Source organism: Variovorax davisae, from assembly GCF_030316845.1.
Classification (GTDB): Bacteria; Pseudomonadota; Gammaproteobacteria; order Burkholderiales; family Burkholderiaceae_C; genus Variovorax; species Variovorax davisae.
In genome coordinates this window covers 114,759-169,074 of record NZ_JASZYS010000003.1, presented here as the reverse complement: position 1 = coordinate 169,074, position 54,316 = coordinate 114,759, and the positions used below count along the sequence as shown (strand labels likewise).

Annotated in this window: 58 protein-coding genes and 5 pseudogenes (1 of these 63 running past the window's edge); 25 read left to right on the top strand and 38 right to left on the bottom strand. The window is 61.8% G+C overall.

Features of this window, described 5'->3' with window-relative positions; all coding sequences use genetic code 11:
• Positions 1–651 precede the first annotated feature (651 nt).
• The 3 genes from QTI33_RS08180 to QTI33_RS08170 all read right to left on the bottom strand — a co-directional run bounded on the left by QTI33_RS08180 (position 652) and on the right by QTI33_RS08170 (position 2,549).
• On the bottom strand, positions 652–828 hold the full coding sequence (locus QTI33_RS08180) for a hypothetical protein (protein ID WP_286505296.1): 177 nt from the start codon (positions 826–828) through the stop codon (positions 652–654).
• A gap of 192 nt (positions 829–1,020) precedes the next feature.
• Entirely contained in the window at positions 1,021–1,713 is a 693-nt protein-coding gene (locus QTI33_RS08175) for a Crp/Fnr family transcriptional regulator (RefSeq protein WP_286505295.1), read from the bottom strand.
• A 116-nt stretch (positions 1,714–1,829) separates the two neighbouring features.
• Positions 1,830–2,549 (bottom strand): Crp/Fnr family transcriptional regulator, encoded by a 720-nt coding sequence (locus tag QTI33_RS08170; RefSeq protein WP_286505294.1) that lies wholly within the window; start codon positions 2,547–2,549, stop codon positions 1,830–1,832.
• Between the two features lie 198 nt (positions 2,550–2,747).
• Between QTI33_RS08170 and QTI33_RS08165 the strand changes: the two genes are divergently transcribed.
• Positions 2,748–3,125 (top strand): response regulator, encoded by a 378-nt coding sequence (locus QTI33_RS08165; RefSeq protein ID WP_286505293.1) that lies wholly within the window; start codon positions 2,748–2,750, stop codon positions 3,123–3,125.
• A gap of 111 nt (positions 3,126–3,236) precedes the next feature.
• On the opposite strand, the gene QTI33_RS08160 is transcribed toward QTI33_RS08165, so the two are convergent.
• Complete coding sequence (locus QTI33_RS08160) at positions 3,237–3,437, bottom strand: hypothetical protein (RefSeq protein ID WP_286505292.1); 201 nt, start codon at positions 3,435–3,437, stop codon at positions 3,237–3,239.
• Between the two features lie 72 nt (positions 3,438–3,509).
• Positions 3,510–4,352 carry a hypothetical protein gene (locus QTI33_RS08155; RefSeq protein WP_286505291.1) on the bottom strand — a complete coding sequence of 281 codons (843 nt, stop codon included), beginning with the start codon at positions 4,350–4,352 and terminating at the stop codon, positions 3,510–3,512.
• Positions 4,353–4,440: 88 nt separating this feature from the next.
• Between QTI33_RS08155 and QTI33_RS08150 the strand changes: the two genes are divergently transcribed.
• Positions 4,441–5,439, top strand: a complete 999-nt coding sequence (locus QTI33_RS08150) for a YihY/virulence factor BrkB family protein (protein ID WP_286505290.1) — start codon at positions 4,441–4,443, stop codon at positions 5,437–5,439.
• 1,159 nt (positions 5,440–6,598) lie between these two features.
• On the opposite strand, the gene QTI33_RS08145 is transcribed toward QTI33_RS08150, so the two are convergent.
• The 5 genes and pseudogenes from QTI33_RS08145 to QTI33_RS08125 all read right to left on the bottom strand — a co-directional run bounded on the left by QTI33_RS08145 (position 6,599) and on the right by QTI33_RS08125 (position 10,726).
• Positions 6,599–6,739 carry a hypothetical protein gene (locus QTI33_RS08145; RefSeq protein ID WP_286505289.1) on the bottom strand — a complete coding sequence of 47 codons (141 nt, stop codon included), beginning with the start codon at positions 6,737–6,739 and terminating at the stop codon, positions 6,599–6,601.
• Between the two features lie 202 nt (positions 6,740–6,941).
• Positions 6,942–7,100: a hypothetical protein gene (locus QTI33_RS08140; RefSeq protein WP_286505288.1), complete on the bottom strand. Its 159-nt coding sequence runs from the start codon at positions 7,098–7,100 to the stop codon at positions 6,942–6,944.
• A gap of 533 nt (positions 7,101–7,633) precedes the next feature.
• A pseudogene (locus tag QTI33_RS08135) lies at positions 7,634–8,660 on the bottom strand (IS110 family RNA-guided transposase).
• A gap of 666 nt (positions 8,661–9,326) precedes the next feature.
• Entirely contained in the window at positions 9,327–10,025 is a 699-nt protein-coding gene (locus QTI33_RS08130) for a hypothetical protein (protein WP_286505287.1), read from the bottom strand.
• Positions 10,026–10,372: 347 nt separating this feature from the next.
• Complete coding sequence (locus QTI33_RS08125; protein ID WP_286505286.1) at positions 10,373–10,726, bottom strand: hypothetical protein; 354 nt, start codon at positions 10,724–10,726, stop codon at positions 10,373–10,375.
• A 336-nt stretch (positions 10,727–11,062) separates the two neighbouring features.
• Here QTI33_RS08125 and QTI33_RS08120 point away from each other — a divergent pair, with 336 nt between their 5' ends.
• Positions 11,063–11,320, top strand: a complete 258-nt coding sequence (locus QTI33_RS08120) for a hypothetical protein (RefSeq protein WP_286505285.1) — start codon at positions 11,063–11,065, stop codon at positions 11,318–11,320.
• Between the two features lie 249 nt (positions 11,321–11,569).
• On the opposite strand, the gene QTI33_RS08115 is transcribed toward QTI33_RS08120, so the two are convergent.
• The 7 genes from QTI33_RS08115 to QTI33_RS08095 form a co-directional block, all read right to left on the bottom strand.
• Positions 11,570–12,454, bottom strand: a complete 885-nt coding sequence (locus QTI33_RS08115) for a nucleotidyl transferase AbiEii/AbiGii toxin family protein (RefSeq protein ID WP_286505745.1) — start codon at positions 12,452–12,454, stop codon at positions 11,570–11,572.
• Between the two features lie 30 nt (positions 12,455–12,484).
• Positions 12,485–13,222 carry a type IV toxin-antitoxin system AbiEi family antitoxin domain-containing protein gene (locus QTI33_RS08110; protein WP_286505284.1) on the bottom strand — a complete coding sequence of 246 codons (738 nt, stop codon included), beginning with the start codon at positions 13,220–13,222 and terminating at the stop codon, positions 12,485–12,487.
• 97 nt (positions 13,223–13,319) lie between these two features.
• Positions 13,320–13,880 carry a site-specific integrase gene (locus QTI33_RS35085; RefSeq protein ID WP_353506326.1) on the bottom strand — a complete coding sequence of 187 codons (561 nt, stop codon included), beginning with the start codon at positions 13,878–13,880 and terminating at the stop codon, positions 13,320–13,322.
• Between the two features lie 23 nt (positions 13,881–13,903).
• Positions 13,904–14,047 carry a hypothetical protein gene (locus QTI33_RS35080; protein ID WP_353506331.1) on the bottom strand — a complete coding sequence of 48 codons (144 nt, stop codon included), beginning with the start codon at positions 14,045–14,047 and terminating at the stop codon, positions 13,904–13,906.
• An 8-nt stretch (positions 14,048–14,055) separates the two neighbouring features.
• Complete coding sequence (locus tag QTI33_RS35075) at positions 14,056–14,256, bottom strand: hypothetical protein (protein WP_353506310.1); 201 nt, start codon at positions 14,254–14,256, stop codon at positions 14,056–14,058.
• Positions 14,257–14,303: 47 nt separating this feature from the next.
• The gene (locus QTI33_RS08100; protein WP_286505283.1) at positions 14,304–14,432 is read right to left on the bottom strand and encodes a hypothetical protein; all 129 of its coding nucleotides are present in this window, start codon (positions 14,430–14,432) and stop codon (positions 14,304–14,306) included.
• 311 nt (positions 14,433–14,743) lie between these two features.
• Positions 14,744–15,364 (bottom strand): ATP-dependent DNA ligase, encoded by a 621-nt coding sequence (locus QTI33_RS08095; protein WP_286505282.1) that lies wholly within the window; start codon positions 15,362–15,364, stop codon positions 14,744–14,746.
• A 144-nt stretch (positions 15,365–15,508) separates the two neighbouring features.
• Here QTI33_RS08095 and QTI33_RS08090 point away from each other — a divergent pair, with 144 nt between their 5' ends.
• Together QTI33_RS08090 and QTI33_RS08085 are read left to right on the top strand one after the other, a co-directional pair.
• Positions 15,509–15,688 carry a DUF3606 domain-containing protein gene (locus QTI33_RS08090; protein ID WP_286505281.1) on the top strand — a complete coding sequence of 60 codons (180 nt, stop codon included), beginning with the start codon at positions 15,509–15,511 and terminating at the stop codon, positions 15,686–15,688.
• Positions 15,689–15,947: 259 nt separating this feature from the next.
• A complete protein-coding gene (locus QTI33_RS08085) occupies positions 15,948–16,106 on the top strand; it encodes a hypothetical protein (RefSeq protein WP_286505280.1) in 159 nt (52 codons plus the stop codon).
• A gap of 25 nt (positions 16,107–16,131) precedes the next feature.
• Here the strand turns inward: QTI33_RS08085 and QTI33_RS08080 are convergent, their stop codons facing one another.
• Both QTI33_RS08080 and QTI33_RS08075 read right to left on the bottom strand, forming a co-directional pair.
• Positions 16,132–17,367 (bottom strand): class I SAM-dependent methyltransferase, encoded by a 1,236-nt coding sequence (locus QTI33_RS08080; RefSeq protein ID WP_286505279.1) that lies wholly within the window; start codon positions 17,365–17,367, stop codon positions 16,132–16,134.
• A 123-nt stretch (positions 17,368–17,490) separates the two neighbouring features.
• Complete coding sequence (locus tag QTI33_RS08075; protein ID WP_286505277.1) at positions 17,491–17,991, bottom strand: hypothetical protein; 501 nt, start codon at positions 17,989–17,991, stop codon at positions 17,491–17,493.
• A gap of 106 nt (positions 17,992–18,097) precedes the next feature.
• On the opposite strand from QTI33_RS08075, the gene QTI33_RS08070 reads away from it, so the two are divergent.
• The 3 genes from QTI33_RS08070 to QTI33_RS08060 are packed head-to-tail and all read left to right on the top strand — an operon-like array spanning position 18,098 to position 19,259.
• Positions 18,098–18,265 carry a hypothetical protein gene (locus QTI33_RS08070; protein WP_286505276.1) on the top strand — a complete coding sequence of 56 codons (168 nt, stop codon included), beginning with the start codon at positions 18,098–18,100 and terminating at the stop codon, positions 18,263–18,265.
• Complete coding sequence (locus tag QTI33_RS08065) at positions 18,262–18,957, top strand: HNH endonuclease family protein (protein ID WP_286505274.1); 696 nt, start codon at positions 18,262–18,264, stop codon at positions 18,955–18,957. The genes QTI33_RS08070 and QTI33_RS08065 overlap by 4 nt, the downstream gene beginning before the upstream one ends.
• Positions 18,954–19,259, top strand: coding sequence for a hypothetical protein (locus QTI33_RS08060; protein ID WP_286505273.1), 306 nt, complete (start codon positions 18,954–18,956; stop codon positions 19,257–19,259). The genes QTI33_RS08065 and QTI33_RS08060 overlap by 4 nt, the downstream gene beginning before the upstream one ends.
• A gap of 39 nt (positions 19,260–19,298) precedes the next feature.
• Here the strand turns inward: QTI33_RS08060 and QTI33_RS08055 are convergent, their stop codons facing one another.
• Both QTI33_RS08055 and QTI33_RS08050 read right to left on the bottom strand, forming a co-directional pair.
• A complete protein-coding gene (locus tag QTI33_RS08055; RefSeq protein WP_286505272.1) occupies positions 19,299–19,463 on the bottom strand; it encodes a hypothetical protein in 165 nt (54 codons plus the stop codon).
• A gap of 498 nt (positions 19,464–19,961) precedes the next feature.
• The gene (locus QTI33_RS08050; RefSeq protein WP_286505271.1) at positions 19,962–20,453 is read right to left on the bottom strand and encodes a hypothetical protein; all 492 of its coding nucleotides are present in this window, start codon (positions 20,451–20,453) and stop codon (positions 19,962–19,964) included.
• Between the two features lie 243 nt (positions 20,454–20,696).
• Here QTI33_RS08050 and QTI33_RS08045 point away from each other — a divergent pair, with 243 nt between their 5' ends.
• Complete coding sequence (locus QTI33_RS08045; protein WP_286505270.1) at positions 20,697–20,822, top strand: hypothetical protein; 126 nt, start codon at positions 20,697–20,699, stop codon at positions 20,820–20,822.
• A gap of 358 nt (positions 20,823–21,180) precedes the next feature.
• Here the strand turns inward: QTI33_RS08045 and QTI33_RS08040 are convergent, their stop codons facing one another.
• Complete coding sequence (locus QTI33_RS08040) at positions 21,181–21,441, bottom strand: hypothetical protein (protein ID WP_286505269.1); 261 nt, start codon at positions 21,439–21,441, stop codon at positions 21,181–21,183.
• A 1,333-nt stretch (positions 21,442–22,774) separates the two neighbouring features.
• Here QTI33_RS08040 and QTI33_RS08035 point away from each other — a divergent pair.
• From QTI33_RS08035 to QTI33_RS08020, 4 genes are all read left to right on the top strand, one after another.
• The gene (locus QTI33_RS08035; RefSeq protein ID WP_286505268.1) at positions 22,775–23,038 is read left to right on the top strand and encodes a hypothetical protein; all 264 of its coding nucleotides are present in this window, start codon (positions 22,775–22,777) and stop codon (positions 23,036–23,038) included.
• Positions 23,039–23,309: 271 nt separating this feature from the next.
• A complete protein-coding gene (locus QTI33_RS08030; protein ID WP_286505267.1) occupies positions 23,310–23,684 on the top strand; it encodes a hypothetical protein in 375 nt (124 codons plus the stop codon).
• A 792-nt stretch (positions 23,685–24,476) separates the two neighbouring features.
• Positions 24,477–24,911: a DNA-directed RNA polymerase subunit alpha C-terminal domain-containing protein gene (locus QTI33_RS08025; RefSeq protein ID WP_286505266.1), complete on the top strand. Its 435-nt coding sequence runs from the start codon at positions 24,477–24,479 to the stop codon at positions 24,909–24,911.
• 297 nt (positions 24,912–25,208) lie between these two features.
• Positions 25,209–27,437 carry an ATP-binding protein gene (locus QTI33_RS08020; RefSeq protein WP_286505265.1) on the top strand — a complete coding sequence of 743 codons (2,229 nt, stop codon included), beginning with the start codon at positions 25,209–25,211 and terminating at the stop codon, positions 27,435–27,437.
• 357 nt (positions 27,438–27,794) lie between these two features.
• Here QTI33_RS08020 and QTI33_RS08015 read toward each other — a convergent pair.
• Positions 27,795–28,028: pseudogene (locus QTI33_RS08015) on the bottom strand (phage integrase N-terminal SAM-like domain-containing protein); the annotation flags it as partial.
• A gap of 371 nt (positions 28,029–28,399) precedes the next feature.
• Positions 28,400–28,666: pseudogene (locus QTI33_RS08010) on the bottom strand (oxidoreductase); the annotation flags it as partial.
• 92 nt (positions 28,667–28,758) lie between these two features.
• Between QTI33_RS08010 and QTI33_RS08005 the strand changes: the two are divergent.
• Together QTI33_RS08005 and QTI33_RS08000 are read left to right on the top strand one after the other, a co-directional pair.
• On the top strand, positions 28,759–29,655 hold the full coding sequence (locus tag QTI33_RS08005) for a LysR family transcriptional regulator (RefSeq protein WP_286505264.1): 897 nt from the start codon (positions 28,759–28,761) through the stop codon (positions 29,653–29,655).
• Positions 29,656–29,845: 190 nt separating this feature from the next.
• Positions 29,846–31,294: pseudogene (locus QTI33_RS08000) on the top strand (IS1182 family transposase).
• 165 nt (positions 31,295–31,459) lie between these two features.
• On the opposite strand, the gene QTI33_RS35070 reads toward QTI33_RS08000, so the two are convergent.
• Positions 31,460–31,789, bottom strand: coding sequence for a DUF6678 family protein (locus QTI33_RS35070; RefSeq protein ID WP_353506325.1), 330 nt, complete (start codon positions 31,787–31,789; stop codon positions 31,460–31,462).
• Positions 31,790–32,170: 381 nt separating this feature from the next.
• Here QTI33_RS35070 and QTI33_RS07995 point away from each other — a divergent pair, with 381 nt between their 5' ends.
• The gene (locus QTI33_RS07995; RefSeq protein ID WP_286505263.1) at positions 32,171–32,533 is read left to right on the top strand and encodes a hypothetical protein; all 363 of its coding nucleotides are present in this window, start codon (positions 32,171–32,173) and stop codon (positions 32,531–32,533) included.
• Positions 32,534–32,591: 58 nt separating this feature from the next.
• Here the strand turns inward: QTI33_RS07995 and QTI33_RS07990 are convergent, their stop codons facing one another.
• Positions 32,592–33,221, bottom strand: coding sequence for a carbonic anhydrase (locus QTI33_RS07990; RefSeq protein WP_286505262.1), 630 nt, complete (start codon positions 33,219–33,221; stop codon positions 32,592–32,594).
• A gap of 72 nt (positions 33,222–33,293) precedes the next feature.
• Here QTI33_RS07990 and QTI33_RS07985 point away from each other — a divergent pair.
• Positions 33,294–33,497: pseudogene (locus tag QTI33_RS07985) on the top strand (site-specific integrase); the annotation flags it as partial.
• Between the two features lie 130 nt (positions 33,498–33,627).
• Here QTI33_RS07985 and QTI33_RS07980 read toward each other — a convergent pair.
• The 7 genes from QTI33_RS07980 to QTI33_RS07950 all read right to left on the bottom strand — a co-directional run bounded on the left by QTI33_RS07980 (position 33,628) and on the right by QTI33_RS07950 (position 40,920).
• On the bottom strand, positions 33,628–34,113 hold the full coding sequence (locus QTI33_RS07980) for a SixA phosphatase family protein (RefSeq protein WP_286505261.1): 486 nt from the start codon (positions 34,111–34,113) through the stop codon (positions 33,628–33,630).
• A 227-nt stretch (positions 34,114–34,340) separates the two neighbouring features.
• Positions 34,341–34,817 (bottom strand): DesA/ISL3 alpha bundle tail domain-containing protein, encoded by a 477-nt coding sequence (locus tag QTI33_RS07975; protein WP_286505260.1) that lies wholly within the window; start codon positions 34,815–34,817, stop codon positions 34,341–34,343.
• 327 nt (positions 34,818–35,144) lie between these two features.
• Positions 35,145–35,561: a fatty acid desaturase gene (locus tag QTI33_RS07970; protein WP_286505259.1), complete on the bottom strand. Its 417-nt coding sequence runs from the start codon at positions 35,559–35,561 to the stop codon at positions 35,145–35,147.
• Positions 35,562–36,637: 1,076 nt separating this feature from the next.
• On the bottom strand, positions 36,638–37,843 hold the full coding sequence (locus QTI33_RS07965) for a HupE/UreJ family protein (protein WP_286505258.1): 1,206 nt from the start codon (positions 37,841–37,843) through the stop codon (positions 36,638–36,640).
• The gene (locus QTI33_RS07960; protein WP_286505256.1) at positions 37,827–39,056 is read right to left on the bottom strand and encodes a tetratricopeptide repeat protein; all 1,230 of its coding nucleotides are present in this window, start codon (positions 39,054–39,056) and stop codon (positions 37,827–37,829) included. Before QTI33_RS07960 ends, QTI33_RS07965 begins: the two co-directional genes overlap by 17 nt.
• A 48-nt stretch (positions 39,057–39,104) precedes the next feature.
• Positions 39,105–39,395, bottom strand: a complete 291-nt coding sequence (locus QTI33_RS07955) for a hypothetical protein (protein WP_286505255.1) — start codon at positions 39,393–39,395, stop codon at positions 39,105–39,107.
• 10 nt (positions 39,396–39,405) lie between these two features.
• Positions 39,406–40,920 carry a DUF4331 domain-containing protein gene (locus QTI33_RS07950; protein WP_286505254.1) on the bottom strand — a complete coding sequence of 505 codons (1,515 nt, stop codon included), beginning with the start codon at positions 40,918–40,920 and terminating at the stop codon, positions 39,406–39,408.
• A gap of 484 nt (positions 40,921–41,404) precedes the next feature.
• Here QTI33_RS07950 and QTI33_RS07945 point away from each other — a divergent pair, with 484 nt between their 5' ends.
• Together QTI33_RS07945 and QTI33_RS07940 are read left to right on the top strand one after the other, a co-directional pair.
• Positions 41,405–41,626 carry a hypothetical protein gene (locus QTI33_RS07945; protein WP_286505253.1) on the top strand — a complete coding sequence of 74 codons (222 nt, stop codon included), beginning with the start codon at positions 41,405–41,407 and terminating at the stop codon, positions 41,624–41,626.
• Between the two features lie 253 nt (positions 41,627–41,879).
• Positions 41,880–42,044 carry a hypothetical protein gene (locus QTI33_RS07940; protein WP_286505252.1) on the top strand — a complete coding sequence of 55 codons (165 nt, stop codon included), beginning with the start codon at positions 41,880–41,882 and terminating at the stop codon, positions 42,042–42,044.
• A gap of 53 nt (positions 42,045–42,097) precedes the next feature.
• On the opposite strand, the gene QTI33_RS07935 is transcribed toward QTI33_RS07940, so the two are convergent.
• Positions 42,098–42,556, bottom strand: coding sequence for a hypothetical protein (locus tag QTI33_RS07935; protein ID WP_286505251.1), 459 nt, complete (start codon positions 42,554–42,556; stop codon positions 42,098–42,100).
• Positions 42,557–42,664: 108 nt separating this feature from the next.
• On the bottom strand, positions 42,665–43,798 hold the full coding sequence (locus QTI33_RS07930) for a hypothetical protein (RefSeq protein WP_286505250.1): 1,134 nt from the start codon (positions 43,796–43,798) through the stop codon (positions 42,665–42,667).
• A gap of 383 nt (positions 43,799–44,181) precedes the next feature.
• Between QTI33_RS07930 and QTI33_RS07925 the strand changes: the two genes are divergently transcribed.
• On the top strand, positions 44,182–44,370 hold the full coding sequence (locus QTI33_RS07925) for a hypothetical protein (RefSeq protein WP_286505249.1): 189 nt from the start codon (positions 44,182–44,184) through the stop codon (positions 44,368–44,370).
• A 145-nt stretch (positions 44,371–44,515) separates the two neighbouring features.
• Here the strand turns inward: QTI33_RS07925 and QTI33_RS07920 are convergent, their stop codons facing one another.
• The 3 genes from QTI33_RS07920 to QTI33_RS07910 all read right to left on the bottom strand — a co-directional run bounded on the left by QTI33_RS07920 (position 44,516) and on the right by QTI33_RS07910 (position 48,072).
• The gene (locus tag QTI33_RS07920) at positions 44,516–45,361 is read right to left on the bottom strand and encodes a hypothetical protein (protein ID WP_286505248.1); all 846 of its coding nucleotides are present in this window, start codon (positions 45,359–45,361) and stop codon (positions 44,516–44,518) included.
• A gap of 28 nt (positions 45,362–45,389) precedes the next feature.
• Positions 45,390–46,295 carry a hypothetical protein gene (locus QTI33_RS07915; RefSeq protein WP_286505247.1) on the bottom strand — a complete coding sequence of 302 codons (906 nt, stop codon included), beginning with the start codon at positions 46,293–46,295 and terminating at the stop codon, positions 45,390–45,392.
• Positions 46,296–47,166: 871 nt separating this feature from the next.
• Positions 47,167–48,072, bottom strand: coding sequence for an SGNH/GDSL hydrolase family protein (locus QTI33_RS07910; RefSeq protein WP_286505246.1), 906 nt, complete (start codon positions 48,070–48,072; stop codon positions 47,167–47,169).
• A gap of 575 nt (positions 48,073–48,647) precedes the next feature.
• Here QTI33_RS07910 and QTI33_RS07905 point away from each other — a divergent pair.
• From QTI33_RS07905 to QTI33_RS07885, 5 genes are all read left to right on the top strand, one after another.
• Positions 48,648–49,340: a response regulator transcription factor gene (locus tag QTI33_RS07905; RefSeq protein ID WP_286505245.1), complete on the top strand. Its 693-nt coding sequence runs from the start codon at positions 48,648–48,650 to the stop codon at positions 49,338–49,340.
• Positions 49,324–51,174 carry a sensor histidine kinase gene (locus tag QTI33_RS07900; protein WP_286505244.1) on the top strand — a complete coding sequence of 617 codons (1,851 nt, stop codon included), beginning with the start codon at positions 49,324–49,326 and terminating at the stop codon, positions 51,172–51,174. Before QTI33_RS07905 ends, QTI33_RS07900 begins: the two co-directional genes overlap by 17 nt.
• A gap of 884 nt (positions 51,175–52,058) precedes the next feature.
• Positions 52,059–52,412: a hypothetical protein gene (locus tag QTI33_RS07895; RefSeq protein ID WP_286505243.1), complete on the top strand. Its 354-nt coding sequence runs from the start codon at positions 52,059–52,061 to the stop codon at positions 52,410–52,412.
• A gap of 104 nt (positions 52,413–52,516) precedes the next feature.
• Positions 52,517–53,095, top strand: coding sequence for a tyrosine-type recombinase/integrase (locus QTI33_RS07890; RefSeq protein ID WP_286505242.1), 579 nt, complete (start codon positions 52,517–52,519; stop codon positions 53,093–53,095).
• A 647-nt stretch (positions 53,096–53,742) separates the two neighbouring features.
• A protein-coding gene (locus QTI33_RS07885; protein ID WP_286505241.1) for a metallophosphoesterase crosses the window boundary here: on the top strand, positions 53,743–54,316 show its 5' portion. The gene runs 2,507 nt beyond the window's last position; the window shows 574 of its 3,081 coding nt (coding positions 1–574); the start codon lies at positions 53,743–53,745; the stop codon falls past the right edge of the window.

Below are 54,316 nucleotides of genomic sequence, written 5' to 3'. Positions count from 1 at the left end.
GAGAGGCAAGGGCAGCTGGCGGGACCAACGTCGTGGACCGCGGTCAGCCACTGCGAGCGCGAAGATCCGCGCGGCGATCTGCGCCGCAAGGTGTTTATCCCGTCGGAACTAGGGCGCAGCAGAAATCATCGGATTCCAGCAGGACAGGATGGTCTGGCCTCCTGGCGTAGTGATCCAAGGCCATGGCTTCGATAAGGTCGAAATTCGTCTCACAGGCTGACAACAGACTCTCGGGCCCCCCGTGTGCATCGAAAAAGTCCCTCAGTGCCTTGTCTGCGATTTCGCCAAGTACACGCGGTCCATCGAAGCCCCCAGGATAGAAGGCAAACCTTACGCTTGCGGCGTCGAAGCGATGAATCGCCTCGCAGATCACGGTAGCTCCAGTCCCCTGAGGTATGGCTTCGCTCGAAGCTCGGGACGCTGCGCGTCGGCCATGTACGCAGCTCGCACTTCCTTCAGCGCAGCCTCTACAAACCTGATCACGAGTGCCAATTCCATCGCACGGTCCGCAGGTAAACCTGGCGGAGGATCCAGGGCGAAGTCGACCCGCTCACAGGCGGCTTCCCATTTCAGCCTTGCCAATAGCATCGAGCTAGAAGGTTCCGTCGGCGGCATGGCATCCAAGATCATAGGTCGGGCAGAGGATTCATTTCAGCCCCACTTGGCCTTCTGCGACCGGAGTTCGTACTCGGCGATCCACCGCGCCAAGCGGCGGTCCAGTTCGATCTGGGCTGCTGCCTCATCCGGGAACTGACCCGAAAGCGCGACGCGGCAGACGAAAACGCCGTTCGCAAAGATGTCAGCGTGATAGCTGAAACCGCCTTCCATTGGCTCAGCCACAACCGACGAGGCCCATATGGTCCGATCTCGCACAAGTGCCAAGTCGCCGTCCCTGGAAGGCGACATGCTTTGGGGCGCGAGGGCGAACGCATTCACGAGCCCAACGATAAATTCTGGAATGCTCCTCGATCTGTGCCCTACCGCACATAGTTACAAATTGACACGGATTCCAGGTTTTTCCTAACTGAACGTCTCGGTGTAGGCGCGCTGGTCGGAGGTGTAACAGCTGCAGGCGATCTCTTCCAAGCCCGCGCGGTGGAGCACGGTAAGGTCGCCCCTCGCATATCGGATATGCCCAGCGTGTTGAAGCTCGCTCGCGGCGGCCGTGATGCTGACGCGCCGCACCCCCAGCATAAAGGCGAGGAACTCCTGGGTTACGGGAAAGTTGTCTGTGCGCGCCCGGTCCTGCATCATCAGCAGCCAGCGTGCCAGTCGCTGCCCGATCTGATGGTGGCGCAGGCACGCGGCCGAGGTGGCGAACTGCGTCATGAGTACGTAGACATAGCGATTCAATACCCGCCGCAGGGCGGGGCTGTCTGCGAGGTATGCGTCCAGCTCGCCGACGCCAATCCGCAATGTCACGCCCTGGCCCTGCACCACCGCGCGCAAGGGTACGACGGACATGCCCAGCGCGATCTGGACGCCGACCATTCCTTCCCGGCCCACCATACCGACCTCCAGAACTCGGCTTTCGTCGACCGTCTTCAGCAACGAGATGAACCCATCGACGGGGAAGTACGCGTAGCGCGTCACGTCGCCCGGCTCGCAAAGCACATCGCTCAGATTCAGTTCGAACATGTCGCTGGCAGCGATAAGCCGCTGTCGCTCAGCGCGGGGCAGCAGCTGGATAAGCTGGTTTTGGGCTTTGACCACGTGGGTCTCCGATCTCGGTTATGCCACCGAGTGACGGGGATATCAGGTAGCCGTGCTGCGAAGTCTGCCGTGTCGAGGGGTGAGGGCAGTATGCGCTTTTGGCTCGCGCACTGCGCTCAAGTGGCCTTGCCACCCGGAAGGAGGCGGTCGTACTCGTTCTTCACCACGGCGTAGCATTCGCACGAGCGAGCTTCTAACCTTTCCCGGTCTAGGACCTTGATGCGCCCGCGCGCATATCGAATCAGACCGGCCACCTGCAGTTTCATCGCGGCCTCGGTGACGCCTTCGCGCCGGACGCCCAGCATGTTGGCGATCAATTCCTGCGTCATCACCAGGTCGTTGCCGCGCAGGCGATCCAGGCTCAGCAAAAGCCACCGACACAGCTGCTGGTCCAGCGCATGATGACGGTTGCACACTGCCGTCTGCGACATCTGCGCGATGAGGGCCTGGGTGTAGCGCAGCAGGAGATGCAAAACCGGACCTGCGCGATTGAACTCCTCGGTCATTGCTCGCGCGCTGAGCCGCAGTCCCTTGCCGGCGCTCTGGACGACCGCACGGTTCGGTGTGGAGCCCCCGCCCATGAACAGCGCTATGCCGACGATGCCTTCCTTGCCGACTACGGCGATCTCCGCTGAACTTCCGTTTTCCAGGACGTACAGCAGCGACACGATGGCGGTCGTCGGGAAGTACACGTGCGTTAGCGTGGCGCCAGGTTCGTAGAGCACGTAACCGAGGGGCAGCTCGACCGCCTCGATTTGCGGCAGCCAACGCTGAAGTTCGGCCTCTGGCAATGCCGCGAGCAGTCCGTTCATTCTGACGTCCTCGAAATCGACCATGCAAGTTGTCCTTGCGCGTAGGAGGGGCGAAACGCAATTATAAATTTTCTGTGTTCGATAGCGAACTTAAGACCCTTTTGAAGGAAAACCGCGGGCAAAAACTCGAGAGCTGTCGATTTCGCCTACCTGCATTGAGCCTCTCCGCTCACGGCTACTTTTCCTGCGGCGAACAGGCTCTAGCTGTTATCCAGATTTCCCATGAAAATTTCAGCATTCCTCGTCGAAGACAACGAGAAGATCCGCGACAACCTGATTCCGGCCCTAGCGGACCTAGGCGCCGCGCACGTGCTGGCCACCGCGGAAACCCAGGACGGAGCGATTGCCTGGCTGGCGCATCACAAGGGGGAGTGGGACCTCGCGGTCGTCGATTTCTTCCTTAAGCAAGGCAATGGTCTGGGCGTTGTACGTTGGTGCAACGGGCGAGGACCCAATCAGCGCGTGGTCGTGCTGACCAACTATCCGACGCAGGCTACCCGCATCGCGTGCAAGCAGGCCGGCGCGGACCGCGTGTTCGACAAGTCAACAGAGTTGGAAGAATTCTTTGAATACTGCCTGACTAGGTGTGTACATGAATAGATGCCAAGTTTCGGTTCAGCTGAAGACCCTGTCCGAAGCGGGCAGCTGTCGTCCTATTTCCGCAGCTTGCTAGTTGTCTTCTTCCCCTTCCCCCAAGGCTTCCGCGCTCGGTCATAGACTTTGGTCGTCGATGTTGGCAAGTAATGCGTTGTTGCCTGCTTCGAACGCCTCGAGCCAAGCGGAGGAGTCACTGCCTGTGTCAAGATCAAGCCAGACGGCGGGATAACCCGTGCTCTCGAGCACGATCCAGACGAAGTTTCCCTCGCCAGGGTTGTCGAAGAAGACGGCTAAGCAAGGGTATTGTTCAGACATCTCGTGCTTCTTCAAGTTACCCGCGCCGGTCGACGGGCAGTTATGCGAGATCGTACAGTGGCCGCAATGCGGTTAGCAGTTGGCGCGAATGCGCCGTATCAAGGTTTTCCGACCGACTCGCTCGGTTTCAACGAACGCAGTGCCTTCGCACGTCGTCCTTGAAACTCGATAGCTGTACCTGGCCTCGACTAGGGTGGCGTCTATGGGTCGGATCGACCGAACGAGAAGCGGCCGATCGAATGAGCCATAAAACCTTGAGATATTGGCCTCGTTGACTGGGCCGAGGCCGCGCTTGGCAGGGACGACGAACGCTGCCGCCGTCCTGCCATCCGCCGCGGACAGAGCGCGATAGAAATCTCTCACAGCCTGAACCCGACGATCGGGGCTCGACTCGAGAGACGAAGCGACGCCGGTTGGCGCCGAGGATTTGGCGACCGTCGCTTTGCTGGCCGAAGTACCGGGCAGCAAACCGGCCGCGGCTCTGGGCTCCGGCGTAGGTTGTACTGTTTGGATGGAAGGCGGCCATGAGCGTTGTGGGGCGACCGCCACGACCTCTTTGGTCACAACCTCTGGCACCGTCGTTTCGGCCGACTGCATCAGCTTGCCGAGCGAAGGGACGGAAGGCCTGCCCGTGGCGTGTAGGAACCAGACCACGAAGCCGATCGACATGGCGATGCCCAGCGCTCCGAGTTGCAACCAGAACGCCTTGGTCTCGGAGGGCAGCAAGGGTTCCCCAAGACTGGATTCCGACGCTCCATCGGACGCAGCACCGCCCCTTCGCAGCGACAACGCCTTCATCGCCTCAAGCGCGGACGGACCGGATGGCGCGAATCCGGGCAGCTTCCCCGCGCACCCAATGCAGAACATCGCAGTTGCGCGGTTGCTTTGCCCGCAATGTTCACAAAGGGTGGGCATGGATGGCCGCCTCGTCTGGAGTTCCTCTTAACTTACACGAAGGATTGAGCGTGTATATCGGCGCCTTCCTACTGCACGTGTTCACGGGATGTTCTCGCTTGCGCCTTTGCTGGTACTTGTGATTGCAGTCGCTGGCCTGGCCTTCGGCGCCGAAGCCGTCCAAGGGCAGATCGCGAGCCAGCTGTCCGGCATGGTCGGCGAAGAATCCGCCAAGGCGGTGCAGGCCATGGTCAAGAGCGCCGCCATCAGCGGCGATGGAAATTTGGCCGCTGCGATAAGCATCGCAGTATTGATCATTGGTGCGACGAGCGTCTTCGGTGAACTTCAAAGTGCCCTGGACCGCATCTGGCATGTTCCCGAATCTCAAAAGCCCAGCGGCATTTGGGGCGTCCTGAGGGCGCGCGTGTTCTCGTTTGGGCTTATCCTCGGCCTCTCCTTCCTGCTAATGGTGTCGCTATTGGTCAGCACCGGCCTCGCGGCGGTCGGCAAGTTCGTCGGAGGACTGGTTCCGGAGCAAGAGATCCTGTTGCACGCCCTGAACATGGTGGTCTCCATTGGGGTGACCACTGTCCTCTTCGCGATGATCTTCAAGTTCATGCCAACGACGAAAGTTGAATGGCGCGACGTTTGGATGGGCGCGATCGTCACCGCTGTTCTGTTTGAAATCGGCAAGTCTCTGATCAGCCTCTACCTAGGTAAGAGCGGCATGGCGAACTCATTCGCGGGCGCCGGGTCGTTGGTGTTGCTGCTCGTCTGGGTCTACTACGCAGCTCAGATATTTCTCCTCGGCGCAGAGTTCACCAAAATCTACGCGCAGGAGCATGGATCGGCCGCGTCCGAACAGACTGCATCGGACTCCCAAGGAAAGAAGCAAACGGAAACGGCACCGGTGCCCGATTCGGGGCTGGCACGATCCGCCGAAATGCAGCAAGAACTCGATGTCCGAGTGTCGAAGGCCTTTGCTACTCTTGTTCCCAAGCTCGCCGCATTGGGCATCATTACCGCGCTGGGTGTCTTTGCGGACAAGTGCATGAAAGCCATGCAAAAAAAGCAACGTCGCGCGATCGCCAACGCATTGAAGTCCTGAACTTACGCTGTGCCTCCCAGGGCGCAGGGAAGCATTCGGAGACACCGGAACCCAGTGGCTCGGCGCGGTCACGCGGTACCCCTACCGCCCCACGAGTCCCTCGGGCTTCCCTGTGATCGAACGCGGGTAGCCCTTCGGAGCCGGCGCAGCCGTCGCAGTCACCGCTCTGTCGAAGCGTTCCCAGTCACGACAGGAGCAAAAAGCCGAGCAGGTCCTTCGGAATCCGTCCAGGTCGCCGTCGTCAGTTGCAGTACGTGAAGTTTGCTTGTTGTAGAACAGCTATCGGTGCTCGCCCGCGTTCTTCACAACGAAGACGTTGACGCTGGCGCGCCGCATCAGCCCGTCCGCATGCTTCACTGGCTGAGACGTTTGGCAATCATCTTCACAAAGCAGAAGTGAGCCTCGGTTCTGGCTCCCGCGTTGAATGGAGAGGGCGGATTGCGTCCATTGACGAGGTATCCATGAACTCGATCGTTCTGCCTTCAACGACCTTTCGGCCTGCACGCTTTTCGCCGAGTCATGAGCTGATGCGGGTCAGAGATCAGCGGTTGGTGGGATCACAGCACGGGGCGCGGCGATCGAACGTCGCGTTTGCCATGATTCCACAGGGGTCCCATGGCCCAAACCAATGTTCAAAGCGTTCATGCCCCACAGCGCCGGCCCTCGTCGACCGCATCCTCGCCGCGACCCGCCGCTCTGCTGCGCCGGTCGGAAATCGTGAGCGAACAAGGTCCCATAGCGCGTCGGCATCTGCTCCGGCCCTCCGAGTCCAATTTTGAGATGGCTCGGCACGAATTAGTTGAGCTCATGTCCCGATTGGCGGGTGAAGGGCGCGTGCTCCCATTCAGCGACGCGATTTCACGCCTGGCTGACCTGCTGGACAGGCTGCAACCAACGCTTGACAGCGCGGACTCCGACACGCTGCTTCTCATCGGCGCGTCCATTTGGATATGCGTCGCATTTGAGCAGCGCCACAACATATCAGGCCTCGGATCAGGCGGCACGGGATAGCACATCCCACCTCCCGGATTTTGTGCCATTGATGACTAGGGACGTCGCGCGGAAACCGTTCCCGCAAGAAATTCTCGGTCGGACCGGCAACCGGCGGGCTCTGCGCTTAGTCGACCAGACCGAGATCACATTGAGACCGTGAAATGGACTAACGGCGTGCGCGCATCAACCTCAGCAGGACAGCGGTAACAACCGCGCTACCCGCCGCGGCATATGCAACCGCCTTCATCGGCTCGTCCGCCGCGAAATGCATGCCCCGCTGCTTCAGATCAGCGGCTTGGCCTTTCATGCTGTCAATCTTCTTGCCAACCGCGTTGACTGCATCATGGGCATAGACTCTTACCGCGTGCGCCCCGGCACTTGCATTGGTTTTCCCGTGCTGCAGGCAAGTCTTTTTGGACGTTCTTGATGTCGCTCATTGCTGCCGGAAGAGCGGCGGCCAACAGCGCCGCGCGGCGACGTCAGCTCAATCCTGGCAAAGAGCGATCGGTTCAACGCAGCCACTCGCGCAGCCAGGCTGCGCACGACGATGCTGACTCCACCGGCCAGTGCACCAGCGCGGTGGCACTGCCTCGCTTCAGTTCGATGCGGATGTCGCGGACCGGGATCTCGGCCTCAGGCTGTACATCGAGAGAGATGAAGTCGGGCATCGGCAGGGTCGGAACGTCCGTCGACTTCGGCGGCGCCGCCTTGCGACCATCTGTGCGCCACCGGTGCACCACTTTCGCGTTCAGGTTGTACAGCCTCGCGATCGGCGGCCGACGTGCCAGGATGCCGGCACGCCTCCAGGACCTCTGCCTTGAACTGCGCGCTGTGCCTGCGACGAGTGGCTCGCTTAATCACGCCGTCTATCGTGTCCACATCTTAATCGCGGGCACGATGCCGGCCGACCAGATGACTTTACCGTGCGTACATGGACGCCCCCTATGCCAAGCTCTCAATTCGCGATGCCTCGAAGGTAAAGATTGCACCCGTACATTCGGACTTTGATGCGCCTTTTGGGCAACGGTCCCTCATGGGGGTTCGCTGGTTGGCACCTCGATCGCTTACACGCACTCTGGGTGCCTCGCACGGCACGGGCTTTGCCAACCACGGTCTGACCTGTCTTGCCATCACTTCATGCTCGCCTGAGCAATCAGTGGTTCGTTCTCCCTGAAGTCGTTGGTGTTCTGTTTAGGTTCGGTCAAGCGGTCGTTGCCTGACGGACGTAGCCGGCGTCGAAGTGGCGATCGTGCGCCAGAAGAGCCCAGACGATTCGAGCGTTCTTGTCCGCCAACGCCACCGCAGCAACGTTCTTGTTGCGTCGATTGACTACGCCGGCGATCCAGCCACAGGCCTCCACTTTTTGACTGACTCGGTAGATCACCGAGCGCGCACCGTGTATCAGCAGCGTTCGAAGGTAGGTATCGCCCCGCTTGCTCATGCCCAGCAGGTTGGCCTTGCCGTGAGAGGAGTGCTGCTTGGGCACGAGGCCGAGCCACGCTGCTACTTGGCGACCGCTGTCGAAGTTCTTGGCGTCACCAATCGAAGCGACGAGCGCGCTGGCGGTGATCGGCCCGATGCCTGGAACTTGGGCAAGCTTGCACTGAGGTCACTGCTTCGATGCCAGGCCTGAATCTTTGCCTCCAGCTCTTCGACTTGGTGATCCAGGGCCTTGAGATGATCCAGCAGGCGTTGCACCAACAGCCGAAACGCGCCAGGCAGGTCGTTGGCGCCGTCTTCTATCAACGCAGGAGCGCGGGTAGCGATGTAGCCGATGCCCTGCGAAGACAATTCCAAACTCGCCGAGCAGACCCCTAATTTGGTTGGCTTGGGCTGTGCGTGCCCTGACGAAGCCTTGGCGCACGCGATGCGAGCACCGCTTGCTGTTCGACATTCTTCACCGGCACGAAGCGCATGCTCGGCCGGCCAACCGCCTCGCAGATGGCCTCGGCATCAGCAGCGTCGTTCTTGTTTGTCTTGACGTAGGGCTTGACGAACTGTGGCGCCATCAATCGCACCGTGTGACCCATGCCTCCAAGCTTGCGGGCCCAATGGTGGGCGCTGCCGCATGCCTCCATGCCGATGAGGCACGGCGGCATGTTGACGAAGAACGCGGTCACCTGATCGCGTCGAAGTTGCTTCTTGAACACAGCCTTCCCGTACTCATTGACTCCGTGGACCTGGAACACGTTCTTTGCCAAGTCGATGCCAACAGTTGTAATCTTCATGGTGGACGCCCCTTTCGGTTCAAGTGGTTAGTGACACTTCCACTCTGGCACGTTCATGCCGTCAGGTGGGGGCGTCCATCCCATTGCTTACCGATCGCGGGCTCCTCGGCGCGCCTAGCGGAGGAGGTTCCCCCATGCGGCTTGTTCTAGGGCCGCACAAGCCCGTTCGGTCGAAGCCCACCCGAGCGCGCTCCAAAGTAAAAGAAAAGTTACAGGATCCAATCTTTTGCGCGGGTCCAAGCATTGCGAGATCCAGGTGCCCTGACCGAGGTGAGATAGCCATGCTGGCATGCGTTGAGGAACTTCGAAACCTCAGTCGTGCGAAACCACTCCTCTACCGAAGTGTCGCGAACGCCTGATCTGAGGTTCAGAAAGCCCAGCGCACGAAATCTGGCTGCCGCTGCCGATCGAACAAGCGAAAGATCGATAGCGGCTCCATCGGACGACAGGACCACATGGCCGAGGATCGCAACTAAGCGTCCTCGTTGCACGCATTCATCGTTTATCGATCTTCGTTTCGCGCGACACGTTGCGTCCGTCGGCAAGAGCCAACGCATGTGCCTTAAGGATTTTGGGGCCAGAAGGACCCTGGCATTCGATAGTCAAGCGACCTTGTGGGCCTGCTCGCGAACCAAGCCGCCATCGCCACCTGTCGAGCGGATGGCGTCATGAATGGAATGTAGAGGCCCGCGACGGTGTGGCGCGCCGCCCATTGGAAGGCGCGCTCTTGCGTATCCATTTCCTCCAGGGGCAGACGTAGCAGCGAGTGAGGCTGGGCGTGACGCCACGCACCCGAACGTCTTTCAGTATGGCCGCTCGACCGTTTGGCCACATCGACAAGACATCGTTTATGCCTGGGACGAGAGTCCGTCGCTCGTGACGACGAATTACCAATTCCGGGTCAAGCGTGGCTTTCGGATGCTCCACAATTGCGGCCGGACTCCAATCGTTTGAGATTGGTGCTTCAGCGCAGTAGCGCTTCTCGCGCTCATTCCAACGGTCGTAGTTGTACTGATACATCGATTTTCGAGCCCCCCCAACGAACGCCGAGAAAGCATCGTGGTCGAGGAGTGAGGCATTTGCGGCGTCGAGTGCCACCGATTTGGCCCGAGCACGGCGAGAGGACCAGTGGATTGGACCTTGCAGTTTTTGAGAGGCTCGTTCAAAGGCGTTGATGCAGTTAAATGAAGCCGCTGTCTCGACAGCAATGCCAAGAGAACCGATCCACTTCACGAACCCACGGTCATGCTCGAGCAACGACGCCTTTGCTTGCACCGACATCGGCAGCCCTAACGCCGCCTCTGCTGACCATGCGTACACCAGAAACTGGGAGATGGGAATCGGCCGGCGAGCATCGACGAGCATGCGGACGTATCTGCTGAATCCGGGCGCAACCACTGAGTAGATCAGGATTGCTGTAGACGCTGTTCGCTTCGAGTGGCGAATAGGGAGTCGAACTCGGCCACAAGGCCTTTCTGGTCCAAGCCGACATCCTTTGCAACCGCTATGGTCAGGAACTGGACCTCAGCATCGTGGATCCTCGTGCTCATCGTTACCTCGCCGAAGGAAGCGCTGGGCAATAATGCTGCGCCAATCGAAGGGTGCTGTCGAGCCCCTCCGCCGGCGCGCTGCAACCTTCACCCCGAGCGCCAGCAGTGGCGAACAGAGACGCCGGCCCCCGGCTCAGCGGGCGAAGCGGCCCTCCGCCGACCTCAGCTGCGGCTGCGATAGCGCGCGGCGCTTGAGAACAGGATCCGATCAGAGACCGGGATGCCACTGCGCTCGAAGACGAACCCCTCTCGCTTCATGATCTGGCGTGCCATGCGGCCGATCATCCGCTTGAGGTGCTTCGCCGTTTCGTCACCTGCATGAAGCTCTTCAAAGGCCCGGGCCAAATCCGCCTGGACCAAGTCCAGGGCTGCGAGCCCGCGCCTGGTGCCCGTCACCATTGGCCGGACCTGTCTCTCGTCGTTCAGAAATCGCCAGGCGCACTGCGCGACTGGATTGGTCGCGTATGCACGCTGGAACATGGGGCCGGGGATGAACTGATGGCTGGCATTCGACATGGGAGCTCCTTTGCTGGTCGAAAAAGAAGGGAACCCATGGATATAGAAAGAAGTCGCCCCTTTTTGCAGTTGTGAACACAAAAGGCTTCGTCGCCGCGCAAACTCGATGGGGAAAGTTCCCGCAGGGCATGCTGGGTGTCGCGGGGCTCGTGTCCGCAGCAGTTCCGCCATCAACGCGCCACGAGCAGCGCATTCTCGCCATCTGTAGGCGGCCGCTGATTGCTCCCTATGCCGCTTCAAATCACTCTGGATTCCGAGCGCCATTGAACGGCGACCGGCCGGCTGGCGCAGTCCAGGCCAACCCAACCCAACCCAACCCAACCTCCGGAGACCAGCATGAGCCACCTGACCGTCGATCTTTACCAGAGCGCCACCAACCCGGACAAATTCCTGGCGCTTCCAGCCGGCACGGATCCAACAACGCTCACGGGTCCGATGGTTTTCGACCAGGATTTCGGAGAGGTGAAGCGATATCAGGAAGCGTTCGAGTTCGATCCGGATGAGAACTACGCCGGCGTCGACGCGGCAAAGATTGCGGCAGACATCCTGACCATCAAGTGGGCGATGTACAAGCGCGGTGCTGACGCTGCCTGAGCGCCAACGCCAACCCCTTGCTGCTGCTTGTCTCGTGCTCGCCTTCGCAGGTCACGCAAAGATCGGCCCTTCGGTGACGCCGCAAAATGGGCAAGCCATTCATGCATTCACGCGGCGCCATGGAAGGGCTGGAGCGAGGGGATCGACTATGGCCCGTGTGGCGCGCACCGGGCGGCGAACTCTCATCTGGGCGCCAAAGGGGTGTCTATCCCTTCGGTGCAGATGGCGGCTGACTTTCCGACTCTGTCGCTATCGCCGCGATCTTCGTCGCCAGTTCTCCGGCTTGCGCTTCGAACTTTCCTTGTTCGTTGCTCTGAGTTTCGCCAGGTTCTGCAACTTCCACTGAATTGCGGGCAAGGCACTCAGATGGGGCAGAGCCAGGCCGTCCCACGCGGGCTCGCCGGCTGCCAAGGAGATGAGGAATGCCCGCTCATCAGCGTCTAGGCCTGCATGCAGCGTGGCGATCATCTCGTCGCGAGCCGCCAGCAGCGCATTCAACTCGACCGGCTCCGAAGTCATGCCATTGAAGTTCGCCTCGAATTCGTAGGTCACGTCGCGCAGCGGCGGGAACAGGACCTCGTGAAGCGGCCTGTTGTGACTCGCCAGGTACACGACGAACGCGCGACGAATGCCATCGGTGATGCCGCCATTTCCCAACAGGTGCATCACGTCAAACAGATCGCGCGGATGCTGGCGGTCAAGGGCGGCCACAAGCTTCCCCCCGTAGACGTCATCGGTCGATACGACCGGGATCTCCAAGTCGGCCTCCAGGATGTCCTGCGCCTTGGGCGTGAGCCCCGCCAAGCCTACAGGCCTGACGGTCCCGCGCATCACATAGTTCACCTCGACCTTGACCTCGATACCCTCTCGCTTGACGAGGAGCTTTGTTTCTCCCGCTTCCGGCGCCCCGGCCAGGTGTGTCTGGAAGCCTTTGGACTTGAGCTGGTCCGAGGCTTTCCCGAGTGACGTTTTGATCTGGCTGATTGCTGCCGCACGGGACAGGGCGTGATCTGGAAGCACCAGGTCCAGATCGACCGACAGCCGCGGCATGTCCCGAACGAACAGGTTGATGGCGGTGCCGCCCTTCAGCGCAAAGACGTCATCGGCGAAAACGAATGGCGCGACCTGGGTCAGCAGACGAGCGGTCTTGAGATAGATTGTCGTTCACTTTTTCAGGACCAGCAGGCCCTCGTTGGTTTGGGAGACCCAGGGCCGGTCGCTCCCGGTCGGAAGGCGCGCCGGATCAAGTTTCTTCGCCCACGGCAGGGCTTGCTCATGGCCGAGTTGCAGGCAGAGGCGCACCGTCTTCACGCTCGTGCAGTCTCCAAGCAATTCGCCGAGAACCGATGCGCGGAAGCCGTAAGTGCTTTCAGCCAACTCGCGCACTTCAGCGAGCGGTTGCCGCACCCCGACCTCGCTCAGAAGCTCGAGGAACGCGCGCTCAGGAGCGGAGACATTAGGGCCATTGGGGCGGCCTTCGAACGGGCGCACATGCTTCATGCCGATTGCATCACTCCCAAAGATCTGTTTGCGGTGGTACTCCGCCGGGAAGGCGTCGGTAAACCACTCGGGGAGCTTGGCGGACCTGAGCCCGTACAGCTGGAGCTTCGGCTCTTGTGAGACGTAGTGCCGCACCCCATGCCAGTCCAGCGCGGTCTTCCCGCCTACGTGCAGGCCCGGAACGAGACGCTGCAGCAACCACAGGCTGGGGTCCCGCTGCAAAGGGGCGTCAGGCCGGACGAAGACCCCGCGCGCCAAGCGCCGCAGCCAACCCGCCCGGACGTAGTGCACTGCAAGGTCCGCCGAAACGCCTTCCCGACCCAAGTCCTCGCTGGTGACAGGCACGCCGCTAGGGACCAGCGCGAAGAGATTGCTTAGTTTTGACCGGTTCGTCGTAGTCACGCTACGATTATTCAGACATTGCCAAATAACTGCAAGATTTTATTTTGACTCGTAGTCCGCCTACGATACGGCGGCGAAAACCAAATCGAAATAGCGTTTACTTCTTCGGATCCATCATCCGCGCCACCGGGCTCACCTGCGCCGCGCCAGCCCGGAAGTAGCCCGATACGACGTCCATGCTCCGGTGGCCGGTCATGGCCATGGTTTCCTGCAGCGGCATGTTCTGGCGGCCGGCTTCCGTGACGAAGCCCGATCGCAGCGAGTGGGCCGAGAAGTCCTCGCCCACGCCGGCAAGCGTGCAGCGCGCCTTCACGATGTCCCGGATGGCCGTGCCGGTGAGGGCCTCCTCGCCCAGGCGCCCGGCTTTGTTGATCCGGCGGAAGAGGGGGCCTGACGTGATCCCGCTCGCATTCAGCCAGGCTTCCATCGCTTCCGCGGCCATGCCCATCACGGGCTTCGTATCCTCGGGCTTCAGCTTGCCGGTGTGATTCGTCTTGGAGTTGGCCAGCGTGTACTGGTAGCCACCTTCATCGGCGAGGCGCAGGTTCTCGAACACCGCCTCCGACACCTCCGATCTCCGGCGGCCGCCTGACGACCAAGCGAACAGGAGGAGGGCGCGGTCACGCTTGCCCTTGAGCGAGTCGTCACAGGTCTCCAGTACCGCTTCGAGCGGCTCCTTGGTCAGCGCGCGCAGTGCGGCGTGGCGTTGCGCTTGGCGTAGGCCTTGCGGGTCTTGCTCAGGAGTGCTTTCACCGCCGAGTCGGTGCAGGGGTTGGGATGCTTGGCGAGGTGGTGGGCCATCGACAGGACCGAGATCCGGTGCATCACGGTGTTCAGCGCCGGCGCGCCCTTCTTGCCCTTGAAGCCGGCTCGACCAGTGCGGCATCGATCTCCGGCGGCAGCTGATGCACCAGCCCGGCCTTGGTGGAGCGCTCGGCGTGGTCGACGATGAACTGGACGACCACCGGGACCGACACGGGCAGATCCATCTGGCGGCCGTAGCGTGCACCGAACCAGGCAGCCCAGTACCGCATCGCCGTTCGGTACGACGCCCGCGTGTTGCTGGACTCGCCCTCGGCCATCAGGTCGTGGGCAGCTTCCTCGGCATGTCCGACAGCTGGGCCGGGTCGAGGAGCGCGTGATCGCGCTTGAGCGGCGTCAAATTGACCTGCGGTGAGCCGTCAGCAGTCCGTACGGTCAATTTGCCCATCTGTTTTCCTTTGTCGGCTGAACTCATTCAGCACCTCGCAGCGCACGTTCCAACAATGAGTCCTGGGCGGGCGTGCGCTTCGGACTCACGCACGGCAGCGCCAGGCCGCGCTTGCCCAATTCCACCAGGATTTCCCCGAAGGCAAGCCCCGTCGCGCAGGAGAGCTCCCGCGAGGTCAGGGTCCCGCCAGCGTACTGCGCCAGGAGCAGACCAGCTGCGGGCCATTGGGTCCTAGGTACTTAAGCCGACAGTGTTCCTACCGGGTGGGCATCGGAGTCAGCCAGACTCCCATGTCAGCGCTGCGGTGATAGCTACCGCTTGAACCGCTCCGCCGGCACCGCGCCCTGCCGCTTCATTTTCACCCAGTCCCGGGTGCGCGTGCCGGGCAGGTAGATGCTGTCCTCGCGCTTGGCGACCAGCCCCTCCAGCTTCAGGCCCAGTACGGCGTCGTTGAAGATACGCGGGATGTCCTGATCGAAGTGGCCGACGGGCAAAACGTTGTCGGGGCTGTGGTCGAGCAGCTCGCCGAGGAGCGCCTTGCGCTGCAGGAGCGTGTGCTGGGTGATGTCGATCCCGTGGTCGACCATCAGGTCGAAGACTGCATAGCCCACGGGGTCGCAGCCTTCGAACCAGCGGCGGCGGCGCGCGCGGGCATGCAGCCGATCGAAGTCCGCGCGGCCGATCTCGTCGAACACGCAGATTTCGCCATCGACTATGTAGGGGCCGCCGCGGACTGCAGCCAAGGACTTGGTCACTTCCGGGAACCAGAGCGTTGCGTTACCGCCACCGCGCGTGCGTAGCCTGCACTCCCCGTCGCCAAACATCGCCGTGAGCCGGTAGCCAACGTACTTAATCTCGTAGATCCACCCCGGGGCGGTCAATGGGAGGGGTCGCTCGTCGAGCAGCATAGGCGGGTAGTCGGAGAGCTCCATGGAGTAAACGGTGCCAACAGGGTGCGGCATTGACTGTCAGAAGAACGCGCAAAATGGCCCATGACCCCGCCTAAGCACTGGACCGAGACTCTCCTGGAACTGGCTTGGGAAGAGCAGCGTGCTCGACTAGCGAAGGAGATCGCCATGGCAGATGACCCGAAGAAAACCGGCGTCGATCGGAAGCTGATCGCGCTGAACGAGCCTCACGAGGTCCGCAGCTGGACTGAGGCCTTGGGGGTCGACGAGGAGACCCTGAGGGCGGCAGTGGCCGCGGTGGGCAACTCGGCGGAGAAGGTGCGCGAGTACCTCTTCGGAAGAACATGACCGGCCGAGCTGCTGTGAAGATGGGCCCCGGCGAGCCCGAGTTCGATGAGCACACGGCGCGCCTGGCCGCCTCCCTGGCCACCATGCCGAGGAAACTAGCGAAGCGGGCGACCCCGAGACCCGAGCCCGCCGGAGGTGCGCCGCGGGGAAAGACCACCGCCTTGGGCGTGGCAGAGGGCCGGCGCGCGCGCGCTCGGACAGCCGCGAAAATTGGCCTGCGCAGGCCTGCCAGCTCACGGTAGCGCTTCCCCGAGGCGCCATGTGGAAGCTGACGCTCCCCGATGGAACCGTCCTGCTCTTCGAGGATTGGGACTCGGCTCGGATCGAGGCCAACTTACGAGGCTACGAGTTTGGGAGGTATCTCGTTCCTGAACGGTACGGGCCGGCGGAGGACGAGGACGCCGACCCGGTCGGCTGAGCCGGAGGGGCGACGGGCGCCGGAATCAGGGCGTCCGGACCGACGTCTGCGGGCTCAAACCGCGGGCATAGAGGTGCGACTCAGCTGGACCGACAGTCATCACAGCCAGCATCTGTGTTGGCTTCAGCTTCCCAGTCGCGAACCCCTCTTCGTCTATCTGGTGAACGCGATCGATGAATGCACGATCACGTGCCGAGCCTGCATCGAAGTTATGCCCGAAACAGCGATCGACGAAGGGGCTGACGACGTTGGAGAAGCCGACGAACACCTCGAAGTCGAAGCGCTCGAGGAGCAGGGGCAGGATGTCCTGCGCCCGGATCCCCTCGAATCCTTCACCCGAACAATCCCAGTTGATGAACTGCGGCTCGGAGCGCCGCAGCAGATGGTTGTAGCGGCGCTCCTGCGGCAATTCCTCCCACAACTGCTGAACGTGCTCAAGAGCTTCGGGCCATCGCTGGTGCCCGTTGCGCCCGATCATGTCGCTGGTCACGAAGTAACCGCGGGGGTCCAGCGCTCTTTTAATTCCATCGAACAGCCCTTCCAGGTTCGTCACGTGGTGCAGCGAGTGATTCGCCATCACGCCGGCGTAGGAGCCCGATGGCCGCCATGCCTTGAAGTCTGCTTGGGTGAATCGCAGCACGCGCTCCAGCCCGGCAGAGACTGCCTCGTCCCGGCCTCGCTCCAACATCACCGGGTTGAGCTCCAGGCACTCCAGTTCAAAGTCTCTCAGCCCCATCTCCATCATGAGCTTCGCAACTCGGATTTCGGTGTCACAGTTCCCAGCCCCTACGCTCACGAATCTAGCGTGTCCGCCCACTCGCCTCGCAGCCTTCACGAAGTGCGACGCGTAGAACTCGTCGATGCCGCCGAACCCGCACTCACGGAACATCGGAAGCAAGTAGCGGTTTGACCAGTAGTGAAAAATCTCGGGTAGGTCGTGGACGTTCGTTACCTCGTTGAAGTTCGCGAGCTCGCGCGCGATCTGCTCCTCGTAGAAGAGGTTCGGCGCCACGGCCTTCACTTTGTCGGTGAGCTCCGTAAGCAGCTTCCGAAGATCGGCCTCGCTCTCGACCAGCCCGTCCAAACGGTGGTTGTGGGTGGAGATCACCTCCTCAAGCCTGCGTTCGCAGGCGCCCAGCCGGGCCCGCAGCGTTGCGGCTTCCTCAAGCAGCGGCGCCTGATGGACGCGCGCGATGTGTTCGAAACGCCGTCGGATCGGCGCCCACACCGGGCGCAACGTGGCCTTGATCAGCCCCTTCATGTCTTTCCTCGCTCCTCGTCGAATGCTGGGACTGTAGTGCATGTCGCTCAGCCGGGCCAGAACGCAAAAAAGGCCCCCAGCCGAAGCAGGGGGCGCAGTGGGCGGGCGGATGGAAGCTTAGGGTTAGGGAGGGGCTTCCCCACCGGCAGCCGATAGTCCGTCGTATCGCTCGTGGCAGTAGTCCCGCTCGGCGGCGATTCGAGCGGCGGCGGCAGCTTCCCCGATAAGAAAAGCTGCATCCGGCCGATAAAGTCCGGCGCCGGTGCAGGCCGCTTGAGCGGCGGGATTGCCGGCGGCGCCACCACCACCGGCGGGGCGATCGGGGCGGTCGCGCAGCTGGCCAAGAGCATCGCGTAGACGAGCGTCGATATTGAGGATCTGTTCATCTCTTGCCTTTTCCTGCGCCGTCGCTAGCGCGGTGCGTTCCTGTTCGATCTGCCGGTTGCGCTCGGTAGCGCGGCGCGCGATGCGCTCGCGCTCGGTCGTCTCCTCGGCGCGCTCCTGGCGCTCCTTGGCGAGCTCAGCCTTGCCGTCGGACACGCGCACCGTCTGCACGCCAGCGAAGGCCAGCACCGCGGCAAAAACGATGGCCAGCCAGACTTTGGGCGAGAGCAGTAGGCTCACAGGGTTCTCCGGCCGGCGCAGAGGCGGCATTGAATGCGGGTGGCCAGGCCGAGGAACGGCCTCAGGCAGTCGCCGCAGAACGTTCCAGGGCTCGGGGGACTGATCGATGGTCACCATCGTCTCCATCGAGAAGGTCCTGAGCGCCTACGTGCGCGCCCGGGAACTGACTCCGGATCACGACAAGGCCTGCGCGGCCGCCGCCCAGGCGCTCGGCATCGCTGTCGAGTCCGTTCGCGACGCTGTCGCCCTCACCTCGCAAGGCGCCACGGCATGAAGCGCAGGCACTGGACCGAGGCCGAGCTGGCCGAACTGCGCCGGCTGTACCCGGACATGCGCGCCCAGGACGTGGCGGATCGCCTCGGGCGCCGGGTGGGTTCGGTGCACCAGAAAGCGGTCGAGCTCGGCATCCGAAAGAGCGACGCCTTCAAGGCCAGCGACCTGTCCGGAAGGGTCACCCGCGGCCACCAGCACCCCAACATGATCGCCAGCCGGTTTCAGAAGGGCCAGGCCTCGTGGACCAAGGGGACGAAGGGCATCCTCGGCGTGCAGGAAGGATGCCGGGCAACGCAGTTCAAGAAGGGTGCCATGGCGGGTGCGGCTCAGCACAACTACGTCCCGGTCGGCTCGCTCCGGACCAGCAAGGACGGCTACCTGGAGCGCAAGGTCACGGACGACCCGGCCCTCTACCCGGCGCGTCGCTGGGTGCCGGTGGCCCGCCTGGTGTGGGAGGCCGCACACGGCCCAATTCCGCGCGGCCACATCGTGATCTACCGCCCAGGCATGAAGACGCTCGTGGAGCCCGAGATCACTGCCGACCGCCTGGAGTGCATCAGCAAGGCCGAGAACGCCAGGCGCAATCACCCGCGCAGCAAGTCTCCCGATCTGGCCCGCCTCGTCCAACTCAAGGGCGCCATCACTCGCCAAGTCAACCGCATCGCGCGTGAAGCGCAGGAGCAAGCACCATGACCATGCCGCACATCAACCAGCTTCGCCAGCACCTGCTCGACACCCTGACCGACCTGCGCAACCGCGACAACCCGATGGAGCCGGATCGCGCTCGTGCCGTCGCACAGGTGGCCTCGGTGCTGGTGGACAGCGCCAAGGTAGAGGTCGACTACCTCAAGGCCACGGACCAGACGCACACGCCGTTCCTCGAGGTGCCGCCGGACGCCGAGGTCGCGCACCTGGGCCACGTCACGACGGTCACGGACGCCGACGCGCTGCCGAACGGCATCAGCAGCATCACGCGGCATCGCTTGGCAGGCTGAGATGGACACCGCAGCCCAAGCCTCGCGCCCTTGCAAGCTTCAGGTCAATTCGACCGGGGCCTGGCGCAATGTGCTCGACTTCGACGCCTCGGTCGAAGAAGAGGTTCTGCACCACGCCGCGCAGCTGTTCGCCCACCAGCCGAAGGCGACCCTGAGGATCATGATCCCCGGCGACACCGCGCCGCTGATGACCTGGTCGAGCACGGACGGCTGGCGCCTTAGAGGGCTGCAGCATGACGCGCCGCCGCAACGTGCAGCCGGAGCTGCGCCCCGCATATGTCCGTCCGGCGTTCGAGCGGCGCGAACTGGCCGCGAAGCGGGCATGGTGCGCCGCCGCTTTCTCCGGGGACCGCCGTCGTCCGAAGCGAGGCGAGTTCGACCCGCTCGAGCTACGGCTCGGTATGCGCGCGCAGCTGATCGATTCGCGCGCCGGCTGGGCGGTCAGCAACCCGGGCTTCGACGCATCGCTACGCCGCAACCCTGAACAGGATCCCTCGCTGCCGGGCCCGGGCAGGCTCTGGGTGGTCTATAGCGGGCACAAGGCCCGCGGCCTTGTCACCCTGGCGCGCGTCAGTTGCGTGATCGAAGGGCGAATTGCTGCACGCCGCGGCGCTCGAGAGTTCGCCCAAGCACCGGTCCCGACGACGGTTGCGGCCGCGCCGGCGCAACGGCCGCTGTTCAGCGTGAGGATGCAGCGTGAACTCAGCGCGACTTGCGAAACAGTCGAATGCCAGTGGCGATTTCCTCTTGGAACAACCGAAACTGGTCTCTCCAATGCAGCCAGTTGCCTCCAGGCGTATGGTCGGCCGATTGCACGTACAGCGCCATTGCAAAGGTTCTGAGAGACATGTACGTGGCGATTGCGTCGCCACGCAGTGGTGCGAGCGGGACACTTTTTGCGATCTCGTTGCTGTCGAAGAGTACATGTCGATGCCCGTTGAAGGCCTCCCAGCTCTGCACCTCGCAGGCTTCAACTATCTCCGCGCACAGCGTACTGAGCTGCGCTGCGTAGATGAGCAGCACGTCGTGGGCATCGCGGCACTCCTCCCGTCTAGCTTTGACGGGCAGCAAGATCGCAATCGCCAATGCGAGGATCGCGCCGAAGGCTTGCGCCCACCCCGACCACTCTCCCTTCGCCATACAGAGCGGCCACCAGTCGATCCAAAGGAAGCAGTACTCAGGGGTTGGCGGCATCGATCAAGTCCTCATTCATGGGCCCGGATCGTATCGGAGCTTCTCAACCTCAAGGAGGTCGCAGCGGGATTTCAGTCTGCCAAGTGGTACTCGTCGCGCGCCCAGTCGATAGCCGCCCTGATTTCGGCCGTTGGAACGGGGTCCACGACATCCCAGGTCCTGCTAGCTTGGTCCCGAATGTGGTGCGCGAAACGCAGTGGCGGCAAGAGCGAACTGCCGGTCAGCTGCCGAAATCGGTCCCCAATGATGGAGGCCAACTCGGCGCTCGACTTGCGCGCCTTTGTCATCGACCACTCCGCGATGGGGCGCCCGCAGTATCTCGACGGCCTCGTGCACGAAGCGAATATCTACGGGAAAGCAGCCGCATGAGTCCGACCGGATGTTTATTTTCTCGGGGCGGCGTCCCGAGGAATCAATCCGATGTTGCGCGCGTAGGCGAGATTCAAAGCATCGATTTTCGCGAGCAGTTCAGCCGGTTCGACTTCCTCGCCTCGGCGAAAACGCTCGACGAATGCGTTCCACTCGCCTACCGCGGTGGCATAGCGAACTCCGCTCGTAAAGGTTCCGTGCCCATGGTCCGTCATGGAAGTCCGGTCAAAAAGGTCTTGGAGGGCACAGTATGACCGCGCACCAGTTCAACTTGGTGTACGAGGAATTCCTACGCGGGAAGATCCATCTGACCCAGTTCGAGGTCTCCGACGGGGCCGCTCCAGGGGGACGCGGGATGTCAGACTCGCAAGTACTCGCTCGCGACTTGCCACCCTCTCGCAAACGCGCTGCGCTCGTCATCCCCGTAGATCTCACCCAGTGGGAGCTTCGTCCGCTCGCCACCATTCGGCGTCGCGTACACGTGCACGGGAAAGCGGTCGTGCGAGATGTCAAAGCCGGTGACCACTTCGATCAGCTGCCCGTTGACCGTGCCGATCTGGGCTTTTCGCAACCCGTCGTGCTGCGAAGTTTGCCTGATCGAGTTAACGGGAATAGGCATCAGCCAGTCCTAGAAGTGAGGGAAATCGAAGGCGCAAAGCTACGTGCCCTTCGCCAGCATGCTCTCCACGGTCAACACAGGCTACGGCATGTGATACCACTTCGTGTCGCCGGCACTTAATTTGGCCAAGGATCATCACGCAGCAGTAGCGGTAATCTGGGTATATAGCGATTCCGCGGTCATCAACGCCATTGAACGCGGGTCCTTGCCGCCATCGCGGAGTGACAGAACTTTTGCTAGTACGGGTCAAGCCCTTGAGACAGCGCGCTCCTTGTGGCTATCTTCCCTTACACCGCAGCCAGGCCCCAGAGTGTTTCGCAGTTTCGCAAGGGAATAGCGCAAACGTTGAAAACGGTTCGGATTGGCGCAATAGCGTTGATCAGCGTCGCCCGCACACGAGCGCCGACTTGATCCCAGCGCGAGACACTCTGTGTCATGCAGCGAGGGCAAGCGAAAGAGCAGGGTATCGCCGCGTCCAGTCGCCGAGGGCGCCGACGCTTGGCGGCCGGCAAAGCGTCAGTTCGCGGATTCGACGGGCATAGAGCACGACGGGCCCCCAAGGTCCAGCCGTGGGCACCGTGCCGCCGCGGCCGGCTCGGCAAGTGACTCGCGCCGAGGGCCCGAGATCTTCCCGGCCCAACGAGAGGAAGTCGGTTTTCCAGACATCCGAGTGCGCTGGGTCGCGTCGATCCTGCGATGCGAGGCGTCCCAGAATCGGGTCGCTCCTAGCAAACCTCTGGGCGTCGACCGGCGTAGCCGTCCCGGGCTTTCAGTGCTCGCGCATCGAGCTCGTGCCGATCTCGCCCCTGTCGGGCACCAATCCCTGACGTACGCGACCCGGCAGGGCCGCAGAAGTCCATCTTTGCAATCAATCCTCCGACGCCGACGCCGTGCGGGGTCGCTTCGCTCCAACTTCACCTGTGTGGCTGATCTGCCCTTCGGTCCGCCTCTCTCCGACGCATAGCGCCATCCCTCCGCGTCCTGTCGTCCTCGTCCTCACCCGGTCTCTTCGCTTCGCTTTCGAGCTGCGGCTTCCGGTCGCTCCTCCCTCCCGCGCCTGGCTGTCACTGGCCATGCGGCGAGGCGGCACCGAAGAGCAGATTTTTTCGACCACACCAGAAGGCCAGTCACGAGCGAAGCGACCACACGAATCACCAACACACCTTTCACCGCGGCCGTTCCTTCCGCACCTCCCGAGGCTCACCAAAGAGCAGCTGGGGGGGCGGGGGCAGGGAAGCTGTCGAAACTGCCCGTTCTTTGCTATGCGCTGGTGCCGAGCAACGAACCAGGACGCCGAATCGTTCTGATCAAGGCAGGTGAACGCGGCTACTACATGACGGACTTCGACGGGCAGGCGATGGAGCTGGCCGAGGCGCGGATTCTGGTCGACCGCCTCAACGTGCGGATGGGCGTGACCGATGCGCAGCATCAAGCCATGGTCGCCGGCTCGGCCTTTGGGTTCCATGTTCCCGCAGCTGAGCACTTCGAGCCCGAGATGAACCAATGCGCCTACTGGCAGCGCGAAGCAGCTGGCAATGAGCGCGCTCCGCGCTTGGACGCTGAGACCAGGATTGAACCATGCCCACAGGCCAGCTGAAACCCCGACGATCGCACACCCGAGAAGGGTGCGCCGGGTGGCGAACCAGAGATAGCCTCGAAGCGTCGACCAGTCCCCTTGCGCAAGCAGAGGGGGCATTAGCTTGACGGCAAACTTCTCGAAGCCTTGCGGCACGAAGGTCACCATCAGGATAAATGCGGCAGAAGCGATTACATATTGGCGCTGAGTCGCCTACCTTCACGATCTCGATCAAGGGCACGGTGCCCAGGTACTTACCTTGTGGATGTTGGGCCCACTCCTGTGCGCTCCGGTGAACGGCACCAATGACACGCGAGGGGCCCATTGCTTCATCAAGTTCGGCAGAATCCCACTGCCTGATCGCATTGCCGATGGCCTGCCGGTCGGGGGGCACCTTCAGCAGCTTCAGGGCCCGATCGAGAAGGTGAGGGTACACCCCGGTGATCGTGACGAAGCGGTTGTCCTTTGTCGGGAAGATTCCGAACGAGAGCGGGTTTCCAAACGCGAGCGGCGCTTGGTACCGGTGACCGTTTACCGTCGGAATAAACGAAAAGTTCTTCGCGACGGCGTCGTCGGGTGGGACCTGACCCGTCATTCTTCGTTGACCCATGATGAGCGTCATCAAGGGATTCACGTTGTACATGGATTCGCGCAGGTCAACCTTTAGGTCCTGCGGCTGCCCTGTGCGCTCGCGCCAGATGGCCGCTGTGCCCGTCGCGGCCCCCATTGCCGGGATTGCCATGCAGGAAGCGATCCGGAAGTGGCTGCGCACGATGGGATCCCGACCCACGAATGTCACTGTTCCCCCGCCGTCAGTCGCCGCACCTCCGAGGCCTTTCATGTAGTCCGAAAAAGATGCGTTGATGTCGAAGTCAGCCCCTCGCCCCTGCGCGGCACTTGCAATGGGTACCCCCGAGACCACAGCGCTCAGCGCGGCTCCTCCCGTCACCTTTAAAAACTCTCGCCGATCTGTTTCTGCCATCGTCAATGCTCCGCGCAAAGAAACCGAATTGGTTATTTCCATGAATCAACTGCGCTGTCTTTAATGCGCTGTCCGGCAAACTGTCGGGTATAAGCCAATTTGGCAATAGCGAAATTGCTAGGCGCCGCCTGCAGCCGCGCGCATACGAAAAAAAACCTCGGATGGATCACTGGGAAAGCGATTAAATAATGGACATACTCCCGAGTTCTACTGTTGACAAAATCCTGTCTCTGTTAACACATGCGGTCGATGGCGCGTGCCTCTACCGAACAATTGCTTCCTGTTCGCATTGCGCTTGATGTCTCTAGGGGCGGCCCCTCTTAACCCTTCCGCTGTTTCCTCATTGCGAAATTGAAAACAGCGAGTTCAAAAAAGTTTTCTTTAAAAATGAATAATTCCATGCTTGGGTTTTTGCTATAGGGCTGCTACACCTCTTTCCCGAGAAGGTACGTGCTTGTGCAATAGGAGACGCCCCCGATGAACACGATCACAACCTTGAACGACCTGGCCCAGTTGCCCGACAGCGAACTAGTGGCCTGCCTTTCCGGTATTCGGGCTGCGATCCACAAGGCCAAGCAAGCTCACGCCAAGGCCCAAGCCGAAGGGAAGGCGCCGCCCCCCGTCCACCTCCCAGCCTATGTGTGGCGGCCAAGGCCAAGCAGCCTTCGAAAACCACGTCCTGACATGCCCATCGACGATCTGGGCATGCGCATTTCCATCTCCTTCGCCCTCAAGGAGTTGGGCATCGTTTACCTCGAGGACCTTGCCGAGGTTGACGAAGAGGAGTTGCTCAGCCACGACGCCATAGGCGTCAGAACGGTGGCGCGGCTACGTGATCCGTTGCAGCAAGCCGGATTGGGCTTTCGCAGACCGACCAGTCATCACGCAGCTAGCCTCTTCCCACATCCTTAGAAAGCGGCTGTAGTCGCAGTGTCGCCACTCGCCAGACCTAGTGCGGTGGGTGTTAGTTGCATCTGCGTCACCCGGAGAAGACGTTTGACGACGAGCTCGTGCCGATCTCGCCCCTACCGGGCACCACGTGAAACAACCACCTTTGAAGCGGAGGGCCGCCCTGGCATGCGCGCATCACGCTCAGGCGGAAGTCGGTGTATCCCGCCGATGCAACCCGAGGCGGTGACGTGCCTGGCACCTCGCTACGCAGCGAGACGATGAAAAAGTGGTAGGGTCAACCATGCAATTTGGTCACCTGTGAGCATCCGCAACCGCCTATTACTGTTGGTGTTCGCAGTCTGGCTGCCCTCGGTAGCTGCGTTTGCGCTTCTCGCTTTCACCACCTACCAACGTGAAGCGGCGGCTGCGCGGGACGAAGTGGAACAGCTTGCCAATGGCCTCAACACCCTTATTGAGCGCGAGCTTGATAGGCGCGCGGTCATGGCAACGACCCTCGCAGCCACCGACGCCGTCCGGGACGGCGATTTGCGAAGATTCCATGAAGAGGCCACGGCAGCCACCCGAGCCAGCGGGAACTGGGCATTCCTGGTCGACGCAGGGGCGCAGCTGGCCAACACCCTGGTGCCGTGGGACCAGACCGAGCCTATTCCGCGCCCTGCCGGAGCGCCATTCGAAACAAGTGAGCCTGCAGCGTATTTCAGCCCCTCTGGCCCTGTCCTCAAGAAACCGGTGTTGGGCGTGTTTGCTCCGGAGACGAACAGCGCTCCTCCCAGATACAACATCGGCGTCTCCTTTGAGCTGTCCGTCATCCAAGAGATCGTCAATCACCAAAAAATTCCATCGGACAGTGTTGCGGCAGTCATCGATCAAGACCACAGAGTGATCGCCCGAAGCCGGAAACCCGAGGAATGGGTGGGCAAATCCGCTACTGGAGACCTGAGGCGGAGAGCTCAGGCAGGGGATGTGGGATTCGCGGAATCGACGACGCTCGACGGTGTCCGTTCGCTGACGTACTTGACCCGGGGAAACCGATATGGGTGGAGCGTGGTCTTCGCGTTCCCCATGGCCGCTCTCAATCAAGCAGCTTGGAGGATCACGGTCCAGGCAGTGGCCGCATCGGGAACACTGCTGTTGCTGGGATTGGCGTTGGCTCTGTACGCGGCGCGGAGCATCAGCGATCCGATGGTGGCGCTCAGAGATGCTGCGGCGCAACTCGGCAAGGATGAAGTGCCGCCGAAACTGACGACAGGCGTGTCGGAGGCTGACGACGTGAGTGCGGCTCTGCATGAGGCTGGCTTGCGTTCGCAGGACGCCAAACGCACGCTGGAAGCGCGTGTGGCAGACGCGGTCGAAGAGGCGCGAGAAGCCCATGCCACACTGCTGAACGTCCGCAAGCACGAGGCGATCGGGCGGCTGACCGGCGGCATCGCCCATGATTTCAACAACCTGTTGCAGACCATCAGCACCGGCCATCAGGTGCTCAGCCGGACCGTTTCGGAAGGATCCCAGCAGCGGGTGTTGCAAAGCGCGATGCGGGCCACGGCAAAAGCAGCTGACCTCGTTCGCCAACTTCTGACCTTCGGTAGGGCACAGCGGCTAGCGCCGCAACCGGTCGACATCAGCGATTTGATACTGAAGAGCCAGGAGCTTACAAGCAAAGCCGTCGGGGAGCGCATTGTGTTGTCGGCTTCCATGGAACCTGGCTTGCCTGCAGTGTTCGTCGATCCGACACAACTCGAATTGGCGATACTCAACCTGGTTTTCAACGCGCGCGACGCGATGCCGGACGGCGGCAACGTACTTATCGTCGGCCGCCTCGCTCCGGCAGCGGAAACGCAAGAGCTGGCTTCAGGTCGATTTGTCGCCGTCGAGGTGTCGGATGACGGCCCGGGAATGGACGCTGACACCGCTGCCAACGCGTTCGAGCCGTACTTCACCACCAAACCCATCGGGGCGGGCAGCGGGCTTGGCCTCGCGCAGGTGCTTGGCTTCGCACGGCAGTCCGACGGGGACGCTCGAATCGAAAGCCGCGTCAACGCGGGAACGCGCGTGAGCCTTTACCTGCCTGCGTTTGAAGGGGCAGTGCCGGTGCAGGAGGCGCCAACGGTCAAGCTGCGACATGCTCGGCCCCTGAAGATCCTTATGGCTGAGGACGACATGCTGGTGTCCTCCGTGGTCGTCGTCGCTTTGGAGAGCGCCGGACACCGTGTGACGCTGTGTCGTTCCGCCGAGGACGCAGTCACTGCGCTCACGAGCGAGGAGGTGTTTGACGTCCTTTTCACGGACGTGGTAATGACCGGAAAAATGACGGGGCTCGATCTCGTGGGCTGGTGCGGCATTCATCGGCCGACGCTTCCCGCTGTCGTTGCCACCGGGTACAGCGCCCAGGAGACGACGTTGAATGTGTCGATGCTTCGCAAGCCCTATGGTGTGGAAGCATTGCTGGAGGCTTTGCAGCGGGCGGTTGAAAAGGTTCATCCGCCCGACACGACTGCGAACACGGAAGAAGTGCAAGGACGTTCCTAAGCAATCGACGAATTGCGAGCGCACCGTAAAGCGCGCGGTGATCCCGTCTTGACTGCCGTCGTATATCAGGCTGCCGAGGTACCCGACCAATCGACCAAATGCACTGGTGGCGGTCGCGATCTTCCCAGACGGATTCAGCGTGTAGCTTGTTGTCCTGTTGTCCAGCCGTTACGCTCCTTAATGCTCAACGGCTGAGGTCGACAGCAACTCGGCTTTCAGCTAATGCCCCAAAACCCTGACATGGCCTTGAGCCGTTCTTTCTCATCGGTATTGAGATAGGCCGAAGTTGTCGCGATCGACGAATGGCCGAGATTGTTTTTGACCACCAGAAGAGGCGCAGGGGCTTGACCCTCACGTCCCTGCAATGCGTGCGTCGCGTGCGTATGGCGAGACGCCTCGATCGACCATGTGCAACTGGAAGCGCCGCAGATCCTCTGCGGTGGCCGTGTCGGGGGAGCGTTGCAGAAAGCCGGCGAGGTACCGAACCGCGCGGACATAGGCCGCCTGGGTCTCGGGTCCGAGCTTGCGCATGCGCATGTCGTCGAGCATGCGCTGACGCAGCGGAGAAACCGCTGGTGTCGAAGGGGTCATGATCGTGCTCCTGTCGAAGAACGAGGCCAATCGCCTCGCTCCTCAACATAGACAGGGGCGCAATGTTTGCCATTCGCCGCAGCCTCGGCGGCGGGCTACCGCGCGAGCGGTTTAGTCCATGGGCCCTTTGCCGTCGTTCGCCAAACTATTGCGATCGTCCGGTTCGAGCGATTGCAGTCGTTCATGCAGCTGGCGTGAGGGTGTGCTTGATGGCCGGGAGCAGTCGTCAAGCTCAAGAGCGGCGTCGGTTCAAACGCGTTGAAACAGCAGGCGAACTACTCTCGACCTGCTCAAAGCCTTCAAGCCCTCCTCGAATTAACCTTCTCAAGCGTGATCGGCAGACTCCGAATCCGTCTGCCCGTTGCATGGAACACGGCGTTGGCGATGGCTGCAGCGCCTTCGGTGTGCGCATCGCTCCACAGACCCAGGTCGCCGGGCGTAATGCGGCCTTCCGGCGACACAGCAGTGGCCTCGACCACCACCAGGCTCACGCCGCCGCGTCCCAACGCCGCGTAGTGCGGAAGGTGCCAGTCGGTAATCAGGCCATCCTTGGCCTGGTACTGGCACATCGGTGATGCAGCGATGCGATTGCGGAGGGTGATTTGCTTCAGGGTGAAGCTGTCGAAGAGGCCGGACATCGAAATTCCTTTGTGGTGCAGTGGACTGTAAAAGTCGCCATCCAAAAGAAAAATCCCCTAATGCCGGATGCCGTTTGAAGATAATCTTCAAGATGAAGCTCAAACAGCTCGACGGATTGATCGCGTTCTGGAAGGTCGCCGAACACAAGGGGTTCAGCTCCGCGGCCGCGGAACTGGAGGTTTCGCCCTCTGCGCTGAGCCAAGCCATCCGGAGCCTGGAGACGCGGCTGGGCGTCCGCTTGCTGAACAGATCGACCCGCAGTGTGAGCCTCACCGAGGCAGGCGAGGCTTACTTGGCGCGGGTGGGCCCGGCGCTGGGCCAGGTGGTCGAAGCTGGAGAAGAGTTGAACGTGATGCAGGGCCGGCCCGCCGGCACGCTGCGGCTCAACGCGGCCAGGGTGTCGGTCGCGATGGTTTTGCAGCATCGGCTGGCCGGCTTCTTCCAGGAGAACCCGCAAGTGCACATCGAACTGACGAACGACGAAGGCTTCGTCGACATCGTCGAACGCGGATTCGATGCCGGCATCCGTCTGGGTGAAAGCGTTCAGCAGGACATGGTGGCCGTGCCGCTTGGCGGGCCGGTGACGATGGCCGTGGTCGGCTCGCCCGACTACCTGAAGCGGGTGCCGGCGCCGCGCCATCCGAACGATCTGGTACGCCACAACTGCGTGCGTTTTCGGGGTGCGGGTTCGGGCGCGGTCTACAAATGGGAGTTCGAGATCGAGGGCCGTCCCGTCGAGTACGAGTTGCAGGGCAGCTTGACCATTTCGGACACGCTGTTCGGCGTAGATGCTGCACTGGAAGGCGTTGGATTGGCCTACACCTTCGAAGCGTTAGTGGCGCCCCTCGTGAAGGCCAAGCGCCTGACGCGCGTCTTGACCAAGTTTTCGCCGACCTTTCCCGGCTTCTATTTGTACTACCCGAGCCGACATGACCAGCCAACGAAGCTGAAGGCTCTGATCGAGTTTGTCGGGCGATCAGCGATGTGAGAGCGATTTTCGAGGATGACCGCTTTGTCGAAAGGATCGGACTTCGTGCTCGGAGAGTGCGACGGTTAACAACGGTCTTGAAGCAGTCGTTCGACTCGGCGTGGCGAAACTGCTTCTGGCCAAGGCTGTGTGGAAACTCCCTTGATGGTCGCCTATATTGAGCCAACCCGTCTGAACGAGGTGGTGGCCCATGAAGAGATTCATCGAAGGCGAAGATCGCCAGCAGGTGACGCTGCTGCCCGAATGCCTTGACGACTATATAGGTGAGGACAACCCGGTGCGAGTCGTCGATGTCTTCGTCGAGGAATTGGACCTGCAGGCATTGGGCTTCGAAGGCGTCGAGCCAGCGGCGACGGGCCGCCCCTCGTACCACCCGGCAGTGCTGCTCAAGCTCTACATCTACGGCTACCTGAACCGCATCCAGTCCAGCCGCCGCCTGGAGCGCGAGGCCCAGCGCAACGTCGAGGTGATGTGGCTCACCGGCCGCCTGGCGCCGAACTTCAAGACCATCGCCGACTTCCGCCACGACAACGGCCCCGGCATCCGCAACGTCTGCAAGCGCTTCATTGGCATGTGCCGAGAACTCAAGCTGTTCACGCACGCCATCGTGGCCATCGATGGCAGCAAGTTCAAGGCTGTCAATAGTCGCGACCGCAACTTCACCACCGGCAAGATCGACGCGCGTCAGCGGCAGATCGAGCAGAGCATCCAGCGCTACCTCGACGCCCTGGAGACGGCCGACCGAACGCAGCCTGCGGAGGTCGAGGCCAAGACCGAGCGATTGACGGACAAGATCAAGAAGCTGCGCGAGCAAATGCGGGAACTGGACCGGACCAAGGAGCAGCTGAAGGACGAGCCCGACGGCCAGCGCTCGACCACCGATCCCGATGCGCGCTCGATGAACTCGCAGGCCAAGGGCTCCGGCCTGGTGGGCTACAACGTCCAGGCTGCCGTCGATGCCAGACACCACCTGATCGTGGCGCATGAGGTCACCAACGACGGCAACGATCGCTCGCAGCTCGGCAAATGGCAATGGCTGCGCGCGAGGCGATGGGCAAGACCAAGTTGCAGGCACTTGCCGATCGCGGGTGCTTCAACGGTACGGAGCTCAAGGCCTGCGAGGACGTGGGCATCACGACTTACGTGCCCAAGCCGATGACCTCCAATGGCCAAGGCCGAGGGGCGCTTCGACAAGAGCGACTTCATCTATATCGCGGAGAACGACGAGTATCAGTGCCCCGCGGGGCAGCGCGCCATCTACAGGTTCAACACGCTAGAGAAGAACGGCAACGAGCTTCGCGTCTACTGGACCAGCGCTTGCCCCAAGTGCCCGATCAGAGACCAGTGCACGACGAGCGCGTATCGACGTATCCGTCGATGGGAGCACGAAGAGGTTCTCGAGCGCGTCCAGCAACGCTTGGACCGCAGGCCCATCGCGATGACGCTGCGAAGGTGCACCGTGGAGCACGTGTTCGGGACACTCAAGCACTGGATGGGCTGGACGCACTTCTTGACGAAGAAACTGGAGCACGTGAACACAGAGATGAGTCTGCACGTGCTGGCATACAACCTGAAGCGGGTGATCGCGATCCTGGGTATTGCCAGAACGATGAAGGCGATGAGATTGATGGGGGCGTGAGCGCCTTCATATGGCCTTTGCGACTCATAAAGCGAACGCGAACCTGAAACAGGCCTGCGTTTTCGCTATGAGACCATTGGATGAATCCGTGGCGACGATGGCGCCCACACGGCCGCATGTTCGGCATACTCGCAATCAAAGCCGTTTGCACACAACCTCGGCCGCCTACTGCCATTCCGGTTGGGGGCCGGGCCGCGTGTAGCCCCAGACCCGCACGACCCCTGCTTCTAACGAGAACGGGATGCCGTGACGCAGTAGGGTGTCGCGTAGCCAGGTCGAAGACGCAGCTTGAAGCTCCATCCATTCCAAGTCCGCAACGGGATGGACGTGATGGTAAAACTCGCCGTCCCAGGCGGTGCAGAAGTCAGGGGGCGCGAATACGCTCCGAGCACGGAACTGGGGATGCTGCTCGGCAGGCGCTGCGAGCATCTCGGTCCGAAGCTCCGCCCACTTCGTGTGATTGAGCACTGGGTGCAGTTCACCGCGCTTAACCATACCTGCCAGGCGCTTCATATCCGCCTCACTCGGCCGAGGCATCGTCTTAGGGCCCCATCCCAATTCGTCCTCAACGGTCACGGTTCCTCCAGGTCCAACTTCCGGATTCTGCCGCGCCCCTGAAGGTCGGCTTCTGGCCGACTGTAGCCTGTCGGCCAGACGCAGCGGCTGACGTACGTGGCTCGGCTAAGAACCACCGAAACCCTCTCTGCAGATCGTGCTATTGAGATAACTCTTCTTATCGCGATAGCGAGATTTCTTCCCAAAACCGAACTCGCGAACAAAATGTGCGCGAGCGACATTTGGCGAACACTTTCGTGACAAGAAACTTGGCACAAAACTGATACCTCGGCCATCCATTCTTGCTTTTAAGTCAAGGACGTGGACCTGATTGTTGACGATCACATTGCTGAAAATCGACGTGTGCGTTCATGTGCAGAAATCTGTTCGTCGTTTTTGCATCCATGTGTTCGCGCCTTGAAGCGGATTCTCATAGTGCTTAAAGTTCGCTTCGTAAGTTATGCTGGCGGCATGTGGGAACCCCATCCGCCGATCGTTCGCCACGGCGTCACGCTGACCTCGCGCGAGGCCTGGCTTCACCTGTTTCATAAGGAATGGGTGCGCCTGACCGAAGGACTCGTCGATGACGAGAGCGTGCTGGAGGTCGCGGCCGAGCTTTACGAAAAAGAAGGCGAGCGCGACCCCATCGAGGTTGCCCTCGAGTTGTTCGGGCCCGGCCGCTAAATAGATCCGGCTAGGTCAGAGTCCGGCCAACAGCCGTCGTTGGCGAAGGGCTCTCGACTTAGAGCGCCGCTGGGTGGTCCTCGAGCGGCACGAAGGAATTGCCGGAGGGGGCCAGGGCCACGATGGAGCCGGACTCGATGTCGTACACCCATCCGTGTATCGTTAGCTTTCCTTGCGCCAGCGCGAGCGCCACGGAAGGATGGGTGCGCAGGTTGTTCAACTGAGCGATGACGTTCTCACGCACCATGCTGTCGATGCGCGCTCGGTCGCTGTTGTGGTGCTTCGACTCGTTAATCATGCGGGCCGCGTCCGCATAGCGAAGCCAGTTCTTCACCGCCGGCATGTGCTCCAGACACGCGCAGGTGGCAACGGCAGTCATCGCACCGCAGTCAGAGTGGCCGCATATGACAATGTCGGTGACCTTCAAGGCGGCAACCGCGTATTCCACCGTTGCCGACACGCCCCCAGGTTCCGGACCGAAGGAGGGAACGATGTTGCCGGCGTTGCGGATGACGAACAAATCGCCGGGCTCGCGCTGCGTCACTAGCTCCGGGACCATGCGACTGTCCGAGCAAGAAATGAACAGCGTCGTCGGCTCCTGCTTGGTTGCGAGCTTCTGGAACAGTTCCCTGCGAGTGGGAAACACCTCTCGCTGGAACCGCAGGAATCCATCTACAACGTCACGCATCGAGCCTCCAACTGATGGTGAATTTTACCAAGGAGCGGTGCGGCGTTCAAACACGAGGTGCGTGCCCTCATTTGGGCGTCGGACATCGGCTTATACATTGACGCATTTGGGACGCATTCGATTCGGCGAACGAAGGCTTCGCTCATCTAGCGTCGGACGAAGAAATTGAGGGCGCTGCAGTTGCTGCTCGGCAATGCGAAGCTTGAGAGCACGGTGCGGTACATGGGTATCGAAGTGGAGGGCGCGCTGGAGCTGGCGGAGCAGACCGACGCCTGAAGCGGTCGGCCGCCCGGGTCTGCTGGACGGCGTGGTCTCCGGCAGAATGCCGCCAGGACCGGCCGTTCGCCATCGGCGCCCAGTCCGCGTCGGCCCATGACGCCTTAACGTCGCGGCTTCGAAGGTTGAACTACTTCTTCGGCGCGTCCAGCTTGACCTTCGCCGGGCCGACCTTTCCGACATCCGCCCACACCTTTGCATCGAAGAGGAACTCGGCGACGGCGCATGTGGGCATGTCGATGACCTCGCTCGACAGCCGGTGCGCGAGGTCAGTGAACTCGGGGTTGTGGCCGAAGAGCACCACGCGGACTGCCTGGTCGCCGATTGCGCAAATGACGGTGAGCAAGTCGTCAGGGCTGCTGGCATAGAGCCGTTCATCGACAATGATGTCCTTGCGTTGGTAGCCGATCTCGTTGGCGATTAGTTGCGCCGTCGTCAGCGCGCGCAGTGCCGGGCTGGACACGAGCAGATCGGGCTTCACCCCGCGCTTGCTGAGGCGCTTGCCCATTGCAGGTGCGTCTTGGCGGCCGCGATCGTTTAACGGTCGTTCCCGGTCGGGCAAGGATGGATCATCGCGACTCGATTTGGCATGCCGTACTAGATACAGGGTTTTCACGATCACCTTTCGAGTTGATTCAACTCTACACCGGCGTCCTTGGCGGCCAAGAGATTCTTCACACCCACCGAATAGGCGATCGCCGAGCGGACGAGCAACGGCCGTTCTCGCGTAGGCGCCAAACTACAGCGCAACCGAACCCGCCGTGACCCCAGAGATTCTGAGAAGCAAGAGGTGCGGATGGAAGGCGCGGATGGGCCTTCTGGGTGACAACCGGGCTTTTTGTCTCAGTCGGGAGGTCGCACCGCCCGCAGGCGCATGGAGAACTCGCGCAGGCCGGCGATGCTGCTGGCCTCAGCCCGGCTGCACCAATCGGCGAGCTCGGCTGCCAACTGCTCGCGCGATTGCGAGGTGTTGAGCCCCAACGGGCGGAGCTCTTCGCGCATCGTCACCATCTTGTCGAGCACCGGGTGGGCCGCACGGGCCTGGACCAGGTTCGAGCGGGCGCCGGCCGGCACCTTGTCGTCGCCGCGGTGCAGCCAGGTCTTGGGCGCTTTCAGCACCGCCAGGTCGGCGCCCTTGGCCTTGAGCTGGGCCAGCTCTTCGCGGGTGGCACGGTGCATTTCGCGCGCATAGCCGGCCATCACTTCGTAGCGGTTGGCGATCAAGGCCTCGAGGGTCTTCTCGTTGGCCACCGGCACCACGTCGCCGATCAGCATCTTGGGCGGCAGCTTCTTGACCTTGGCCCAGCCGATCTTCTGCATCAGGCTGATGTCGACCCAGCCGATGTCGAACTCGTACTTCTTGACCGAGAACTTGGCCGAGGTCGGGTAGGTGTGGTGGTTGTTGTGCAGCTCTTCGCCGCCGACGATGAGCCCCCAGGGTAATTATGTTGCGGCTGGCGTCCTGAGTCTCAAGGCTGCGATAGCCCCAGTAGTGACCGATGCCGTTGACGACGCCGGCGGCCCAGAACGGAATCCAGAGCATCTGCGCAGCCCAGACTGTCAGGCCGAGCATGCCGAAAAGGGCAGCGTTGACGATCTGCATCAGGCCGACGCCCTGCCAGTTGTAGCGCGCGTACAGGTTGCGCTCTAGCCAGTCTTCGGGCGTGCCGTGGCCGTAGCGCTCCATCGCTTCCTCGTTCTTCGATTCGGCGCGATAGAGCTCCGCGCCGCGCCACATGACTTCGTCGATGCCCTTGACCTGCGGGCGTGCGGGTCGTCCACGGTTTCGCACTTGGCGTGGTGCTTTCGGTGGATGGCGACCCATTCCTTGGTCATCATGCCGGTGTCCAGCCAGAGCCAGAAGCAGAAGAAATGCGAGGGAATCGGGCCCAGATCCATGGCCCGGTGCGTTTGCGTCCGGTGCAGGAAGATCGTGACCGCCGCGATCGTGATGTGCGTGGTGACGAGCGCATACAGCACGACTTGCCACCATGCGAGGTCCCACAAGCCGTGTCCGAGCCAGTCGATGGCCGCGCTCAATACAGCAGAGTCAGGAAGCAGCATTGAATTCGACACTTCTTGGTCGCGAGACAAGCGCGATTCGACAATCATCCTTGCTTGGTACACGTGAAGAGACTGGACACTCCGCGAGCGGTTTCTAGCGCAAGGTTAGGCAGGCGATTTGTGTAGGTCCGCATGCGCAGTTCTGCAATCTCATCGGAGCCGCCGTGGGCCCGGAACGCCCGCCACGCTCGAAGCCGGCCGCCATCGGCCCCAGAGACCGGCCGCCTTGTTCTGTCGCAGCCATTCCACGAGGGGAGTCGTGGGAAGCTGCGCGGCCTCAAAGGACGAGCAAGTCCCGATAGCAAAGCTGGCCGGCGCAAGGCTGACTGCAAAGGCAAACGAGGACAATGCGGACCAACCGCCTGTGAAGTTACCCAACCAGCGAACTCCCGGCTTTCAGCGCATCGGACGAGGCGGTGGGATGTGGGCGGAGGAGAGCATGCAGGCGTCGTGCTTTGCGCCAACCGGTTCGTTATGCGACCAAGTGGATGCCCGACTCTGCGATGGCTGCAGCAGCAGCCGTCCAGGAGACCTCGCTGCCCCGAACAACGAAGCTTACGCCTTGGCCAGCGCCCGGATTTGGGGTCACAAGGACGTTCAGGCTATAGCCAGCGACTGTCACTGCCATGCCGGTCTTGATCACCTCGTTCTGGGCGTCTCGCAAGATCTTCAGCGCTGTATCCTCAGTCATGCCTTGATTCTCGACGGCGCGCCGACGCGTTGGGGCGCCAAGTGGCGTAGCTCCAACGATTGCAGCAAGGCGAGTGTGAGCAAGTGTGGAAGTTGTGCCGCCCCGCCACCGTGGTAGCGTACATGGTGGCTCCCGCGTCAGCCGGTGAATCGGGCGTAGGTCCGAACCAGATCAACGACTTGCGGGCGGATTCAAAAGCTTGAGAGACCTTGCGGGGTGCTATGCGCGCAGCGAGGCCGCTTCGCAATTCCGCAAGCCTTGCAACCGGTAACGTATTACTCACGCCACTGAATCTGATCTGAGTGCAATTTCAGCGGACCATGACCGGGGTCGCTCAGGATGTCGAACCTTTCAGGATCGGCGCGATCGTTACGCCGCGGCTGTCCTAGATCGGTAGCAACTTGGCATCGGTCACACGCTCGGCCAGCCAGATCGAGGCGATGACGACGGCGAGGATCGAGCCGCCTCGCAAGATCACCGACGGGTAGCGCTTCCACTCGCGCAGCGAGAACAGCACGACCAGCGCCACCGTCACTATCAGAAGTTGGCCGGCTTCTACACCCAGGTTGAACTGCAGCAGGGCAACGACGAAGCCGCTGACCGGGAGGTCGAGCTCGCTCAGGACGCCGGCGAAGCCAAAGCCGTGGATCAAGCCGAACAGGAAGGTGAACAGCTTGCGGCGGCCGCGAAGGAGCGGGTGAAGGTTGTCGAGCGCTGCGACCATGATGGTCAGCGCGATGCCGGGCTCGATGATGCGCGGCGAGAGCGTGACGAGCTGGAGACCGGCCAACGCCAGCGTGATTGAATGCGCGATGGTGAACATGGTCACCGTGGCAACCATTGGCCAGACGGCCTCGCGCCAATTCGTCACGGGCTCCCAGCCGCCGTCTCGGCGGCGCAGAACGGCGGGCAGCAGCAATGAAATGAGGAAGAGCACGTGGTCGTAGCCAATGACGAGGTGATGCACACCGTCCCGGAAGAAGGTCGCGCTTCGTGCCGGCGCTGCAGCGGGACCGGCACTGCCCCCGCCTCCGGGCCAAGCGACTGTCACTGGGCCCCCGGCAGGATCGAGCGACTGCAGCACCGGTTCCAAATCCGCTGCCGCCTCGATGCGAAGCAGGCCGCGATGGGTAGGATCGACTTCGCGGAAGAGCCGATAGTCGACCTCCAGCGTCGGCCGCGGATCGCAGTTCGCCTGCAACTGAAGCACCAAGTAGGCACCGTCGATTCGGTCTTCGATCGCGGGCGGCTGCGCTTGAACCATGCTGCAGCGGCCGCGTTGCAGTTGCAGCCGGGCCTGCGCGTACGCCTGGATGTCGTCCATGCGGCTCTTGACCTCGCCCCAACTCAACTTGCGATCGCCGTTGCTGTCCAGGTCGAGCACCGCATCGAGGTCGCGCAGCGAGATGTCCCAGCGCACCGACAGGGTGTCGCCGGCAAGGCGGAGCTGTAGGTAGGCATCGCTCGCCTTGTGCGCCAGGGCCAGCGAAGGCGCACAGACCAGCGCGGTGAAGAGCATCGCATTCGCAAACGCGGCGACGCGGGCCCCGAAGGCACTCTCTGAGAACGCTCGTTCAGGATAGAACGGCATCGATACGCGCATCCCGCAGCCCGATGCGTTGCATCAGGTCCTTCACTTCCGCGCGGGCCGCGTCGTCGTGCGCTGCCGCTGCAGCTCGTGCGAACAGCAGGAGGTCGACAGGTTCGCGCTGCAGCTTGACATTGATGCGCGCAAGTTCGAGCGCCCGCGGCGCGTCGCCTTCCACGTCGAGAGCGAACTTGGCTTCCTCGCGAGCGTGGAGCGCCGCCGTGCCTGGCCGCAGTGCGGCCGCCGCGAACCGGGACCGCAGCTCGTCAGCCTCTTGCCGAGCCAGTTCACCCTGTTGCGCGGACGGCGACCTCGCTCCAGCTCTGGTCGACGCAGCGGCAATGGCCAGACGCAGCAGGACGGCGTCGCTGCGCGGCTCTTTTGAGAGCAACGAAGCAATCTGGGAGGGCCGGCCCTGGCTCACCAGGAAATCGCTGTAAGCCAACAGCAGATAGCCCGAGCGATCTGCCTCCAGCGCCTGGCGGTAGGCGGTTTCGGCAGCGGCAGGTCGCCCAGCAAGCTCCTCGACCTCGGCCACGGTGGTCAGCAGCCATTGGCGCGTACCTTGGTGGCGCGGCCCCTGCAACGCCGGATCGGCGAGCAGCCCTTGCAGCGCTTCTCTCGCGGCGGCGTGGTCGCCGCGCAAGCCGGCGTTCTCCGCCAAGCAGGCGGCGCCGTACAGAGGCGGGCCGACGCGACCCAACTTCTTGCAGGCGTCATCCGACTCGGCATAGCGACCACGCACCCGCAGGACGGTGGCGAGCGTGATCCAGGCCTGGGCGTTGCCGGGCTGTCTTGCCAAGGCTTCCTTGAGCATCGCTTCCGCAGCGTCGAAGTCGTGCAGGAACTGCGCCACGGTCGCCCGCATGACCAGCACCGCCGGCGGCGTTTCGGCCGGGGCCGCGGCGTTCCACGCCTGCAGCGCACCCATCGCGTAGCCGGCATAGCGCGCATCGCCTTCGGTTCGCGCGAGCTCCAGGTACGCTCGCGCGGCCTCTATCGCCACGCCTTGGTCGCGCGGGCGCTGCACCAGTTCCCGGCGCAGCCTGCGCTGCTGGTTTGACCATCCCGCGACCGCCGGCAATGTTTCGACAATGTCGCTGTCGTTGGCCGGGACGCGCGGAGCCGCTTGGACGGCCCCGGCGCAGGCCATGATGCAGGCCAGCACCATCCAGTGTGCCCCGTGCCGCGCGGATTCGGCGTTGTGCCCGATCACGGCGTGCGCGGGATTGGTTGCGTGGGCGATGGCGTGATCAACAACGATTTAGGGACCACTCGGCGGGTCTGTCTCGCTGATCGGCACCACCGCATCGCCAAGCTGCATCGGACTGTCGGTCTCGGAGCTCGAGGCGACCAAGCCCTTCATGAAGGCCATGAAGGCACCGACACTTTGCATCGCCGATGCGGGGACGGTACTGGTCGAGGCGCCATTGCCGGCGGCCCCGTTGGCCCCCACCACCGGGAATCCGCCGCCACCGCCTCCCCCGCCGCAGCCGGCGATCGCGAGGACCGTGGCCAACATCAAGGCGCGCTGGAGATTGCTCTTGTGTTTCATGGCGATTCCCTTATGGGTAGGTGGTTCCTGCGGGCGCCGGAGGATTGAAGTTGCCAGGCAACGGCGTTGTCAGGTAGGGGAACGCCGTGCCGTAGTTGGCGGCGGACTTCCTGACGCCGTCCGTGAACGGCAGACCGCCCGCCGGTGCGTCCGACGGCTTGCAGCCCACCTGCAGGGCGTCGGTCGGTCCGGTCAGGACACAAAGCGCTCCCATCGCAACCCGCAGCGAAAGATCGACTACGTCGTCCGCTGGCCGCCGACCGTTCGGAAAACCTGCGTTGTCGCCCCCCGCCACACCCAGGGGGTTCTGGCCGGCCGCCGGCGTCACCGGCGTGGAAGTATTCAGTCGAAGCATCTCGGCCGGCGCGACATTGGCGGGCTGGTTCAATCCGCTGATGCCCTTGAGGAAGACGGTCAGCAGGTCGGTGCGCGGGAAATTGGTGGGTGCCTTGGCGGACGGGAACAGCTGCTCGACCAAGGCAGGCAGGACAGGATTGGTCACGTAGTCGGCGAAGTTCGTCGCATCGTCCTTGGGCTTGGATGCATTGAACTTGTCCTTGTCCTCCAGGCCGATCACGACTTCATTGACCAACGGCATCCCAAGGCGTGACACCTGCGCCCACGGGCCGCCTTCCAATGTGGCCCGGTTCAGGCCCGTTCGCGGGGAGCCGTCGATCAGCCGGCCCTGGCGCAGGCTGGCCGTGGTGAAGGCGCCGATCACCGGTTCGTTGCCGGCGGTGATGCAGGAGATCGGCAACTCCATCGCGAGCGTGCTGACGTTCTTGGCTTCCAGGTCGTTGTTGTTGCCCGCGTTCTCCGGGCCCAGGGGGTTCAGGTTGAAGAGGTCAAAGATCTTGCCCACCGCAATATAGAACGGCTCCTTTCGCTGCCCAACGAACACACGCCCGGTGGTCGCGCAGCCGGGGATGTTGACGGTGTAGATGTGCTGGTTCGCGTAGGCGGCATAGCCGGTCGGGAACACCTTGTCACCGATGCTGTCCGCGGGCTTGTCTAACTGGGTTTGTCCGTTAGCCGCATTCGTCAGCGGGGTGCGCGAGGCGCCACGGCGGGCTCCCCGGACGAGGTCGATGGTGTAGGTCTCGCGAACGTTCAAAGCTGCGGAGTTCACAGAGTTGATCGTCCCACTGTTGATAAGCGGGATCTTCACGGCCTTGCCGCCGACACTCACGGCGGTCGACTTGGAGGTGTTCTTGAAACGAAACTGGAACGTCAAGTCCTCGACACCGTCCCCGTCGTTGTCGATGTGGATTTCGTAAAGGGCGTTCTGGTTGAACATGTAGAAGTTCGGCCCACCTTGGGGATCCTGGAACGGCTGGTAGTTCGCGAGAACGGTGACGTAGCCCTGCCGGCTGGGTTCGTAACTTCGAAACATGTAGAGGTCCGTGCCGTCCACCTGAGGTTGCCCGCTGATGAACGGGGCTTCCCGGTGGCTGGACGCAAATGAGAGGCTTGACAAGGCCGTGAGCAGGCACATGGCAGCGCTGGCGGAGAGTCTTCGTGTCATACGTGTACTCCTGAGGTTTTGCGGGCGATCGCACAAGGGGATACGTGCCTGACGCCGAGCTGGATCCCATTTGGCGCGCGGCCATTTGAAACCATTGGCAACCGCCCGAAACCGTACTCCGCGACGCCCTTGCCGAGGTGGTACTTTGGCCTTCCTGGATGTAGGCCGTGTCCGAGAGGGCGATGTTGCAAGCGCGAGCTCTGGGCGGCTTTCAAAAGAAGGCCCGGCGCGCGAGGACGCACGCCGGGCTAATACTTCGTTGCGGGGGAGGAGGGAAGGTCGCGCAACGAAGAGCAGGAATGGGGACCGGAGAACCTATCACCCAGCAGCCAGCACCCTCTCGCTCGCGAATGCCTCCGGCATGCGCGCTGAGCCTACGCAAGATATATCGGTCTGACGTCCAATGACTAACCGTCACTGAGAACGTCGGACACAGCTTGAAATGCAACGGAGGAGGTAATTTGAAGTCGTGGAAAATCTCTTGATGAAGGATCCTGTATCGATCGGCGCGGCCCTGACCGTCGCGACCTTGGCGCTGCTATCTGTCTGGAAATCTCGGCCGCGACGCTGGGTGGTGGCCGCGCTGGTCATTGTGTTTTTCGCGCTCGCTGCACTAGAAAGCGAAGGTACAAGCAAACTGCAATCGAAGTGCATCGGAGCGGAGTGCAGTTCGGGTGTGGGAATCGCGGTTCGCATTCGCGTGTAGCGGATGCACCTGCGGGGCGCTCGGCAGCCAGGAAGTCAGTTGAACTTTAGGGGAGCGCTGGGACCAAGATCGACTATGCAATTTGGTGAAGAGGCAGGCGCGTGATGTCAGCACGTGATGATGGTAGACGCGGAAAGGCAGCAAAGAAGACGGAAAACCTTCGACTACCCGGGGATGGCAATTTTTGTCCAGCGGTTAAGCAACTGCCCTCCGGGCGCGGATTCTCGGGGACCGCTATCAAGCCGGAGTCGGTGTGACGACGTCCCTCGAGTCCTGGTCTATCGGCAAGAGCGTGACCTCCACGATGATCGGGGTGCTCATCATGCAGGTCGTCCATCAGCTCGATCAGCCGGCCCCATTCCAGAGTGGCAAGCGGAGTGCGATGCCCGCAGAGCAGATCCGGATCTCGGGCTTTTGATTTGCACTAAGGTGGCTACTTGGAGGTGCGGTAGAAAGCATGCGCTGCCAATGTCATCCAGGTCCCTCGAAGTCTTCAGGTTGGCCGACGAGCGGGGTCCCCAACTCCACTTGAGTAAGATCAGTGAGGGCGGGGTCGTCGAGAGAATCGATTGCGTAGTAGCGCATCACCGCATCTCGATCCAGAATCTTCTCTCTGACGGACGCATCGATCGCAGGCCCCGAAGTACCGCCGCCGTCGTACGCGCGAATGCGCTCCATCGATTCCCAAACCGACGCCACAACCACTTGTGTTGTGCCGTCGCTCCGCTCTCGAAACAGCGAGGAGGCACGAAGGCTTCCGATCTGCCGACGCAAATCGGGCAGCACGAATTGGTCGAGATAGCCGCAACATTCGTCTGTGAGTTCCGTCTTGACCCATCGAAAGGCCGCGGGGAAGAGCAGCTGAGCGGGGAGGGCGGGAAAGTGTCTTGATTCGCTCCGGGGGGATTTAAGGTTTTGCGCGCTCTTCATGCCCGGGAAAAAGCCCGCATGGCATAGGAAGAAGAGAGCGCCGCCTGGCGCGGGGCTCCGACAAACTGTCATGACTTGCCGGGATCGGCATCGCCGATTAGGCCGCCGTCAGGTCTTGGCGCAGCTGCGGACCACGTAGCTCGTGGGCGAGACGTTTCGGTCCGTAAACCCGAAGTCGGCATTGCCGGTACCGCCGGATGCCACGGTGACCGTGCGCGTGGTTTGGGTCGACAGCAGACCACTGCCATTGACGCTGCTCGGGTTATTCGCATCAGGGTATTGGTAATTCGCGATAACCTGGCACCGGATGCCAAATGCATTCGGATTGCCAACGCTGATCCGCCAGAGGTTGTAAGCGCCGTTGGAAATCAGGGCATTGGTACTCGTGAACCTGATGGTCGCAGGAGGCGGCGTGGTGGTAGGTGTCCCTGTGGTAGGTGTCACCGGCGCAGGCTCGCCTTCGTTCACCGCGTAGCCCGAACCGTCTGTCGCATCGGCCGAGATGGGTGGAGGACTGGCAACCGGTGCTGGAACCTGCATCTGCGGCTTCATGGCCCAGCAGCTGATAAACCCGGGATCGGAAACTTGGATTCCGAATTTTGAGAAAGCCGCAAGCTCCCAATCGCCGGCCGAATTGGCGACGACAGGGCCTTTCCAAGCGATCGTTGCCTGTGCCTTGCTTGGGCCGTTCGCCACGTTGTACGACTGCATCATATTCTGCGGGTAGTACGAGTCTTGGGTGTAGAGATAGCTCCAGTAGTCGTTCGGTGTAGGCTGATTTCCGTAAGCGGGCTCAACGCGAAGTGACCTTGTCGCAGTTGTCGCAGTGATCACTCCCGCCGCGTCTAGGCTGACGGCGCATGTCACGAGAGGCTCGGAATCATAAGGGGCGGTCTTACCGATATAGCTGCCGGGAACGATCTGCGGCGTGTACAGCACAAACTCGACGCAGTCCTTGCGGTAGCCGGGCGACGACGCAGGGTTGCAGGTTTCTTTCACGCCGTTCAGAAGCGCCACGCCCGCAGCCGTGGTCGGCGATGCGTTCGTCGCCGCATCAGTAGTAGCCGGCGCTGCGGGCGTCGCAGCGGCAGGCTGCGCCATTGCGGCCGCCGCGTCGGTCGGCAGCAGCGAGCCCGCTCCGCCAGAACTTCCTCCGCCTCCGCAAGAGGCTAGGAACACACTAGCCACGGCAGCGATGATCGTGCGCGATTGACTGGATGCATTGGCAGATTGGTCGTTCATGGCAGCCTTTCTGTAGGGTAAGTGGCTGCAGTCTTTCCTGTCAGCGGTCCAGCGGGACCACGTGTTTGGGCCTTGGCAACGTCGACATTTACTGGTAGGCCAGCGAAGCGCTGATCGATCAGATCGTCGCTGCGCGAGATGAAAGGGACGGGTTGACCAACGCGCTCGGCACGTTGCGCCTGGAGGAGTGCGCAGCACGCAATGATTGGGCTGATGATGTCGCCTGACGGCAGTCGCGGGCGATATGCGCTACGCGCACGCGCAACCTCGAGACGCTTGGCCTGTACGGTCCTGGCACGTGGACCGATACGAATCAGACTGCCGCAAAAATTGATGATGTGCGCAACGGCCGGCCGGGCAAGATTGGGCGCGCAGCAATGACCATGCGCACCTTGCTGCCCCATATCATCCCGTTCGACATGGGCCGGGGTCAACTGAGCGGGCAGCCATGCACGTTCCTGGGCATCTTCGATGCCCTCACTGAGTTTGAACGGCTCGTACTACTCGGCCAACAAAAAGGAGGCGGACAGGTGCGTGGTTGGTGGTGGAATCCAGCTGCGCGTCCTCAATGAGTGCAGCACGCCCCACGATGCGTTGCAGCACGTGCACGACAAGTTTTTCTGTGAGGTGCACGATCCGGCAGACGTCTCGAACTAACGCGGGCGGCGGTGGCCCCGCGATCGCAAGGCCGTGCCAGCTTACGGTTGCTACGTGAGCCTAGGCTGGAGGAAACGTCCCCGCGGTCCCATGGCAGACGAACTCGGCCGCTTCGGCGCGCGTGACAACCGCAGCTATGCGCATACGGATGGCCTGACAGAGCGCGTTGTTGCGGATGCCCAAACAGTCCTTCACCGATAGCGTGCCACCCTTCAACTGAACCAAGAAGTCGTCATCTGAATTGCCAAGCGCATCGGTAAGGGACGCAGTACGCAATGCCTCAGCAGCAGCCTTGTCGTACTCTCGAGCCTGTGAAAATATCGCCTTGGTTGCCGTGCTAGGGGTATAGCCTTGCCGGCGTGCCCGTCGCATGTCAGCCATGACATCGGTGTTGATTGCCTTCCCCCTGAAGTCATTGATTTCTTCGTTGGTTGCCGCTGGCACAACTGCGTCCAGGAACCGCATGTTGCGCTGGCATGCGCCAGATGGGCGTGCGGACATCACTAACCGGCTCGGTGTCGCTTCCTGGATTGGCGGTTCTGATGATGCACTGGCACTCGCCCCGTTGCTCAGGATGGACTGTGAAGCGGCCGTCAGCTGCGACTGCGCCGCATAGTTGCCTTTGGACCCCGCATAGTTCCCACCTGCTTGTGCGACGCCAGCGCTCATTCCTCTCACCATCTCCTCGGGAGGAGCGCCGATGCGGCCCCGAAAGCTGACTTCTCCCTTGTCCACGGCTGTACGGACGGTATCGCTCAGGCCCATATCCACCGTCCCAAGCGACACCATGAAGACTGCTAAGTCAGCAACGTAGAACGGCGTAGAGGCCGCATCGCCGACGGTACTGCATCCACCAAGGACGCCCACCAAAGAGCCGAAGACCCACGTCCAACGTTGTGTTTGCACGATAAAATCTCCTTGAGATTGGGCCGCCTCAGCGGCCACACTTTTCCATGAGCAGTTCGTATTCGTCCGGTCGCTGCGTAGCTAGAGCCGTGCGCCCCGGACCGTCGAGCCTTCGGCATTCCGCATTGCCCGACGAGGTTTGAGGCGCAGCGACGATCTCCGGCCGATTCGCCATACGCGTCGCCACCGAGGCCGGCGCTAGCGCTGTGGTCGTGAAGTTGTTAAGTTTCCTGTCCAGACCTTGCATTCGCTCAAGGGTGGCGAGATGCGCGTTGCGTATTCGTGCAGCAGCGTCTCCTTGAATGGCTCCGACAAGAGGGTTTCCTGCTGTGGTTTCCGCCATCCCGAGCGATGCACCGAAGAGGATGTCGTATACCTCCTGAAGCTGCACAGTCCCCTTGGGCGTCAAGCTGCCATCAGAGCCGCGCAGTTCGCCCAAGACGCGATCACTGACCTTGCCGACCACCCACTCCTTCACGAACTTCTTCGGATCGGTCAACCCCTCCGCTGCCACCTTGTACCCTGTCGCGAAGCTAACCAGCTGCTTGGAGTACTCGACCATTTGTCCAGGACGGTTGCCCATGCGGGCGTCGTGAAGGCACTTCTGGGCCTGGTTCAGCTGCTCATAGATTTTGCAGAGCTGCGCTTCGTCACTCGCGCATTGAGGCCAAGCTTGAAATGTCATCTGGACGCGCTTCGTCAGATAGCTGCATGACGGCGCGGTCCTGAACTTTTCGGATGGCCCTTTCATGCAATTATTTTTTTGCTGGAAGAGAGCCTTGCGCTGCGCCTCCATTTCCTTGAGGTATTCCAGGCAGGCCGCTTCGGTGGGTGGATTCGGCAGTTCGGCACTAGTACGCATCGTCAGGGAGCTCGCAACCCAGAAAACCGCGAGCATCAATGGACCCTTGGGCGACAAATGTTGCGAATTCATCCGAAGCCTCACTGGCAGTTCCGTCTACGGACGCCCCTTGGAGGGAACCGAGGTCGTGTAAGCGGGCGCAGGCGGCTTGGAGGTGTTGACGGTAGGCGCCTTGTTCTTCGCCGAGTACGGGTCATAGCCCGCCTTCTCATAGTTGCCGCTTCGGCTGGAGCCATAAGAAGTCCCACGCCCGGTTGAGGCGCAGCCGACCGCGGTGAGTGTGAGGGCGACTATCAAGCAAATTGAGATTGCAGATTCGTGTGACATAGCGTCTCCTTGATCCCTCGACCTGAGGGCGGTTCACCGACTGCAAAGATCGCAAGCCGGTGGTTACAAGGTAGGCCCCCGAGCTATTACGGAGAAGGACAGAATTCGGGTTGACGCCGTGCGGTCCGCCTGTTATCGCGCGTGCCCGCGGGCATGGTGCTCCCTGCCAATGCGCAGGGCAGAGGTGTGCGTGCTCCGGCCAAGTTGTCAGTCAGGGGCCCAGGCACCAAGGTCCCAGCTCAGGCATCGCTATAGCTCGGCGCGATGCGCTTCGGCAACCGACAACTTCACCGGACTACCGGCTCCGTCGTTGCCGTTCTCATCGCACTGCACTGCTTCAGGCTGTCCCGATTTTCGCGGTCGCCATGATCTTCAAGTGCCGTGGTCCGATATCGCCGTGCGCCGTTGAAATCCGCAGACCGCTCACGATCTGGAGTTTGTCGCAGTTGATGGGCGAGGTTGTGAACAGCCACGTGATGTTCGAAACACTGCGCGCACTACCGCGGGAGAAAAATATGGTGCGGCCCCATGGCAAGCTGGCCTGCCCGAAGGACTGGGCGTCGAACGTACTCGAAACTACCCTCGATCGCATGCTCGTAGAACTACCGGCAAGCGCTCAGGGTGCCGCGTGCAGCACCAGATTCGCAATGCCTGCCGGCCCTATCCGGCCAGGGAAGCGATTGGCGAGCGCTTGAACAAACACGCCCGCGATTGCCGCAAAGCCGTCTGGCGTAGGGTGCAGCTCATTTGCCCACTGGTCGACCCCTGCCCCTAGCGTGCCTTGGGTCTTTACGTGAATGAAGTTCGGGTGAGCTTTTTCGAGCTTATGAAGCAACCCGTCGAACTGCCCAAGAAGATCCTTCACTATCTCGGTGTTGGACTGGAGGTTGGCCCAACCTCGATCGGCAAATCCGGGCTGGAGCCATGGTCCAGCGCATGAGACTTTTCGAGCATCGGGAATGGCGAAATCGTAGCCGTGGGCAAAAATCGGAAGCGCTTTGTCGACCTCGTCACGCGCCGCGATCAGGTCCTCATAACCTGCGCGAATCACCCCCAATATATGGCCAACGCGCGCCGTGTTGAGCGGAACGGTAGGCGATGTTGCATGACTGTTAAGCCAGAGACGGAATTGGTCGCCAGCCAAGTCATTGCCTCCGCCGGAAAACAAGATTGCATCGAACTTTCCGTTTTTTTGGTCCCTGAGTTGAGCGAGCAACTCTGTCCGGCGCGTTGTTCCCATCAGCTCGTCAGTGGCCAACCCGTAGTGCGCGAGCGACAATATTTCAGGTGCGACCGCGGGCAGCCTCTTTAGATGTGCAACGACGTCGCTCTGACCAATCTTGGGGATTGGGAATGGATAGTCGAACCAGCTATCGCCCATAGCCAAAAGATTCAGCCTGGACGGGGAAGCGCTGAGGGTGAGGTTCATGCGATCGCCCGCTCGCACCCGTGCTTGGTGCTCAACGATTCGCTGGCGCTTCTCGTCGTCGATCTCCGCCCGTAGGTCGATCGCAGTCGGCATCGGAATCCCTCCGTTTGTTGATCTCGTGCTGCCGCATTGTGTGGCCGAAGGCTAGCGATAGCAACGGCCTGCGGTGGTGTCGCCAATGTCGAACGGCTACCATCGGGGTTATAAAAATTCAATCGGCTCCAATGTAGCCGTCATCGCATTGGTCGTCGGAATGTCTGCATGCACCACGCCGACGCCAGCGCGCGCCGCAACAGGCACGTTCGCACAGACGAACCCCGTCATCGCGCGGGCGCTACCGACACTCCAGCCAAACCAAAAGCCCGAGTACCCGGCAGATCCGGAGCGCGCGAGGGTCGGATCTTCAGCACGTCGTGATACGAGCGGAAGCTGAAATTGGCGTCGATTCGCGAATCTTACGTCGGTGCGTCGTCAATCGACGGGCTTAGGAACTGTAGCCGTAGCCCCAGGATTCTTGTGGGAGTGCCTTGAGAGGCAGACGTCTGACGGGCCACACGCGCTCTCGCTTTGCATCGAATCAGGTCGATAGTCAACCCCACAAAAAGGGAGAGCCGGAGCCCATCTCGGCGCAGAATCCGCAGGCACATGTCGGTCCGCTGGAATAAGAGATGGCGCCTTTGGTACACCGCAGTTCGATCGCGTTCGTTGAGGACGATCCGACCACTCACGCTCGAATTGCGCGCGCAATCGCGGCGGACGACTCTCTGCGTCTGGACATGGCCGCCAGCACGGCGCAGGAGATAATCGATTTCCTGAGTTCGAACTCCGTCGACGTCCTGCTGGTAGACCTTGGGCTTCCCGATCTTCCCGGGCTCGAGGTCATAAGGCGATCGCGGGCCATGTGGCCGTGTTGCGCAGTGATGGTCCTCACGATGTTCGGCGACGAGACCAACATGGTCCAGGCGTTCGAGGCCGGCGCCACGGGCTACCTCCTGAAGGATGGCGCCGAAGCAGACCTTGCCAAGCATGTCCGCGAGCTTCGCGCAGGCGGCTCACCGATCGCACCAGCCATTGCCCGGCAGCTTCTCCTGCGATGGCAAGCCGACAGCCGGAAGTCCGCACCAGCCGCGGCACCTATTCAGAAAGGATCGAGCGGGAGCCTGATGGAGCCCCTGTCAACCAAAGAACTGGAGGTTTTGGATCTGACCGCCCGAGGATTCACCTATCAGGAGGTGGCATCCCGGATGCAAATTGCGGTCTCAACCGTTCAGTCCCACGTCCGCAACATCTACGGCAAGCTCGATGTTCACAACAAGGCTGAAGCTCTCTACGAGGCGCGCAACCTTGGGTTGCTTCGGTAGTTGGGCTGGGTGGATCGTCGTCGCCGTTGCCGCCCTCATCGGCGCAATCGCCTTCGCGGAGCCGGAGGAAAAGGTCCAAATCGTTGGCACAGCCTCGGCAACGCTGCGGCCCGACGGAGAGCCCCCGCAGACGCGGACGGTGCGACTGCCGTTCCGGTGGGACACGACCTTTCCCGGCCTGAACGGACGGGCGACTTACTTGATCGCCCTTCCCGAACGCCCGGAGGGCGGCGATCTGCTCTCGATCCTCGTCGAGACGCCCGGCAACCAGGCGGAGATTTTGCTCAACGGCACGCCGGTGGCCAGCCTTGGGATCCTGGGCGACCCTCGCCACGACGCGGCTAAATCGACCTACCTGATCCCGCTGCGAGCCAAGTCGATCCCAGCCAACTACGTCCTTGAGGTCATCACGACGGTCCAGCGCCAACGTGCCGGTGGATTGGGGCTGGTGAGGATTGGGCCGACCGAGCAGCTGACGCGCCTGCATGGCACGCATCAGTGGATCATTACCGCCTCCACGATCTACGCCGTGGGCTTCTTGCTGATGGGCCTCTTGGCGGCAGGCCTCTGGGTGAAGCAGCGAGATCCGCTCTATGGCTGCTTTTCTCTGGCCGCCCTGTCCGGGATCCCGAGAAACATCGATCGCGGATGGCTTGATGTCCCGGTCTCCTGGCCCCTTTGGGGCGGAATCATCGCCGTCACCTACGCCATTCATATCGCACTGATCGCACGGTTCGTCCTGTTCGCGGCCGACAAGCATCCAAAGATTGTGCTGCGCTTTCTGTACGGAGGCTTGGCGCTCGTCATCGTCCTGGCCATCGCTTCATTTAGCTTGGCGATCCCCATGCTATGGACGATTGCCCAGTTCATCCTGATCGCCAACAACTCGGCATGCGTGCCCTACATTGTTCGAGAGGCGATCGACAAGAAGTCGCCGTTGGCCTGGGCATTGATGGTGGTCGGTGTGATCACGATCCTCGCGGGCATCCGTGGTGTGCTGATGGTCCGCCTGAACCTGTTTGGCGGGAGCTGGATTACGATCACCCCACACTCAATGTTCATTTTCGTGGCCATCCTGGGGCTTATGGTGGTCGATCGCTATAGCCGTCTTGTCAAAGACTACAAGGGCCTGAACGAAAGCCTCAAGGATCAGGTGGCGGCGCGCGAGGCCGAGCTCCGCAAGACATTTGAATTGGTGGAGCGCCAGCGGCAGGACCAGGCGGTACTCCTCGAGCGCCAGAGAATGATGCGCGAGATCCATGACGGCGTCGGCTCGCAGCTGGTGGGCCTCTTGAACGTGGTTTCACAGGAAGACCCCGACAAAATGTCCATGGAAGAACACGTGAAGGTGGCGCTGGACGAGATGCGCATGGCCGTGGACTCCTTGCAAGACACGCACTCGGACCTAGGCACCGTCTTGGCAACCCTCCGGTATCGCGTCCAGGCGCGCCTCGATGCGGCAGGTCTGCGGATGCAGTGGGACGTCGAGAGCCTGCCCAGCGTTGCCGTGTCATCCCAGGAATCGCTGCAGATCCAGCGAATCCTGCTCGAGGCCTTCACCAACATCATCAAGCACGCCAAGGCAACCACGATCAAGGTCGCGGCAAGGGCGCCCGTGAACGGAAAGGTCTGCATCGAAATATCGGACGACGGAATCGGAAGGGCTCAGGCCCCGTCCAGCGGCGTCGCAGGCAGGGGAGTCGAGAACATGAAATGGCGGGCTCGCTCCATCGGCGCCGAACTCACGATCGGGCCAGGCGCTACGCAGGGGACAGCGGTCGCCCTGATTCTGGATCGGTCAGGAAGCCCAGACACCGCACCGAGGAACGCGTAGGTCGCGAACCGCGGCTGCGGCGGCAGAACCACAACGAATCACTGTCGCCTTGCTGCCCCCCCCTATGAGGGCGCCGCCGACGCAGACCTCATCATGCTTCCCGCTGACGCGGGGTCGACCTCCGCGCGGGGATGGGCAAGCAAGGCAGCCTCCTGCGCGTGAACTGCTACAAGCCTTGCCACCATATGCTTGTGCGCGGCGATCATCGGGATCTGGACTGCGCGACGAAGACGCTGATCGACGGCGAGTGCGTCTGTAGATCGACCGCAGCGTCGCGATAGACGGTGGGGAGATGCCCAACGAGCCGCGTGGCTTCGACGCAGATCGTCTTGCCACCCTCAATGGTCGCGCAAGGCCAAATAGCAGGTGCGCCGAGCTTCGCGAGGCGCACGCCTCCACGTGAGTAGGCAGAGTGGCGCTGCTTCCTACGAGGTACGGGGGATCCACCACCGCCTGGACCGTCTTGAGTCGATCGACCCCGCGCATGCTCATCGTGATAGTGGCCGCGTTCGTCATGTCTGCACCTCAAATCCCGCACCGGGGCGCAGACTTTGCGACATCTCTACTTAGCCAGAACACGACATTGCCATCTAGCCACTACATGGGGACTTGAGAACTTGAGATGAGAGGACAATTATGTTGATTTCATTGGCAGCGCCCAGTAGAAGGCTGCGGGGAAAAACGGCAGAGCGGGGAGGGCGGGGCGTCTTGATGCAGCCCCCCGGGGGATTTAAGGTTTGCGCGCTCTTCGTGCCCAGAAAAATCCCGCATGGCATGGGAAGAAGAGAACACCGCGGTCTGCCGCGGGCCTGCGACAAACTGTCGTGGCCTCGCGAGGTCGGCATCGCTGGCGCTCGCACTTGCACCCTTGCAGGAGCCTTGCCATGCCCTTCCTCGCCCCCTCGTTCGCCCGCCTGCCGCCCTTGGCTTACCTGCTCGACGACCAGGTTGAATCACGAAAAAAAATTGCTCGGCATCTGGGGGTGAGCTTTAGGACGCTGCAGCGCTACCAGGCCAGCGGCAACGCGCCCCGCGCGGTGTATTTAACGCTCTGGTTCGAGAGCCGCTGGGGCATGGCCGCCCTCCACACGCAGGCCTACAACGAAGCCCAGCAGGCCCGCGCCTGGATTGCCTCCCTGGAGCGTGAATGCGAACGGCTGCGGGGCGTCATCCGTGTGTACGAGCGGGCGCAGGGGCAGCCGGCGGCAGCGAACGGAGGGGTTTTCCACTTGGTATAAATTGCAAACGTGGACGAAGGCGACGTGCAGTCCTGGATGGGGGAGCGGCCCCGGCGAGGCTCCTCGCCGACGGGTCAAAACGCGATGTCCGGCGCGACGTGCGCATGAGCCCGGACGATGTCGAGGCGGTGCTGTCGACGCTCCGCGGCGTGAAGCGGCCCGGCAAGGAAAGGCCCTGGGGCGATGATCCGGCGTTCGAACTCCTGCTCTCGATCATCGTCGACACCGGGCTGCGCCTCAGGGAGGCCTACAAGCTGCGAGTGGACCAGGTGGACGCCAAGCGAGGTGTCCTCAACGTCGAGGGCAGCAAGGGGCACCATGGCGCCTCCAAGCCCCGCATGGTGCCGCTGAAGCGCGAGATTCGCGCGCGCATGGTCGACGGGTGCCATGGCAAGACCGGAGTGATGCTGCCGTTCTGGGACCGGAGGCCCGAGGACCTGGCGAAGTGCACGGCGCGGCTGTCGGCCAGGTTCACTTCGCTTTTCGACTACGCGATGGTTCTGAACTTCACAGAGCACGATCTGCGGCACGAGGCCTGGTGCAGGTGGGTGCTGTTGAAGGGGGAACGGGGATGGCTTTTCAACGAGACCGAGATCTGCAAGATCATGGGGTGGGCGGATACTAAGCTGATGCTGCGGTACGCGTCGTTGCGCGGAGAGGACTTGGCTGACCGATTGCTGTAGTTCAGGACGACCGATCACGAGTCAAGGGTTAGAACTGCGAGCGAATGCTCGTGAAGGCTAGGTCGAATCGCTTGTAGTTAACGGACGAGTGGAAAAGACTGTGGAGCCCTTGGCCCGGTCCTGCAGTGAGCCGTGGGCCGGGGTGGTGAGCGGTCGGCTCGAAGCGATTTGTCCAGTGTGACATTTGCATGAGCCCTAACGACAGACAGTACTGTCGACTCCCCCGTGGCGAGAAGTGGCCCCATAAGCAAAGGCCTGGGGCGTTGATCCGGTGCGGCTGAAGCGCGAGATCCGCGTGCGCGCCTTGTCGACTGGTGCCATGGCAAAGGCTGATGCTGCCGTCTGGACGACACGCCCGAGGACTTGGTCAAGTGCACGGCGCGGGTGTCGGCCAAGTTGGGTGGGCGGACGAAGATGATGCTGCGTTACGCGTCACTTCGAGGGGAAGACTTGGCGGCCCCGCTTGCGTTGATGAAAGCAACCGCAGCTTGCAGGGCGCCTTTCTACTGGCCATGCGCCATTGAAAAGCGGCACTTTTTCGCACTCTAGTCGCGCATGAGGCATAGCGGGCACAGCCTCAGGCAAAGCTGGTGTAAAAGTGTGAGCAGCGAGCCAAGTTCAGTGCTTCGTCCTGCCGAAAACTAATAATGCGCCTTATCCATCTTTCCGATCTCCACTTTACTGGTGACGAATTTCAAGCAAGAGTAATTAACGCACTTTGCAGCGATCTTCGGCGCCCGCACGCACAGTCCGCAGACGCTCTAATTTTTTCGGGCGATATTTTCAGTAAGGGTGCTACAAGCCCAGAAAAAGTTGAAGAGATCGAAAAGCAGTTCTTCGCGCCGATTCGAACTGCAATCGGCTCGTCCGTGCCAATTTTGATATGTCCTGGCAATCACGACGTTAATTTAAAGAAACGGTTGCCGCTGCACGAGCCAATCTTTGTTAGTGCGAACACGCCGGCAGCGGCGAATGAAATCGTTAAGGGGGCTGGGCAGCCAGAATACAAATCGTTATGGGCTCATCTCCGCGACTATCGTGATCTGGCAAATCGCCTCGACGAAAAATCCTATGCGGACAACCCGATTTTTTACACCAAGATGCTCAAAATCGGCGAGCTTACGGTGGGATTTGCATGCTTAAATTCGGCTTGGCTGACGCGCGGAGGCGGGCATGATGACTACGGCAAACTTCTGATTGGTGAACACCAAATACTCGAAT

What these genes read in the sequence shown, in the direction of transcription:
- QTI33_RS08045 (WP_286505270.1), top strand. Translation starts at nt 20,697, where the DNA reads ATGATGGAGGCCAACTCGGCGCTCGACTTGCGCGCCTTTGTCATCGAC.
- QTI33_RS07905 (WP_286505245.1), top strand. Translation starts at nt 48,648, where the DNA reads ATGGCGCCTTTGGTACACCGCAGTTCGATCGCGTTCGTTGAGGACGAT.
- QTI33_RS08130 (WP_286505287.1), bottom strand. Translation starts at nt 10,025, where the DNA reads ATGCTCGTCGATGCTCGCCGGCCGATTCCCATCTCCCAGTTTCTGGTG.
- QTI33_RS08165 (WP_286505293.1), top strand. Translation starts at nt 2,748, where the DNA reads ATGAAAATTTCAGCATTCCTCGTCGAAGACAACGAGAAGATCCGCGAC.
- QTI33_RS07970 (WP_286505259.1), bottom strand. Translation starts at nt 35,561, where the DNA reads ATGCTGCTTCCTGACTCTGCTGTATTGAGCGCGGCCATCGACTGGCTC.
- QTI33_RS07890 (WP_286505242.1), top strand. Translation starts at nt 52,517, where the DNA reads ATGAGCCCGGACGATGTCGAGGCGGTGCTGTCGACGCTCCGCGGCGTG.
- QTI33_RS08140 (WP_286505288.1), bottom strand. Translation starts at nt 7,100, where the DNA reads ATGCCCGACTTCATCTCTCTCGATGTACAGCCTGAGGCCGAGATCCCG.
- QTI33_RS07965 (WP_286505258.1), bottom strand. Translation starts at nt 37,843, where the DNA reads ATGCCGTTCTATCCTGAACGAGCGTTCTCAGAGAGTGCCTTCGGGGCC.
- QTI33_RS08025 (WP_286505266.1), top strand. Translation starts at nt 24,477, where the DNA reads ATGAACACGATCACAACCTTGAACGACCTGGCCCAGTTGCCCGACAGC.
- QTI33_RS08100 (WP_286505283.1), bottom strand. Translation starts at nt 14,432, where the DNA reads ATGGGCAAATTGACCGTACGGACTGCTGACGGCTCACCGCAGGTCAAT.
- QTI33_RS07935 (WP_286505251.1), bottom strand. Translation starts at nt 42,556, where the DNA reads ATGAAGAGCGCGCAAAACCTTAAATCCCCCCGGAGCGAATCAAGACAC.
- QTI33_RS08180 (WP_286505296.1), bottom strand. Translation starts at nt 828, where the DNA reads ATGGAAGGCGGTTTCAGCTATCACGCTGACATCTTTGCGAACGGCGTT.
- QTI33_RS08050 (WP_286505271.1), bottom strand. Translation starts at nt 20,453, where the DNA reads ATGCCGCCAACCCCTGAGTACTGCTTCCTTTGGATCGACTGGTGGCCG.
- QTI33_RS08095 (WP_286505282.1), bottom strand. Translation starts at nt 15,364, where the DNA reads ATGGAGCTCTCCGACTACCCGCCTATGCTGCTCGACGAGCGACCCCTC.
- QTI33_RS07925 (WP_286505249.1), top strand. Translation starts at nt 44,182, where the DNA reads ATGCGCACCTTGCTGCCCCATATCATCCCGTTCGACATGGGCCGGGGT.
- QTI33_RS07990 (WP_286505262.1), bottom strand. Translation starts at nt 33,221, where the DNA reads ATGCGTGACGTTGTAGATGGATTCCTGCGGTTCCAGCGAGAGGTGTTT.
- QTI33_RS08085 (WP_286505280.1), top strand. Translation starts at nt 15,948, where the DNA reads ATGTGGAAGCTGACGCTCCCCGATGGAACCGTCCTGCTCTTCGAGGAT.
- QTI33_RS07930 (WP_286505250.1), bottom strand. Translation starts at nt 43,798, where the DNA reads ATGAACGACCAATCTGCCAATGCATCCAGTCAATCGCGCACGATCATC.
- QTI33_RS35080 (WP_353506331.1), bottom strand. Translation starts at nt 14,047, where the DNA reads ATGCACCGGATCTCGGTCCTGTCGATGGCCCACCACCTCGCCAAGCAT.
- QTI33_RS07915 (WP_286505247.1), bottom strand. Translation starts at nt 46,295, where the DNA reads ATGAATTCGCAACATTTGTCGCCCAAGGGTCCATTGATGCTCGCGGTT.
- QTI33_RS08170 (WP_286505294.1), bottom strand. Translation starts at nt 2,549, where the DNA reads ATGGTCGATTTCGAGGACGTCAGAATGAACGGACTGCTCGCGGCATTG.
- QTI33_RS08125 (WP_286505286.1), bottom strand. Translation starts at nt 10,726, where the DNA reads ATGTCGAATGCCAGCCATCAGTTCATCCCCGGCCCCATGTTCCAGCGT.
- QTI33_RS07895 (WP_286505243.1), top strand. Translation starts at nt 52,059, where the DNA reads ATGCCCTTCCTCGCCCCCTCGTTCGCCCGCCTGCCGCCCTTGGCTTAC.
- QTI33_RS08070 (WP_286505276.1), top strand. Translation starts at nt 18,098, where the DNA reads ATGGTCACCATCGTCTCCATCGAGAAGGTCCTGAGCGCCTACGTGCGC.
- QTI33_RS08120 (WP_286505285.1), top strand. Translation starts at nt 11,063, where the DNA reads ATGAGCCACCTGACCGTCGATCTTTACCAGAGCGCCACCAACCCGGAC.
- QTI33_RS08040 (WP_286505269.1), bottom strand. Translation starts at nt 21,441, where the DNA reads ATGCCTATTCCCGTTAACTCGATCAGGCAAACTTCGCAGCACGACGGG.
- QTI33_RS08005 (WP_286505264.1), top strand. Translation starts at nt 28,759, where the DNA reads ATGAAGCTCAAACAGCTCGACGGATTGATCGCGTTCTGGAAGGTCGCC.
- QTI33_RS07955 (WP_286505255.1), bottom strand. Translation starts at nt 39,395, where the DNA reads ATGAAACACAAGAGCAATCTCCAGCGCGCCTTGATGTTGGCCACGGTC.
- QTI33_RS08035 (WP_286505268.1), top strand. Translation starts at nt 22,775, where the DNA reads ATGACGGACTTCGACGGGCAGGCGATGGAGCTGGCCGAGGCGCGGATT.
- QTI33_RS35070 (WP_353506325.1), bottom strand. Translation starts at nt 31,789, where the DNA reads ATGGTTAAGCGCGGTGAACTGCACCCAGTGCTCAATCACACGAAGTGG.
- QTI33_RS07910 (WP_286505246.1), bottom strand. Translation starts at nt 48,072, where the DNA reads ATGCCGACTGCGATCGACCTACGGGCGGAGATCGACGACGAGAAGCGC.
- QTI33_RS08090 (WP_286505281.1), top strand. Translation starts at nt 15,509, where the DNA reads ATGGCAGATGACCCGAAGAAAACCGGCGTCGATCGGAAGCTGATCGCG.
- QTI33_RS08080 (WP_286505279.1), bottom strand. Translation starts at nt 17,367, where the DNA reads ATGAAGGGGCTGATCAAGGCCACGTTGCGCCCGGTGTGGGCGCCGATC.
- QTI33_RS08060 (WP_286505273.1), top strand. Translation starts at nt 18,954, where the DNA reads ATGACCATGCCGCACATCAACCAGCTTCGCCAGCACCTGCTCGACACC.
- QTI33_RS08160 (WP_286505292.1), bottom strand. Translation starts at nt 3,437, where the DNA reads ATGTCTGAACAATACCCTTGCTTAGCCGTCTTCTTCGACAACCCTGGC.
- QTI33_RS35075 (WP_353506310.1), bottom strand. Translation starts at nt 14,256, where the DNA reads ATGCGGTACTGGGCTGCCTGGTTCGGTGCACGCTACGGCCGCCAGATG.
- QTI33_RS07950 (WP_286505254.1), bottom strand. Translation starts at nt 40,920, where the DNA reads ATGACACGAAGACTCTCCGCCAGCGCTGCCATGTGCCTGCTCACGGCC.
- QTI33_RS07945 (WP_286505253.1), top strand. Translation starts at nt 41,405, where the DNA reads ATGAAGGATCCTGTATCGATCGGCGCGGCCCTGACCGTCGCGACCTTG.
- QTI33_RS08065 (WP_286505274.1), top strand. Translation starts at nt 18,262, where the DNA reads ATGAAGCGCAGGCACTGGACCGAGGCCGAGCTGGCCGAACTGCGCCGG.
- QTI33_RS08155 (WP_286505291.1), bottom strand. Translation starts at nt 4,352, where the DNA reads ATGCCCACCCTTTGTGAACATTGCGGGCAAAGCAACCGCGCAACTGCG.
- QTI33_RS07975 (WP_286505260.1), bottom strand. Translation starts at nt 34,817, where the DNA reads ATGCAGAAGATCGGCTGGGCCAAGGTCAAGAAGCTGCCGCCCAAGATG.
- QTI33_RS08150 (WP_286505290.1), top strand. Translation starts at nt 4,441, where the DNA reads ATGTTCTCGCTTGCGCCTTTGCTGGTACTTGTGATTGCAGTCGCTGGC.
- QTI33_RS08145 (WP_286505289.1), bottom strand. Translation starts at nt 6,739, where the DNA reads ATGAAAGGCCAAGCCGCTGATCTGAAGCAGCGGGGCATGCATTTCGCG.